54 protein-coding genes and 1 riboswitch (2 of these 55 cut by a window edge) are annotated in these 55,136 nt (G+C 63.5%); of the genes, 24 read left to right on the forward strand and 30 right to left on the reverse strand.

The annotated features are described in order from the left end of the window. Nucleotides 1-527, reverse strand: partial view of an alanine/glycine:cation symporter family protein gene (locus MRBLPB4O_RS02520; protein ID WP_019471904.1) — the beginning only. It extends 916 nt beyond the left edge of the window; 527 of the gene's 1,443 nt are visible here — the first part of the coding sequence; it begins with the start codon at nt 525-527; its stop codon lies beyond the left edge, outside the window. 178 nt (nt 528-705) lie between these two features. Between MRBLPB4O_RS02520 and MRBLPB4O_RS02525 the strand changes: the two genes are divergently transcribed. Then, nucleotides 706-1,515: a helix-turn-helix transcriptional regulator gene (locus MRBLPB4O_RS02525; protein WP_043199392.1), complete on the forward strand. Its 810-nt coding sequence runs from the start codon at nt 706-708 to the stop codon at nt 1,513-1,515. An 11-nt stretch (nt 1,516-1,526) separates the two neighbouring features. Here MRBLPB4O_RS02525 and MRBLPB4O_RS02530 read toward each other — a convergent pair whose 3' ends face one another. Continuing rightward, nucleotides 1,527-2,372, reverse strand: a complete 846-nt coding sequence (locus MRBLPB4O_RS02530) for an alpha/beta hydrolase (RefSeq protein WP_341797429.1) — start codon at nt 2,370-2,372, stop codon at nt 1,527-1,529. A gap of 228 nt (nt 2,373-2,600) precedes the next feature. On the opposite strand from MRBLPB4O_RS02530, the gene MRBLPB4O_RS02535 reads away from it, so the two are divergent. Both MRBLPB4O_RS02535 and MRBLPB4O_RS02540 read left to right on the forward strand, forming a co-directional pair. Next, the gene (locus tag MRBLPB4O_RS02535; protein ID WP_341797430.1) at nt 2,601-3,485 is read left to right on the forward strand and encodes a sugar nucleotide-binding protein; all 885 of its coding nucleotides are present in this window, start codon (nt 2,601-2,603) and stop codon (nt 3,483-3,485) included. Then, on the forward strand, nt 3,478-4,410 hold the full coding sequence (locus MRBLPB4O_RS02540) for an NAD-dependent epimerase/dehydratase family protein (protein WP_341797431.1): 933 nt from the start codon (nt 3,478-3,480) through the stop codon (nt 4,408-4,410). The genes MRBLPB4O_RS02535 and MRBLPB4O_RS02540 overlap by 8 nt, the downstream gene beginning before the upstream one ends. A gap of 30 nt (nt 4,411-4,440) precedes the next feature. Here the strand turns inward: MRBLPB4O_RS02540 and MRBLPB4O_RS02545 are convergent, their stop codons facing one another. Further along, nucleotides 4,441-4,884: a helix-turn-helix domain-containing protein gene (locus tag MRBLPB4O_RS02545; RefSeq protein WP_341797432.1), complete on the reverse strand. Its 444-nt coding sequence runs from the start codon at nt 4,882-4,884 to the stop codon at nt 4,441-4,443. A 101-nt stretch (nt 4,885-4,985) separates the two neighbouring features. Between MRBLPB4O_RS02545 and MRBLPB4O_RS02550 the strand changes: the two genes are divergently transcribed. Beyond that, nucleotides 4,986-6,191 (forward strand): MFS transporter, encoded by a 1,206-nt coding sequence (locus tag MRBLPB4O_RS02550; RefSeq protein ID WP_341797433.1) that lies wholly within the window; start codon nt 4,986-4,988, stop codon nt 6,189-6,191. Here MRBLPB4O_RS02550 and MRBLPB4O_RS02555 read toward each other — a convergent pair. The 5 genes from MRBLPB4O_RS02555 to MRBLPB4O_RS02575 form a co-directional block, all read right to left on the reverse strand. Beyond that, nucleotides 6,179-6,862 carry an OmpW family outer membrane protein gene (locus MRBLPB4O_RS02555; protein WP_016497769.1) on the reverse strand — a complete coding sequence of 228 codons (684 nt, stop codon included), beginning with the start codon at nt 6,860-6,862 and terminating at the stop codon, nt 6,179-6,181. The two genes, MRBLPB4O_RS02550 and MRBLPB4O_RS02555, sit on opposite strands and share 13 nt — an antisense overlap. A gap of 109 nt (nt 6,863-6,971) precedes the next feature. Next, the gene (locus tag MRBLPB4O_RS02560) at nt 6,972-7,484 is read right to left on the reverse strand and encodes a DUF3299 domain-containing protein (RefSeq protein ID WP_341798852.1); all 513 of its coding nucleotides are present in this window, start codon (nt 7,482-7,484) and stop codon (nt 6,972-6,974) included. Nucleotides 7,485-7,610: 126 nt separating this feature from the next. After that, on the reverse strand, nt 7,611-8,876 hold the full coding sequence (locus MRBLPB4O_RS02565; protein ID WP_341797434.1) for an ABC transporter permease: 1,266 nt from the start codon (nt 8,874-8,876) through the stop codon (nt 7,611-7,613). Further along, nucleotides 8,876-9,586, reverse strand: coding sequence for an ABC transporter ATP-binding protein (locus tag MRBLPB4O_RS02570; RefSeq protein ID WP_016497772.1), 711 nt, complete (start codon nt 9,584-9,586; stop codon nt 8,876-8,878). Before MRBLPB4O_RS02570 ends, MRBLPB4O_RS02565 begins: the two co-directional genes overlap by 1 nt. Further along, on the reverse strand, nt 9,587-10,156 hold the full coding sequence (locus MRBLPB4O_RS02575) for a DUF2796 domain-containing protein (protein WP_016497773.1): 570 nt from the start codon (nt 10,154-10,156) through the stop codon (nt 9,587-9,589). 130 nt (nt 10,157-10,286) lie between these two features. On the opposite strand from MRBLPB4O_RS02575, the gene MRBLPB4O_RS02580 reads away from it, so the two are divergent. Further along, nucleotides 10,287-10,631: a hypothetical protein gene (locus tag MRBLPB4O_RS02580; RefSeq protein ID WP_341797435.1), complete on the forward strand. Its 345-nt coding sequence runs from the start codon at nt 10,287-10,289 to the stop codon at nt 10,629-10,631. Nucleotides 10,632-10,774: 143 nt separating this feature from the next. Here MRBLPB4O_RS02580 and trxA read toward each other — a convergent pair whose 3' ends face one another. Genes trxA through MRBLPB4O_RS02595 form a run of 3 tightly spaced genes read right to left on the reverse strand, consistent with a single transcriptional unit; the run spans nt 10,775 to nt 12,791 of the window. Next, nucleotides 10,775-11,647 carry a thioredoxin gene (gene trxA, locus MRBLPB4O_RS02585; RefSeq protein WP_086974857.1) on the reverse strand — a complete coding sequence of 291 codons (873 nt, stop codon included), beginning with the start codon at nt 11,645-11,647 and terminating at the stop codon, nt 10,775-10,777. Nucleotides 11,648-11,678: 31 nt separating this feature from the next. Continuing rightward, nucleotides 11,679-12,338, reverse strand: a complete 660-nt coding sequence (locus MRBLPB4O_RS02590; protein WP_341797436.1) for a 50S ribosomal protein L11 methyltransferase — start codon at nt 12,336-12,338, stop codon at nt 11,679-11,681. Then, complete coding sequence (locus MRBLPB4O_RS02595) at nt 12,339-12,791, reverse strand: YbaY family lipoprotein (RefSeq protein ID WP_016497778.1); 453 nt, start codon at nt 12,789-12,791, stop codon at nt 12,339-12,341. A gap of 106 nt (nt 12,792-12,897) precedes the next feature. Between MRBLPB4O_RS02595 and nrdR the strand changes: the two genes are divergently transcribed. The 12 genes from nrdR (at nt 12,898) to MRBLPB4O_RS02655 (ending at nt 21,714) form a co-directional block, all read left to right on the forward strand. Then, entirely contained in the window at nt 12,898-13,362 is a 465-nt protein-coding gene (nrdR, locus tag MRBLPB4O_RS02600; RefSeq protein ID WP_009685710.1) for a transcriptional regulator NrdR, read from the forward strand. A gap of 2 nt (nt 13,363-13,364) precedes the next feature. Beyond that, nucleotides 13,365-14,495: a bifunctional diaminohydroxyphosphoribosylaminopyrimidine deaminase/5-amino-6-(5-phosphoribosylamino)uracil reductase RibD gene (gene ribD, locus MRBLPB4O_RS02605; protein ID WP_341797437.1), complete on the forward strand. Its 1,131-nt coding sequence runs from the start codon at nt 13,365-13,367 to the stop codon at nt 14,493-14,495. Nucleotides 14,496-14,537: 42 nt separating this feature from the next. Beyond that, complete coding sequence (locus tag MRBLPB4O_RS02610; RefSeq protein WP_016497780.1) at nt 14,538-15,203, forward strand: riboflavin synthase; 666 nt, start codon at nt 14,538-14,540, stop codon at nt 15,201-15,203. Between the two features lie 18 nt (nt 15,204-15,221). Beyond that, on the forward strand, nt 15,222-16,313 hold the full coding sequence (gene ribBA, locus MRBLPB4O_RS02615; protein ID WP_016497781.1) for a bifunctional 3,4-dihydroxy-2-butanone-4-phosphate synthase/GTP cyclohydrolase II: 1,092 nt from the start codon (nt 15,222-15,224) through the stop codon (nt 16,311-16,313). A gap of 91 nt (nt 16,314-16,404) precedes the next feature. Then, on the forward strand, nt 16,405-16,881 hold the full coding sequence (gene ribE, locus MRBLPB4O_RS02620; RefSeq protein WP_003255395.1) for a 6,7-dimethyl-8-ribityllumazine synthase: 477 nt from the start codon (nt 16,405-16,407) through the stop codon (nt 16,879-16,881). Further along, nucleotides 16,878-17,378 (forward strand): transcription antitermination factor NusB, encoded by a 501-nt coding sequence (nusB, locus tag MRBLPB4O_RS02625; protein ID WP_023049296.1) that lies wholly within the window; start codon nt 16,878-16,880, stop codon nt 17,376-17,378. The genes ribE and nusB overlap by 4 nt, the downstream gene beginning before the upstream one ends. An 18-nt stretch (nt 17,379-17,396) precedes the next feature. After that, a complete protein-coding gene (thiL, locus tag MRBLPB4O_RS02630) occupies nt 17,397-18,365 on the forward strand; it encodes a thiamine-phosphate kinase (RefSeq protein WP_341797438.1) in 969 nt (322 codons plus the stop codon). After that, nucleotides 18,362-18,865 (forward strand): phosphatidylglycerophosphatase A, encoded by a 504-nt coding sequence (locus MRBLPB4O_RS02635; protein ID WP_010951803.1) that lies wholly within the window; start codon nt 18,362-18,364, stop codon nt 18,863-18,865. Before thiL ends, MRBLPB4O_RS02635 begins: the two co-directional genes overlap by 4 nt. A 15-nt stretch (nt 18,866-18,880) precedes the next feature. After that, entirely contained in the window at nt 18,881-19,624 is a 744-nt protein-coding gene (locus tag MRBLPB4O_RS02640; protein ID WP_341797439.1) for a transporter substrate-binding domain-containing protein, read from the forward strand. Nucleotides 19,625-19,868: 244 nt separating this feature from the next. Beyond that, nucleotides 19,869-20,486 carry a GTP cyclohydrolase II gene (ribA, locus tag MRBLPB4O_RS02645; RefSeq protein ID WP_016484701.1) on the forward strand — a complete coding sequence of 206 codons (618 nt, stop codon included), beginning with the start codon at nt 19,869-19,871 and terminating at the stop codon, nt 20,484-20,486. Further along, nucleotides 20,483-20,902 (forward strand): hypothetical protein, encoded by a 420-nt coding sequence (locus tag MRBLPB4O_RS02650; RefSeq protein WP_016497785.1) that lies wholly within the window; start codon nt 20,483-20,485, stop codon nt 20,900-20,902. Before ribA ends, MRBLPB4O_RS02650 begins: the two co-directional genes overlap by 4 nt. Beyond that, complete coding sequence (locus MRBLPB4O_RS02655; protein WP_341797440.1) at nt 20,902-21,714, forward strand: cobalamin-binding protein; 813 nt, start codon at nt 20,902-20,904, stop codon at nt 21,712-21,714. The genes MRBLPB4O_RS02650 and MRBLPB4O_RS02655 overlap by 1 nt, the downstream gene beginning before the upstream one ends. Here MRBLPB4O_RS02655 and MRBLPB4O_RS02660 read toward each other — a convergent pair. From MRBLPB4O_RS02660 to ribB, 5 genes are all read right to left on the reverse strand, one after another. Then, entirely contained in the window at nt 21,692-23,563 is a 1,872-nt protein-coding gene (locus tag MRBLPB4O_RS02660; protein ID WP_341797441.1) for a TonB-dependent receptor, read from the reverse strand. The two genes, MRBLPB4O_RS02655 and MRBLPB4O_RS02660, sit on opposite strands and share 23 nt — an antisense overlap. A 140-nt stretch (nt 23,564-23,703) precedes the next feature. After that, nucleotides 23,704-25,599: a 1-deoxy-D-xylulose-5-phosphate synthase gene (gene dxs / locus MRBLPB4O_RS02665; protein WP_019472347.1), complete on the reverse strand. Its 1,896-nt coding sequence runs from the start codon at nt 25,597-25,599 to the stop codon at nt 23,704-23,706. Nucleotides 25,600-25,803: 204 nt separating this feature from the next. After that, nucleotides 25,804-26,691, reverse strand: coding sequence for a (2E,6E)-farnesyl diphosphate synthase (gene ispA / locus MRBLPB4O_RS02670; protein ID WP_016497789.1), 888 nt, complete (start codon nt 26,689-26,691; stop codon nt 25,804-25,806). Next, nucleotides 26,688-26,930: an exodeoxyribonuclease VII small subunit gene (locus tag MRBLPB4O_RS02675; protein WP_003255380.1), complete on the reverse strand. Its 243-nt coding sequence runs from the start codon at nt 26,928-26,930 to the stop codon at nt 26,688-26,690. The genes ispA and MRBLPB4O_RS02675 overlap by 4 nt, the downstream gene beginning before the upstream one ends. Before the next feature lie 131 nt (nt 26,931-27,061). After that, nucleotides 27,062-27,712, reverse strand: coding sequence for a 3,4-dihydroxy-2-butanone-4-phosphate synthase (gene ribB, locus MRBLPB4O_RS02680; RefSeq protein ID WP_341797442.1), 651 nt, complete (start codon nt 27,710-27,712; stop codon nt 27,062-27,064). 80 nt (nt 27,713-27,792) lie between these two features. Further along, nucleotides 27,793-27,934, reverse strand: a riboswitch (FMN riboswitch). A 91-nt stretch (nt 27,935-28,025) separates the two neighbouring features. Between ribB and MRBLPB4O_RS02685 the strand changes: the two genes are divergently transcribed. Beyond that, nucleotides 28,026-29,231, forward strand: a complete 1,206-nt coding sequence (locus MRBLPB4O_RS02685; protein ID WP_016497791.1) for an RtcB family protein — start codon at nt 28,026-28,028, stop codon at nt 29,229-29,231. A 94-nt stretch (nt 29,232-29,325) separates the two neighbouring features. Continuing rightward, nucleotides 29,326-30,312: a zeta toxin family protein gene (locus MRBLPB4O_RS02690; RefSeq protein ID WP_341797443.1), complete on the forward strand. Its 987-nt coding sequence runs from the start codon at nt 29,326-29,328 to the stop codon at nt 30,310-30,312. A gap of 38 nt (nt 30,313-30,350) precedes the next feature. Here the strand turns inward: MRBLPB4O_RS02690 and MRBLPB4O_RS02695 are convergent, their stop codons facing one another. The 3 genes from MRBLPB4O_RS02695 to MRBLPB4O_RS02705 form a co-directional block, all read right to left on the reverse strand. Beyond that, entirely contained in the window at nt 30,351-31,241 is an 891-nt protein-coding gene (locus tag MRBLPB4O_RS02695) for an alpha/beta hydrolase (protein ID WP_341797444.1), read from the reverse strand. Nucleotides 31,242-31,323: 82 nt separating this feature from the next. Then, entirely contained in the window at nt 31,324-32,670 is a 1,347-nt protein-coding gene (locus tag MRBLPB4O_RS02700; protein ID WP_341797445.1) for a sensor histidine kinase, read from the reverse strand. Continuing rightward, entirely contained in the window at nt 32,670-33,362 is a 693-nt protein-coding gene (locus MRBLPB4O_RS02705; RefSeq protein ID WP_341797446.1) for a response regulator transcription factor, read from the reverse strand. Before MRBLPB4O_RS02705 ends, MRBLPB4O_RS02700 begins: the two co-directional genes overlap by 1 nt. A 181-nt stretch (nt 33,363-33,543) precedes the next feature. On the opposite strand from MRBLPB4O_RS02705, the gene MRBLPB4O_RS02710 reads away from it, so the two are divergent. Beyond that, nucleotides 33,544-35,721 carry a TonB-dependent siderophore receptor gene (locus tag MRBLPB4O_RS02710; RefSeq protein ID WP_341797447.1) on the forward strand — a complete coding sequence of 726 codons (2,178 nt, stop codon included), beginning with the start codon at nt 33,544-33,546 and terminating at the stop codon, nt 35,719-35,721. Between the two features lie 268 nt (nt 35,722-35,989). After that, complete coding sequence (locus MRBLPB4O_RS02715) at nt 35,990-37,210, forward strand: glycosyltransferase family 4 protein (protein ID WP_341797448.1); 1,221 nt, start codon at nt 35,990-35,992, stop codon at nt 37,208-37,210. A 15-nt stretch (nt 37,211-37,225) separates the two neighbouring features. Here the strand turns inward: MRBLPB4O_RS02715 and MRBLPB4O_RS02720 are convergent, their stop codons facing one another. Beyond that, the gene (locus MRBLPB4O_RS02720) at nt 37,226-38,182 is read right to left on the reverse strand and encodes a FecR domain-containing protein (protein ID WP_341797449.1); all 957 of its coding nucleotides are present in this window, start codon (nt 38,180-38,182) and stop codon (nt 37,226-37,228) included. After that, nucleotides 38,175-38,714 (reverse strand): sigma-70 family RNA polymerase sigma factor, encoded by a 540-nt coding sequence (locus MRBLPB4O_RS02725; protein WP_341797450.1) that lies wholly within the window; start codon nt 38,712-38,714, stop codon nt 38,175-38,177. Before MRBLPB4O_RS02725 ends, MRBLPB4O_RS02720 begins: the two co-directional genes overlap by 8 nt. Before the next feature lie 189 nt (nt 38,715-38,903). Here MRBLPB4O_RS02725 and MRBLPB4O_RS02730 point away from each other — a divergent pair, with 189 nt between their 5' ends. Further along, nucleotides 38,904-41,843 (forward strand): TonB-dependent receptor, encoded by a 2,940-nt coding sequence (locus MRBLPB4O_RS02730; protein WP_341797451.1) that lies wholly within the window; start codon nt 38,904-38,906, stop codon nt 41,841-41,843. Between the two features lie 288 nt (nt 41,844-42,131). Here the strand turns inward: MRBLPB4O_RS02730 and MRBLPB4O_RS02735 are convergent, their stop codons facing one another. The 9 genes from MRBLPB4O_RS02735 to MRBLPB4O_RS02775 form a co-directional block, all read right to left on the reverse strand. Then, complete coding sequence (locus MRBLPB4O_RS02735; protein WP_341797452.1) at nt 42,132-42,833, reverse strand: S24 family peptidase; 702 nt, start codon at nt 42,831-42,833, stop codon at nt 42,132-42,134. A gap of 185 nt (nt 42,834-43,018) precedes the next feature. Continuing rightward, nucleotides 43,019-43,546 carry an inorganic diphosphatase gene (gene ppa, locus MRBLPB4O_RS02740; protein ID WP_016497835.1) on the reverse strand — a complete coding sequence of 176 codons (528 nt, stop codon included), beginning with the start codon at nt 43,544-43,546 and terminating at the stop codon, nt 43,019-43,021. A 93-nt stretch (nt 43,547-43,639) separates the two neighbouring features. Further along, on the reverse strand, nt 43,640-44,455 hold the full coding sequence (locus MRBLPB4O_RS02745; RefSeq protein ID WP_341797453.1) for a M90 family metallopeptidase: 816 nt from the start codon (nt 44,453-44,455) through the stop codon (nt 43,640-43,642). Nucleotides 44,456-44,475: 20 nt separating this feature from the next. Next, nucleotides 44,476-45,123 (reverse strand): DedA family protein, encoded by a 648-nt coding sequence (locus MRBLPB4O_RS02750; protein WP_341797454.1) that lies wholly within the window; start codon nt 45,121-45,123, stop codon nt 44,476-44,478. Nucleotides 45,124-45,387: 264 nt separating this feature from the next. Then, nucleotides 45,388-45,846: a GNAT family N-acetyltransferase gene (locus tag MRBLPB4O_RS02755; RefSeq protein ID WP_341797455.1), complete on the reverse strand. Its 459-nt coding sequence runs from the start codon at nt 45,844-45,846 to the stop codon at nt 45,388-45,390. Nucleotides 45,847-45,954: 108 nt separating this feature from the next. Next, a complete protein-coding gene (gene eutC / locus MRBLPB4O_RS02760; RefSeq protein WP_341797456.1) occupies nt 45,955-46,773 on the reverse strand; it encodes an ethanolamine ammonia-lyase subunit EutC in 819 nt (272 codons plus the stop codon). An 8-nt stretch (nt 46,774-46,781) separates the two neighbouring features. Beyond that, nucleotides 46,782-48,176 carry an ethanolamine ammonia-lyase subunit EutB gene (locus tag MRBLPB4O_RS02765; protein WP_341797457.1) on the reverse strand — a complete coding sequence of 465 codons (1,395 nt, stop codon included), beginning with the start codon at nt 48,174-48,176 and terminating at the stop codon, nt 46,782-46,784. A gap of 46 nt (nt 48,177-48,222) precedes the next feature. After that, complete coding sequence (gene eat / locus MRBLPB4O_RS02770) at nt 48,223-49,671, reverse strand: ethanolamine permease (protein ID WP_049277561.1); 1,449 nt, start codon at nt 49,669-49,671, stop codon at nt 48,223-48,225. A 226-nt stretch (nt 49,672-49,897) separates the two neighbouring features. After that, nucleotides 49,898-51,418 (reverse strand): aldehyde dehydrogenase family protein, encoded by a 1,521-nt coding sequence (locus tag MRBLPB4O_RS02775; protein ID WP_341797458.1) that lies wholly within the window; start codon nt 51,416-51,418, stop codon nt 49,898-49,900. Nucleotides 51,419-51,673: 255 nt separating this feature from the next. Here MRBLPB4O_RS02775 and MRBLPB4O_RS02780 point away from each other — a divergent pair, with 255 nt between their 5' ends. Beyond that, a complete protein-coding gene (locus MRBLPB4O_RS02780; protein ID WP_341797459.1) occupies nt 51,674-53,740 on the forward strand; it encodes a sigma-54-dependent Fis family transcriptional regulator in 2,067 nt (688 codons plus the stop codon). 66 nt (nt 53,741-53,806) lie between these two features. Further along, nucleotides 53,807-55,136, forward strand: the 5' portion of a protein-coding gene (gene mpl / locus MRBLPB4O_RS02785) for a UDP-N-acetylmuramate:L-alanyl-gamma-D-glutamyl-meso-diaminopimelate ligase (RefSeq protein WP_234229288.1). 20 nt of this gene lie beyond the right edge of the window; 1,330 of the gene's 1,350 nt are visible here — the first part of the coding sequence; the start codon lies at nt 53,807-53,809; its stop codon lies beyond the right edge, outside the window.

The raw sequence follows: 55,136 nt of genomic DNA on the forward strand, positions 1-55,136 counted from the left end.
CTTGGGGCAAAGTCAAAGGCGTTCTGCAGCGAGTGGGTCACGGTGTACGACTGCAGGCCGATGAAGGCGAAGCCGTAGGTGACCAGCAGCAGGATCGAGAACACGATGGCCATGCTTTTGCGCTTCAGGCCATGCTGGATGTAGTAGGCCGGGCCGCCACGGTACAGGCCGTCGCCGTCGGCGCGCTTGTAGACCTGGGCCAGGGTGCATTCGAAGAAGCTGCTGGACATGCCCACCAGCGCGGTGACCCACATCCAGAACACGGCGCCCGGGCCACCCAGGGTCACAGCGATACCGACACCGGCAATGTTACCGGCGCCAACGCGGCCGGCCAGGCTCAACATCAGGGCCTGGAAGGAGCTCAGCTGGCCTGCCTGGCCACGCAGCGATTCCTTGAACACGGTGAACATGTGGCCGAAATGGCGGAACTGAACGAAACGCGAACGGATAGTGAAGTAGCTACCCAGCCCTACGATCAGCACGATGAGGAGTTTCCCTGAAAGGAAATCGTTGAGTACTTCGAGCATTGGAAAATGACCTCGATTCTTATTCTTCGTGTGGAATGACCAGCGGACGGCAGGCGCACCGCTATTCGTTGGGGCGAATGGTTGGCCATGACAAGAGCCGTTACAATTTCGCGGGTTGCTCTGACTTGATGCGACTTGATGCTACAATTGCGTCATTCGCGTCACCTGGATTCCGCACATGAGCGATCATTTCGCCACCAACCTCAAACTGGCCTGCAGCCACTACCGCTCTATCTCCGAAGTTTGCCGGCAGCTCTCTATCAACCGCGCGCAGTTCAACAAGTACCTGAGCGGTCAGAGCCGTCCGACGGCTTTCAACCTCAAGCGCATTGGCGACTTCTTCGGGGTTGAGGATTACGAACTGAACCTGCCGGCCGAGCAGTTCGCCCGGCTGATCGGCGCACGGGTGTCCACCTTGGCCGAGCAGCCCAGCGACCCGATCAGCGAACTGTTCCGCCCGCTGCATGATCATGCGGGCAACCTGTCGCGTTATTGCGGTTACTACTTCGAGTATTCCAACTGCATGTCGGTACCGGGCACGATCCTGGTGTCGCTGGTGCACCTGTGGGAGGAGCGCGGCCGTTTCCTGTTCGAGCGCCAGGAGCGCCAGGAGCGTTCCAGTGCCAACGACCAGCATGCCGAGGTACGTTGCCGCTACCTGGGCGCGGCGTTTCAGCTGCAGGACCGGGTGTTCCTCATCGACTACGAGTCGCTCACCTTCAACGAAATGAGCCAGACCATCCTCATCCCCAGCTTCAAAAGCCGCATCACCCGCCTGAACGGCCTCAAAGCCGGGGTTTCCAGCGGCGACCGGCGCAACCCGGCCTGCACCCGCGTGGTGTGGGAGTACCTGGGCGAGGAGATCAATCGCATCAATGCCTATCGGCAGGTGAAACTGTACCGGCCGGATGACCCACGTATAGATGATGATGTGCGTGAGCGTTTGAGTGTGGGGCCGTTGCGCAACAGTTTGTTCGAGATCGAGTAATGCTCAACAAGTCAGGCGTCTTCGAGGATGAATCCCGCCACGGCGCTGGCAACCTGATCCGCAATCGCTGGCGTACTGCGTAAGTGGGAAGCGATGCCATGGTCGCAGTCGGTAAGAAACAGGCATTGCAAATGCGCTGCTGGAACTGATTGCATCAGGGCCTGGGTAACTTCTTCAGGAATCGGGCTGTAGCGCTCGGCACCGGCCAGCCACAGGCTACCTGCACTGGTCCCCGGGCCTTTGCCGAATCGTTGTGAGTTGAGCCCGTCATACTCGCCAATCACCATCAGCACTCTGCCTTGGAACTGCTTGAGGAAGGCGTAGCTGTCGCTGTCCAGAAAGCCGTAGGGTTTGCTGATGGCTGTGGTGAATGCCGGGCCAAACGGCGCCCGGTGGGCATCATCTGGATAAACCGCTGGGCAGATCAACACGATACTGTCCACTTGCGGCAACCGTGCTGCAAGTTTCAGGGTGATTGCCGCGCCCAGGCTGTGGCCGATCAGTGTTCGGCATCGAGGTGCGATATGCGTATGAAACCGCTGTGCCTCTTCGAGGTTGGTAGCCAGTGACGGTGCCACTGCGCCTGGCTCGCTAGCGAGGCTGTGACCAGAAAGATTGCCGGTAAGCGACCCGATGCCAGCGGCTTGCAAGCGATAGAGCAGTGGGTTGAGCCGGGTAAAGTCCGAGCGCGCGCCACCCAGCACGAATGCCGGCGCTGCGCGCTCGGTATCAGGTACAAGCAACCGGGCCTGTTGCTGGTAGCTTCCGAATTGTTCGTCGATGAACAGCTCTTTGCCCGGGGCCGGCTCGTCGAATTGCCATTTCAGGCGCTGCTGGGTGCCAGTTTGCAAGTGCATGATGGTCTCTGAAAAGCCATGATTGGCGCTATTGTCACGCAAAAGAGGCTAGTCGAGATCTCCCCCTTGCGCGGCTGTACATTCGGCATTGACGGCAGGTGAAGCAGACGGGTAATCAGCATCAGCAAATCCGTCCATGGCATTCACCGGGCCCTGCGTTGGACTTCCCCGCCCGGAAACCGCAAAATGGCCCCTTTCCTTCATCAACCTCTCGGATCTGCTGACTCTATGCGTATGCGCCTAATGCTGTTGGGTGGTGGCAATGCCCTCGGGCAAGCGCTGATTCGTCTTGGGGCCGAGGAGGACATTGCTTTCCTGGCGCCGCGCCCGCCCGAGAATGGCTGGACGCCGGCCAACCTCACCCAGTTGCTCGACGATCACCGCCCCGACGCCCTGGTCAACCTGGCCTATTACTTCGACTGGTTCCAGGCCGAGTCGGTCAGCGAGCAACGCCTGGCTCAACAGGAGCGGGCTGTGGAGCGGCTGGCAGAGCTGTGCCAGCACCACCAGATCACCCTGGTTCAACCTTCCAGCTACCGGGTCTTCGATGGTTCGCGGGCAACGGCCTACAGCGAAAAGGACGAGCCGGTGCCGCTGGGCCTGCGTGGCCAGGCGTTGTGGCGCATCGAACAGAGTGTGCGCGCAACCTGCCCGCAGCATGTGCTGCTGCGCTTCGGCTGGTTGCTCGACGAGAGCATCGACGGCGCGCTGGGCCGCTTCCTGACCCGTGCAGAGCAGCCGCAAGAACTGCTGCTGGCCGATGACCGGCGTGGTAACCCGACACCGGTCGACGATGCCGCACGGGTGATTCTGTCGGTGCTCAAGCAGCTCGATTGCAGTGCGCCGCTGTGGGGCACATACCATTACGCCGGCAACGAGGCGACCACGCCGCTGGCGCTAGGCCAGGCTATCCTTACCGAAGCAGGCCAATACCGCCAACTGGCGGTGCTGGCGCCGACACCGCAGGCCCATGCGGCACGGCCGGATGCCAGCGAAGAGCCGCAGAACGCTGTACTGGCCTGCAAGAAAATCCTTCATACCTTCGGCATCAAGCCGCGCGCCTGGCGCGCCGGCCTGCCGCCTTTACTGGACCGGTTCTACCGCCATGGCTGACGCCCCCATCCTGATCACCGGCGGTGCCGGCTTCATTGGCTCCCACCTGTGCGATGCGTTGTTGGACAAAGGCTACGCCGTACGCATTCTCGACGACTTCTCCACCGGCCGGCGCAGCAACCTGCAGGTTGACCACCCACGGCTGGAGCTGATTGAAGGCGATGTTGCCGACGCCGGGCTGGTCACGCAGGCTGCGGCAGGCTGCAGTGCTGTGGTGCACCTGGCGGCGGTGGCCTCGGTGCAGGCCTCGGTCGAAGACCCGGTGCGTACCCACCAAAGCAACTTCATTGGCACCCTCAATGTGTGCGAAGCCATGCGCGTGCAGGGTGTGCGCCGGGTGCTGTTCGCCTCCAGTGCGGCGGTGTACGGCAACAATGGCGAGGGTGAATCAATTGCCGAAGACACGCCCAAGGCGCCGCTGACGCCCTACGCCGTGGACAAGCTGGCCAGTGAGCAGTACCTGGACTTCTACCGCCGTCAGCATGGCCTGGAGCCGGTGGTGTTCCGTTTCTTCAATATCTTCGGGCCACGCCAGGACCCGTCCTCGCCGTATTCCGGGGTAATCAGCATCTTCTGCGAGCGCGCAGTGCAGGGCTTGCCGATCACCATCTTCGGCGATGGCGAGCAGACCCGCGATTTCCTCTACGTGGGCGACCTGGTGCAGGTGATGGTGCAGGCACTGGAGCAGCCGCAGGTCGAGGAGGGGGCGGTGAACATCGGCCTCAACCAGGCCACCTCGCTGAACCAGTTGCTGGTGGCGCTGGAGAAGGTGGTGGGCAGCTTGCCGGCGATCAGCCATGTGGCGGCGCGTTCGGGTGATATTCGCCATTCGCGGGCGGACAACCAGCGGTTGCTGGCGCGGTTCGAGTTTCCGCAGGCGACGCCGATGGTCGAGGGCTTGGCCAAGCTTCTCGGTAAAAGCTGAACTTTTGGGGCTGCTGCGCAGCCCCAAAAATCACCCATGCCGCACAACCCTGCGCAGGCAATCCTCGGCCCCCAGTACCCGCCCATCCAAAGCTCGCACCTGCAAAGTCTCGATAGCCTGCCCTTTGGCAGCCTCGACCAATTCAGAACGCGCTTCACCCGCCTCAAACAGATACCGCTCCCCCCACTGCCTCAAGCCAACCACGACCGGAAACACCGACCGCCCTTTCTCGGTCAGCACATATTCCTTGTAGGCACTGCCATCCGATGCCGGCTGTGTCATCAGCAACCCGCTTTCCACCAGCAGCTTGAGCCGTGAGGCGAGGATGTTCTTCGCCAGCCCCAGGTTCTTCTGAAACTCACTGAACCGCCGCAAGCCGTCGAAGGCGTCGCGCAGGATCATCAGTGCCCAGCGATCACCCAATACCTCCAGGGCTCGGGCCACGGGGCATTGGGCATTGTTTTCATCGAGCATGGGGTGGGCCTTTCCTGATTGTCTGGTTGCAGATTAAAACCACATTTGTTAAATAGCCAGAAGTGGTTTCAAATCGAAACCAAATTGACGAGGCCTGACCGATGACATCTGCGCTGACACGCGGGCTAACCCTGCTGCTTGCCATCACCAGCGCCATGGCGGTGGCCACGGTCTACTTCGCCCAACCTTTGCTTGAATCGATGGCCGCCGACCTTGGTGTGGCGCAACAGCAAATTGGCTGGGTTGTCGGCGCGACCCAGGCAGGTTATGCCCTGGGGCTGCTATTGATCGTGCCACTGGGGGACCTGATCGACCGCAAACGCCTGTTGCTGGGCCAGTTGCTGTTTTCTGCCCTGGCGCTGGTCGGCGTCGGCATGGCGCCCAACTGGGCGATGTTGCTGCTGGCCTTGGCCATCACCGGGCTGATGGCTGTCATGGTGCAGATAATGGTGGCGCATGCGGCCAGCCTGGCTTCACCCGGTGCGCAGGGGCAGGCCGTGGGCACCGTCACCAGTGGCGTGGTGCTGGGGATTCTATTGGCGCGCCTGGTGGCAGGTGGGCTTGCTGACTTGGCCGGTTGGCGCAGTGTGTATCTGGTTGCCGCAGGGCTGCTGACGCTGCTGGCCCTGGTGCTGTGGCGCAGCCTGCCCGGTGGGCAGCCGCTCGTACACCGGCCTGGCTACCGGGCGTTGATCGTGTCCCAGTTCCGTTTGTATCGGGAAGACAGGCTGCTGCGCCAGCGCGGCGTGTTTGGCGTATTGATCTTCGCTGCGTTCAGCGTGCTGTGGAGTGCCATGGTCATGCCCCTCAGCGCTGCGCCATTTGTGTTGAGCCATACCCAGATTGGCCTGTTCGGCCTGGCAGGTGTTGTGGGGACGTTGGCGGCTGCGCGCGCCGGTCGCTTGGCCGACCAGGGGCTGGGAGAGCGCACCACCGGGTTGGCGCTGGCGCTGCTGACGCTGTCGTGGTTGCCCACAGCTTTTGTCGGGCAGTCGCTGATGGCCTTTGTGCTAGGTGTGCTGATGCTGGACTTTGCCGTGCAGGCGGTGCATGTCACCAACCAGAGCCTTTTGCTGGCAGGGCGTAGCGCGATGGCCAGCCGCTTGATCGGCGCCTACATGTGCTGCTATTCGCTTGGCAGCGGGCTGGGGGCGGTGCTTGCGAGTTGGGTGCATGCCCGTTGGGGGTGGGCTGCGGTGTGTGGGCTTGGCATGGCCTTCAGTGCGGCAGCGCTGGGCTACTGGCTATGGCTGCAACGCGCGAGGGCGGCCGAAGCCGCCCTGCAGTGTTCAGGTCAGAACTTGTAGCCAAGGCCGACCATGTACACCCACGGGTCGACATCGACGTCGACCTTGGTCTTGCTGTAGCCCAGCGCGGTCGGGCCGTTTACGCTGGCTTTGGTGTCGATGTCGACGTACCAGACCGAGGCGTTGACCAGCAAGTTTTCGGTCAGCATGTAGTCCATGCCCAGTTGGCCGGCAATACCGACCGAATCCTGCAGCTTGAGGTTGCTGAAGCCTTGTTGCTTGCGTGCGCTGCTCAGGTCTTCGTCGAAGAACAGGGTGTAGTTGATACCCACACCGGCGTACGGCTGGAAGCGCGAATTCGGCTCCATCGGGTAGTACTGCAGCGACAGGGTCGGTGGCAGTTGCTTGATGTCTGCCAGCTTGCCGTCCAGCCCGCCGCCCAGGCCTTTAACGCCGACGGTGTGCTTGAACGGGGTGGCTGCCAGCAGTTCCAGGCCAATGTGGTCGGTGAGCATGTAGGCAAAGGTCAGGCCCAGCTGGGTGTCGCTGTCCAAAGTCGCCTTGGTGCCCGACACCTTGTTGCCGTCGAACTTCAGGTCGCCGCTGCTTTCGTTCGGGGCGGTGGTGATGGCGCCTGCGCGCAGGATCATGTCCCCCGCCTGGTAGGCGTGGGCGGCAGGGGCGGCGAGCGCAAGGGCCACAAGCGAGGCGCCGAGCAAGGACTTGTTCATGGAAGCTCCCAAAGGACGTTATTAATCGAGTAGTCCAATGGTACGGAGCTGATTAAACAGAAAGTTTGACCCAGCTCAAAGAAGCGTCTTCACGAATTCGAAATAGTTCTCATCTCAGGTCATAAACGTATATTTTCTCGGCTTCCATCTGGTAGCCGGCGTCGGCCAGTTCGTTGCTGGAGGCTCTAACTTGCATCTTTCCCTCGATCCAGTACGGCTGGTAGAGGTCTTCGACGCGCACGCCCATCTCGCTGAAAATGTGCACGATCTGGTTCGACGGCGGGGGTGGCACGTGGATGCACGCACCGTAGTAAGGGACCAGCAGGAACTCGGTGGTGCGGCCTTCTTCGCTTACCTCCAGCGGCACGATGTAGCCCGGCAGCTTGACCTGCTGGCCGTCGAGGCCTCTCACGACTGGGGCATCGGGGGCTTGCTGGCGCGCGGCTGGCGCGGACTCGGCAGACAGGGCGTTGCTGAGCTGTGACATGTCGTGCAGCGGCGTCAGTTGCGGCGGGATGACCGGGGCGCCTTCGGGGATCAGGGCCGGCCAGTCCAGCTCCTTGGGTTCGGCGGCCCATAGAGGCATTGCTACCAGCAACAGCAGGGCCAGCAGCATGCGCATTGCCGGCCTCTGCGCGGGCATGCCCGCTCTCACAGGTCCTGCACAAGGTTCGAAGCCTGCGGGGCTCCCTGTGGGAGCGGGCGTGCCCGCGAAGCAGGCGGTGAGGTGTCTGATCATTACGCGCACTCAGAGGTGTATGGACAGGCCATCGGCCAGCGACTGCCGATAGGCCCGCCACGCCGGCACGCTGCCCATCAGCAACGCCGCCCCCAGGATGATAGCCAGCAAGGTCCATTCATGAGCACTCGGCAGGGCCAGTGGCAGATACAAGCCATAGTTGGCCTGCACGTACCCCTGCGCCAGGGCAATCCCCGCATACAGCAAGCCAAGCCCGGCCACGATCCCGACCGCCGCCAGTGACAGCGCCTCCAGTACCAGCAGCCCCGCGATATGCCACGGCCTGGCCCCGACCGAACGGAGGATCGCCATCTCCCGGCGGCGCTCGTTGAGGCTGGTGAGAATCGCCGTCAGCATGCCGATCAAGCCGGTCAGCACCACGAACAGCGACACCACGAACAACGCTTGTTCCGCCGTGCCCATCAGGCTCCACAGCTCTTGCAGGGCCACGCCTGGCAGGATTGCCAGCAACGGCTCGCTGCGGTACTCGTTGATCTCGCGCTGCAGGCTGAAGGTCGCGATCTTGTTGTTCAGGCCCAGCATGAACGCGGTAATGGCGGCAGGTTGCAGGTCCATCGTGCGTGCCTGCTCGGCGCTGATGCGCCCGGCGCCTCGGGCCGGTACGCCGTTGTGCCAGTCGATATGGATGGCCTCCATACCGCCCAGGCCGATATGCAGTGTGCGGTCGACCGGTGTGCCGGTGCGCTTGAGCACACCGACCACGGTGAACGGCTTGTCGTCATGCTTGACCAGGCTGATGGCTGCCACGCCGTGGGCCAGCACCAGCTTGTCACCCAGTTTGTAGTGCAACGCCTCGGCCACTTCGGCGCCGAGCACCACCTCGAACGGGTCGCTGGCAAACTCACGCCCCTGGCTCAGTTCCAGATGCTGGCGGCGGCCGTACTGGTAATGGCTGAAGTAATCCGTCGTGGTGCCCATCACTCGGTAGCCGCGGTGCGAGTCGCCCAGCGAGATCGGGATCGCCCACTTCACGCGGGGGTCCTGTGCATAGTGCTGGAAGCTGTCCCAGCGGATGTTGTTGGTAGCGTTGCCAATGCGGAACACCGAATACAGCAGCAGGTTCACCGAACCGGAGCGGGCGCCGACGATCAGGTCGGTGCCGCTGATGGTGCTGGCGAAGCTGGCGCGCGCTTCTGTGCGAACACGTTCCACCGCCAGCAGCAGGCACACTGACAGGGCGATGGCGAAGGCGGTGAGAAAGGCGGTGAAGCGGCGGTTGGCCAGGCTGGCCAGGGCAAGGCGGAGCAGGTACATCAGGCCTCCCGGGGCTTGGCGGCGCGGTTGAGGTCGGCCAGGGAAAGGTGACGGTCGAACAGTGGTGCCAGGCTCTGGTCGTGGCTGACGAACAGCAGGCTGGCACCGGCTGCGCGGCATTCATCGAACAGCAGGCGGATGAACGCTTCGCGTGTGTCGGCATCCAGCGCCGAGGTCGGTTCGTCGGCAATCACCAGTTCTGGCTGGCCGATCAGGGCGCGTGCGGCGGCGACCCGCTGTTGCTGGCCGATCGACAGGCTGTCGGCGCGGCGGGCGAGCAGGGCGGGGTCGCCCAGGCCCAGGTGGGCCAGCAGCGTGCCGGCCGCCTGGTCGACACTGCCATGGCGCTGCTCGGCGCGGGCCTTGCGGCTGTGCGAGAAGCGGCAGGGCAGCTCGACGTTTTCACGTACAGAGAGAAACGGCAGCAGGTTGAACTGCTGGAAGATGTAACCGGTGTGATCGACCCGAAAGCGGTCGCGGGCGCCCTGGCCCAATTTGCCGAGGTCCTGGCCAAGCAACTGGATGCGGCCCTGGGCCGGCACGTTCACCCCGCCGAGCAGGCCCAGCAAGGTGGTCTTGCCACTGCCGCTGGGGCCCTTGAGGAACAGGGCTTCACCCGCGTCCAGGTGGAATGCCGGAATATCCAGCAACGGCGGCTGACCTGGCCAGCCGAACACCAGGTCATGCAATTCGATCAACGGCTGGCTCATTCAGAAGGCGACCGCTGCCTTGGCCGGCGTGGTTTCCACGCCTTTCTGGCCGTTGGGGCCGATCAGTTGCACGTTGATTTTCTGGGTGGCCGGGAAGGCCTTGAACAGGGGCGCCAGGTCCACCTGTGCCAGTTTGTCAGGGTTGGCGCAGGTGAGCTGGTAATGGGCACCAATGTCGCTGTGCTGGTGGCCATGCGCGTGCTCGTCACCCTCGTCGTCGGCTTTCAGGGCATCACCGAACAGCGGGCTTTCCAGCTCCTGTTGTTCTTCCTTGCAGTTTGCTGCTGCAGAAAGGCCGAACAGCTTGAGGGGTTGTTCGAGTTGCTGGCGCACGGCGGCGACCTTGGCCTTGTCTGCATCGCTGCTGGCGGCATGCTCGAAGCCCACCAGGTTCATTGCCGGGCTGTCCAGCTCCAGCTCCAGGGTGTTGTCATCAAGCACGACGTTGAGCTTGGCCACGCCATGCTCGTGGGCGCCGAGCGTGCCGTGGTCATGATCATGGTCATCGTGGGCATGGGCCACTGCCAGTGGCAGCAAGGCGAAGGGCAGGGCGAGCAGCAGGCGACGCATGGACGACTCCGGGGCGGGCTGGAAGATTGGGTTATGTTATAACAACTTTTCTGCGCGCCGCCAGCCTGCGTGGCTAAGGTTTCATGTTGCGGTAGCATGGCTGCATTGACCTGGGCTCAAGGAATGCATCATGAGAATTCGTGGACAGATTGGTGACTGGCCGGTGGACCTGACCATCGAGCTGGCGCCTGAAGAGTGGGCGCAACTGGGTAAGCAAATCGAGGTGCCTGTTGTGGTACAGGGTGCTGCGACGGCTACTGTTGCGGCACCGCGCCATGATGACGGGCAATGGTCCGCAGCGCGTGAAGTGTTGCGCGTTGCCGGGCAGATGAGCGGGCCGGAGTTGCTGGACCGGCTGGAAGGGCTGACGGGAAGCACGGCGGCGGGCAAGCGGCTGCTGGTGCGCTTGCGGCACAGCAGTGAGGTGAAGGTGGAAAGTGGCGTGGATGCGCCGGTCTATCACTGGGTTGGGTGAGAGGGCCAGGAATTTAGGGCTGCTTTGCAGCCCGTTCGCAGCACAAGGCTGCTCCTACAAGGATCAGGTGGCCGTGGTTTCGTACGGTCCCTGTAGGAGCAGCCTTGTGCTGCGAATGGGCCGCAAAGCGGCCCCCGGCATTCTCAGAACATCGCCGCCGACAGCTTGCGGCGATAAACGCCAACCAGCGGATGATCCCCGCCCAGCAACTCGAACACCTGCAGCATCGCCTTCTGCGGCAGCCCGTTCTCGTAGCCACGGTTACGCTGGAACAGCTTCAGCAGCCCATCCAGCGCCGCCTCGTACTGCTGGCGCGCCAGCTGCTGAATGCTCAGCTGATAAGCCGCCTCGTCATCCTGCGGGTTCTGCGCCAGGCGGCTTTTCAGGTCGGCCACTTCCGGCAGGCTGGCCGCCTGGCGCAGGAAGGTCAGCTGGGCCTTGGCACCGGCCAGCGCAGCTTTGTGCTCGTCGGTCTTGACCGCATCCAGCACCACCTGGGCCTCGCCCAGTTCACCGCGCTCGGCCAGGCAGCGGGCGTACAGGATCAACGCCTCGGCATTGCTGTTGTCTTCACCCAGCAGCGCCTGCAACAGCGCTTCGGCTTCGGCAAAGCGGCTTTCGGCAAACAGCGCCTTGGCCTGCTCCAGTGGCGAAGCGGTGGGTGCGGCGGGCATCTGCACGTGTGGCTCGAGCATGGCGCGAATCGCCGATTCCGGCTGAGCCCCGGCAAAACCGTCCACCGGCTGGCCGTCCTTGAACAGCACCACGGTCGGCAGGCTGCGGATACCGAACTGGGCAACCACCTGTTGCTCCACGTCGCAGTTGATCTTGGCCAGCAGCAACTCGCCCTGGTAACCCTCGGTGATCTTGGCCAGCAACGGCATCAGTGCCTTGCACGGCGCACACCACTCGGCCCAGAAGTCCACCAGCACCGGCTTGTGGAAAGAGTTCTCGATCACCAGTTGCTGAAAGGTGGCATCGGTAGCGTCGAAAATGTAAGGCGTGTCTTGGGTCATCGCGACTCTCGCTAACTCGTGAATGGCACCACTATAAGGCGTCGCGGCTGGCGTGGTACAGGCTGACCCTGCGGAATTCGTGTGGCTCGGCCAGGTCCGGCAGGGTCAGTGCTTCGAGCACGCCCAACTGCTGGTACAGCGGGTGGCTGAAGTCGCGTACCCGCGAGTCGGCCACCAGCGCCTGGCGGCCGCGGCTGAGGAAGGCATCCAGCAGCGGCAGGTTGGCGCGGTCGTACAGCACATCGGCAACCAGGATCAGGTCGAAGCGGTCGTCCTCGGCAAAGAAGTCGCTGCTGTAACTGAGCTCTACCCCGTTCAGCGCGGCATTGGCGCGGCAGGCATGGAGGGCCAGCGGGTCAAGGTCGCAGGCCACCACTTCCAGTGCCCCGGCGCGCGCGGCGGCAATGCCGGCGATACCGGAGCCGGCGCCAAAGTCCAGCACGCGCTTGCCGGCCACCCATTCCGGGCGTTCGGCCAGGTACCGGGCCATGGCCAGGCCACTTGCCCAGCAAAAGCTCCAGTAGGGCGGCTCGTCAAGAATGCGCCGGGTTTCGTCGCTGCTGAAGGCGCGGTCCATGTTCTGGTCGTCGATCAACCACAGCTTCAAGTCACAGCCGGGCAGCTCGCTGACGATCAGGCGCGCTTCGCCGATCAGGCCGCTGAGAGCCTGTTGCAGGGCCAGTGGCGCCACTTAAGGTGCCTTCTCGAAACGCAGCGGGCCGGTGGCCTGGGTCTGGGCCTGGCTGATACGTACCGGCGGCAGGTGCATGATCAACTGGCCGGAACGGCTGGCGCGGCCACGTAGCTCGACCCGCGCGCCGGCCGGGAAGGCTTCGGGGTTGAAGCGAAGGTGGTAGGGCAACGCTTGCCCGGTGCCGGTCAGGTTGCTGCTGGCCAGCAGGCGTTGCGGGCGGTCGCGTTCGTCGATGACCAGCAAGGCCAGTTCCACGTCGGCACCGGCCGGGATTTCCAGCAAGGTGCCGCTCAGTTCACGCTGGTAGGCCGGCAACGGGCCCAATACTTCGGCCGGTTTGGCCGAGCGGGTTGGCGTGGGCGCCGGGGGTGTATCGGTCTTCGGCCTGTCGCTGCCGCAAGCGGCGAGCAGGGCGGCGCAGCACAGCACGACGAGCGCTCGGTAGTGCATGGGGGAGTCCTTAACGGGCAGATTTCCCATGGATGTTAACCCCTTTGGCTTGTCTTGCCAGTGCAATGCGCTACCATGGCCCTCCCTTTTTTTGTTGCCTGCCACCATGCACTGTCCCTTTTGCGGTGCCAACGACACCAAGGTCATCGACTCTCGCCTCGTTGCCGAGGGCGAGCAGGTGCGCCGCCGCCGCGAATGCGTGGCCTGTGGCGAGCGCTTCACCACCTTCGAAACCGCCGAACTGGTGCTGCCCCGGCTGATCAAGCAGGACGGCACGCGCCAGCCGTTCGACGAAGACAAGCTGCGCGCCGGCATGCAACGGGCCCTGGAAAAGCGCCCGGTCAGCGTCGAGCGTCTGGAAGCGGCGCTGGCCCACATCAAGAGCCGCCTGCGTGCCACTGGCGAGCGCGAAGTCAAATCGCTGGTGGTGGGTGAAATGGTCATGGCCGAGCTGCGCAAGCTCGACGAGGTGGCTTATATCCGCTTTGCCTCGGTGTACCGGCGCTTCCAGGACCTGGACGAGTTCCGCGAAGAAATCGACCGCCTGGCCCGTGAGCCAGCCAAAGAGTGAACATGCCCAGCCAAGCCGCCATCCTTGACGCCCACTACATGGCCCGCGCGCTGGAGCTGGCGCGCAAGGGCCTGTATACCACCCACCCCAACCCGCGCGTAGGCTGCGTGATCGTACGTGATGGCGAAGTGGTAGGCGAAGGTTGGCACGTGCGCGCCGGCGAGCCGCATGCCGAAGTGCATGCCCTGCGCCAGGCCGGTGAGCGTGCTCGTGGCGCTTGTGCCTACGTTACCCTTGAACCGTGCAGCCACCATGGGCGCACGCCGCCGTGTGCCGAGGCGCTGGTCAAGGCCGGTGTGGCGCGGGTTGTGGCAGCCATGCAGGACCCTAACCCGCAAGTGGCGGGGCAAGGCCTGCGGCGCCTCGCCGAGGCCGGTATCGTGGTGGCCAGTGGCGTGCTCGAAGCCGAGGCCCGCGCACTCAACCCGGGCTTTCTCAAGCGCATGGAAACTGGCCTGCCGTTCGTGCGCGCCAAGTTGGCCATGAGCCTGGACGGCCGCACCGCCATGGCCAGTGGCGAAAGCCAGTGGATTACCGGCCCGGCTGCACGTTCGGCGGTACAGCGCCTGCGCGCCCGCTCCAGCGTGGTGCTGACCAGCGCTGCCAGCGTGCTGGCCGACAACGCCCGCATGACCGTGCGTGGCGCCGAGCTGGGCCTGGATGCCGAAACCACAGCCCTGGCTCTCAGCCGTACGCCGCTGCGCGTACTGGTCGATGGCCGCCTGCGCCTGCCACTGGATGCGCCGTTCTTCAAGGCCGGCCCGGCACTGGTGGTGACCGCTGTCGCAGATGACCCGCGCTATGCCGCTGCCGGCCACGAATTGTTGAACCTGCCAGGTGACAATGGTCAGGTCGACCTGCCGGCGCTGCTGCAGGCCCTGGCCGCTCGCGGCGTCAACGAAATCCTGCTGGAAGCCGGTGCCGGCCTGGTCGGTGCCTTTGCCCGCCAAGGCCTGGTCGACGAATATCAGCTGTTCGTTGCCGGCACCTTCCTCGGCTCCCAGGCCCGCCCGTTGCTGGACTGGCCGCTGGACAAGATGAGCGAAGCGCCGCGATTGAAAATTACCGAAATGCGCGCAGTGGGCGATGACTGGCGGGTCACAGCCATCCCCCTGCCGGCACCCGGCGTATAATGCCGGGCTTGCCCCGTGCAAACCGTTTTTGAGGAAGACCCCATGTTTACCGGCATCATCGAATCCATCGGCACCATCCGCAGCCTCACCCCCAAGGGTGGTGACGTGCGCGTCTACGTCGAAACCGGCAAGCTCGATCTGGGTGACGTCAAGCTGGGCGACAGCATCGCCGTCAACGGGGTATGCCTGACCGCCGTCGAACTGCCGGGCAATGGCTTCTGGGCCGACGTCAGCGTCGAAACCCTCAAACGCACCGCGTTCATTGACCTCAAGAGCGGCAGCAAGGTCAACCTGGAGAAAGCCCTGACCCCCACCACCCGCCTGGGTGGGCACCTGGTCAGCGGCCATGTCGACGGCGTCGGCGAAATCATCTCGCGCAGCGATAACGCCCGCGCCATCCAGTTCCGTGTGCGTGCACCCAAGGAGCTGGCCAAGTACATCGCCCACAAGGGTTCGATCACCGTCGACGGCACCAGCCTGACGGTCAATGAGGTCAATGGCGCCGAGTTCGAGCTGACCATTGTCCCGCACACCCTGTCCGAAACCATCATGGCCGACTACCGCGCAGGGCGTCGGGTAAACCTTGAGGTCGACCTGCTGGCCCGTTATCTGGAGCGCTTGCTGCTGGGTGACAAGGCTGCCGAACCGAGCAAGGGCAGTGGCATTACCGAAAGCTTCCTGGCCGCCAACGGCTTCTTGAAATCCTGATTGAGAAGGGGGTGCCGCGTGGCGCTCAACAGCATCGAAGAACTGGTCGAAGACATCCGCCAGGGCAAAATGGTCATCCTCATGGATGACGAAGACCGCGAGAACGAAGGCGATATCATCATGGCAGCCGAATGCTGCCTGCCCGAGCACATCAACTTCATGGCCAAGCACGCCCGTGGCCTGATCTGCATGCCGATGACCCGTGAGCGTTGCGAAACGCTGAAGCTGCCGCTGATGGCGCCGCGCAACGGCTCGGGCTTCGGCACCAAGTTCACCGTGTCGATCGAAGCCGCCGAAGGTGTCACCACCGGCATCTCCGCCGCCGACCGTGCACGCACGGTGCAGGCCGCTGCCGCCAAGGATGCCAAGGCCGAAGACATCGTCAGCCCTGGCCACATCTTCCCGCTGATGGCCCAGCCCGGCGGTACCCTGGCCCGTGCCGGCCACACCGAAGCTGCTTGCGACCTGGCGCGCATGGCCGGTTTCGAGCCAAGCGGCGTGATCTGCGAAGTGATGAACGACGACGGCACCATGTCGCGCCGCGCCGAGCTGGAAGTGTTCGCCGCCGAGCACGGTCTGAAGATCGGCACCATTGCCGACCTGATCCACTACCGCATGATCCACGAGCGCACCGTGCAGCGTGTGTCCGAGCAGCCGGTGGAAAGCGAGCTGGGCGAGTTCAACCTGGTCACCTACCGCGACGCGGTGGAAGGCGACGTGCACCTGGCCTTGACCCTGGGCAAGATCTGCGCCGAAGAGCCGACCCTGGTGCGTGTGCACAACATGGACCCGCTGCGCGACCTGCTGCTGGTCAAGCAGCCAGGCCGCTGGAGCCTGCGTGCTGCCATGGCCGCCGTGGCCGAAGCCGGCAGCGGCGTGGTCCTGCTGCTGGGCCACCCGCTGGATGGCGACGTGCTGCTGGCGCACATCCGCGAAAGCGCAGGCGATGCACCGGCCAAGGCACCGACCACCTACAGCACCGTGGGTGCCGGTTCGCAGATCCTGCGCGACCTTGGTGTGCGCAAGATGCGCCTGATGAGTTCGCCGATGAAGTTCAACGCGATATCCGGATTCGATCTGGAAGTTGTAGAATACGTGCCCTCCGAGTGACTTGAGGCGGCATTGACGCCCTCTGCTCGAGTCCAGACCCCTGTCGAGGCCGCTTGTATGCGGCCTCGCTCTTGAAGATGAGAATATCGGAATGACCCTGAAGACCATCGAAGGTACCTTCATCGCCCCCAAAGGTCGCTATGCTTTGGTGGTTGGCCGCTTCAACAGCTTCGTCGTTGAAAGCCTGGTAAGCGGTGCCGTTGATGCCCTGGTACGCCACGGTGTCAGCGAAAGCGACATCACCATCATCCGTGCCCCGGGCGCATTTGAAATCCCGCTGGTAGCACAGAAGGTCGCCCAGCAAGGCGCCTACGACGCGATCATCGCCCTGGGCGCCGTGATCCGTGGCGGTACCCCGCACTTCGAATACGTGGCGGGCGAATGCACCAAGGGCCTGGCCCAGGTGTCCATGGAGTTCGGTGTTCCGGTGGCCTTCGGCGTACTGACCGTCGACTCCATCGAACAAGCCATCGAGCGTTCCGGCACCAAAGCCGGCAACAAAGGTGCTGAAGCTGCCCTGTCCGCACTGGAAATGGTCAGCCTGCTGGCGCAGTTGGAGGCCAAGTGATTAGCGACGAAAGCGATCGTTTCAACCCGCGCGATCCAAAACCTGCGGATGCCGGCAAGCCCTCGAAAAGCGCCAAGCGTCGCGAAGCCCGCAAGCTCGCGACCCAGGCACTGTACCAGTGGCACATGGCGCAGCATTCGCTGAACGAGATCGAAGCGCAGTTCCGGGTGGATAACGATTTCACCGACGTCGACGGTGCTTATTTCCGTGAAATCCTGCATGGGGTTCCGGCAATCAAGGGCGAAATCGACAAGGCGCTGGCGCCTTGCATGACCATGACGCTGGAAGAGCTCGACCCGGTCGAGCTGGCTGTGCTGCGCCTGTCCACCTGGGAGTTCATCAAGCGCGTCGACGTACCGTACCGCGTGGTGATCAACGAAGGTGTCGAGCTGGCCAAGGTCTTCGGTGCCACCGACGGCCACAAGTTCGTCAACGGCGTGCTGGACAAGCTGGCGCCGTCGCTGCGTGAAGCCGAAGTCAAGGCGAACAAGCGCTGATTCTGGCGCTGTAGAGCCATGGGTGAGTTCGAGCTGATCAACCATTACTTCGCCGCCGCGCCTTGTGCGCAGGGCGGCGAGGGCGTGGCCCTGGGTATTGGCGACGACTGCGCCCTGCTAGCCCTTCCCCCCGGTGAGCAACTGGCGGTGTCGACCGACACCCTGGTCGCCGGGGTGCATTTTCCCGCTGTTTGCGATCCGCTGCTGCTTGGCCAGCGTTCGTTGGCCGTGGCCGCCAGTGACCTGGCCGCCATGGGCGCGACTGCGATCGGCTTTACCCTCGCCCTGACCCTGCCGGACGTTGGCCCTGACTGGCTGGCGGCGTATGCCGACGGCCTCAGCCGCATGGCCCACCGTTGCCGCATGAGCCTGATCGGGGGTGACACCACCCGGGGCCCGCTGAGCATCACCGTCACCGTGTTTGGCCGCGTGCCGGCAGGCCAAGCGTTGCGCCGTAGCGGTGCACGGCCAGGCGACCTGCTGTGCGTCGGCGGTGTGCTGGGCAAGGCGGCCGGCGCGCTTCCGCTGGTGCTGGGCGAACGCGAGGCGCCTGCCGAACAGGCCGAGCCGCTGCTGGCCCATTACTGGTCGCCAACGCCGCAGCTCACCCTCGGCACGCTGCTGCGTGGCCGGGCCACGGCGGCGCTGGACATCTCCGACGGCCTGCTCGCTGATTGCGGGCACATCGCCAAGGCGTCCGGCGTTGCGCTGGAGGTGAACCTGGCCCAGGTGCCAGTGTCTCCTGCTGTAGAGGCGTTCCTGGGGCGCGAAGCGGCAGTACAGGCAGCCCTGGCCGGTGGCGACGACTACGTGCTCGCCTTCACGCTGCCGCCTGAGGCGCTGGCGCTCCTGGCTGACCTCGGCATGGTCGAGGTACATACCATTGGCCGTGTGCTCGAAGGGCAGGGTGTCACCTTGCGCGACGCACAGGGCCGGGACATCACCCCCGTTCAGCGGGGCTATCAACACTTTAGGGAGACACCGTGACCGATCACCCCAATCAGGTGCCTGCGGAGTTCGTTCCGCCTTCGGTCTGGCGCAACCCGTGGCACTTCATCGCTTTTGGCTTCGGTTCCGGTACCTTGCCCAAGGCCCCGGGCACCTGGGGCTCGCTGGTGGCCATCCCGTTCATTCCGTTGTGGCAGCTGTTGCCTGACTGGGGCTACTGGCTGTTGCTGGGCGTGAGCATGCTGTTTGGCTTCTGGTTGTGCGGCAAAGTCGCCAATGACTTGCGCGTACACGACCATGAAGGCATTGTCTGGGATGAGATCGTCGGCATGTGGATCACCCTCTGGCTGGTGCCAGAAGGCTGGCAGTGGCTGCTGGCAGGGTTCCTGATGTTCCGCTTCTTCGACATCCTCAAACCCTGGCCGATCCGCTGGATCGACCGCCATGTGCACGGGGGCGTCGGCATCATGCTCGACGATATCCTGGCCGGCGTGTTTGCTTGGCTGGGCATGCAGGTTCTGGTGTGGGCGGTTGCCTGAACAGGGAGCGCTTGAATGGCCATAAGGACGTTGCTGTTGGCAGTGCTGCTGAGCGTTGCCCCATGGGTGGCAGCTGCTGAAGGCGTGCCGAAGCAGATCCACCTGGTCAGTGAAGAGTGGCTCGATTACACCAACGCTGACGGTACCGGGGTGGCCTGGGATGTGCTGCGCAAGGTGTTCGAGCCGGCAGGGGTCAAGGTGGTGGCCCAGAGCGCGCCCTATAGCCGTGCAGTCGGGCTGGTAAAGCGTGGCGAAGCCGATGCCTGGGTGGGCTCTTACAAGCAAGAGAACGACGACAACCTGTACCCGCGCTGGCACTTCGACATGGACCACATCTATGCCCTGGGGCTGGCTAGCAAACCTGTGCCTACTGCGCAGAATGTGGGCAAGTATCGCCTGGCCTGGGTGCGTGGCTACGACTACGGCAGCTACCTGCCAGATGTGCATGAATACCGTGAAATTCAGCGCCGCGAAGGCATTCTGCCGATGCTCGAGCATGACCGGGTGGACTTCTACATCGATGCACAGACCGAAGTCGATTATGTCCTGAGCCAGTCATCCCAGCCCGAGCGCTTCCGCCGTACCCATGTGGCCGAGCTGCCGCTGTACCTGGCGTTTGCCCGCAACGGCCAGGCCAAGGCGCTGTGTGACCTGTTCGACAAACGCATGGACGAACTGGTGCGCAGCGGCGAGCTGAAGCCGATTTTCGAGCACTGGAAACAGCCGTACCCTTTCGGCCCAGATAGCCGCCCGCATTAGCATTCAAAGGGTTTGCGCGGTCCCTGTAGGAGCGGGTTTACCCGCGAACACCGGCGGAGCCGGTGCCAGGCACCGCGTTGTCTGCTTCGCGGGTAAACCCGCTCCCACAGAGAGCGTGCCAAGCCCGCGCTGCTAAGCATCGAACTTTTCGATCTTAACCCGCGGTATTCAGCCCGCCCACAGCCTGCAACCGGCTGATACAATCGGCCCACGAGAAATTTCCAACTTATTCCAGGAGCACAACGTGCCCGTCGTCTTTGTTGCCGCCTCTAAACTCCCGACGCCATTCGCGACCTTCACCATGCATGGCTTCCTCGACGAAGCCACTGGCCGCGAGCACGTAGTGCTCAGCCTGGGTGACATTGCGGACGGCCAGCCGGTGCTGGGGCGCCTGCACTCCGAGTGCCTGACCGGCGATGCCTTGTTCAGCCAGCGGTGCGACTGCGGTTCGCAGTTGGAAGCCGCGCTGCAGGCCATCGCCCGTGAAGGCCGTGGGGTGCTGCTGTACCTGCGTCAGGAAGGCCGTGGCATCGGCCTGTTGAACAAGATCCGCGCCTACGAGCTGCAGGATGGTGGCGCCGATACCGTCGAAGCCAATGAACGCCTGGGCTTTGCCGCCGACCAGCGCGACTACGCCATCTGCTTGCCGATGCTGGAGCACTTGGGTGTGAAAGCCCTGCGCCTGATGACCAATAACCCGCGCAAGGTCAAAGCGCTGACCGACATGAATATCGTGGTTGCCGAACGTGTGCCGCTGCACACCGGCCACAACCCGCACAACCGTTACTACCTGGCGACCAAGGCCGGCAAACTCGGCCACATGCTGGGCAATGAACACCAGGGTGAGGTGCCCCAGGCGTGACCCGTGCCGAGGTCAAGCGGCGCCTGGCACTGGCCTGGTGGCAGTACCTGGCGATGGGCCTGGTGCCGCTGCCGGTCATGGCCTGGGCCTTTGGTGGTGGTGACGCGCTGATCCCGGTGCTGGCCATGCCGCTGTTCATCGCCGGCGCGGCGACCATGTTCCTCAGCCTGCCGCGCTTCGGCGCCTACAAGCGCGCACTGATCGCCACCTCCAAGGTGCTCGGCACGGGCGAAGAGCCCGCTGCCTGGATCGAACTGGCCCGGGTACGGCGCATGGCCATGTTGTACGCCTGCTTCCCGGCCTGGGTCGCCGCACTGTCGGTGCTGGTCGGCCTTGAGGCGGTGCCGCAAATCCTGCTGGCACTGTCTACCGTGGTGGTGCTGTACCTCTATCGCATTCCACGTCAGCTCGGCTGATGCGCCTGCTGCCAGGCCTGCTGGCGCTGTTCGCCTGCACCGCGCTGGCCGCTGACCCCCTGCGGGTGGTCAGCCTGGCGCCCTCGATGACTGAAATCATGCTCGAACTGCGGGCCGACGACCTGCTGGTGGGGGTGCTCGACGGTGGCGAGCGGCCGGCAGCGCTGCGCGACCTGCCCTCGGTTGGGCGCCAAGGGCAACTGAACATGGAGCGCCTGCTCAGCCTGCGCCCCGAGCTGTTGCTGCTCTGGCCGGACAGCGTGCCACCTGCCCAGCGCGACCAGCTCAAGCGCCTGGGCATCGCCACCTTCAGTGCGGAACCCCATGATATCGACCAGTTGATTTCCCAGATCGAAGCCATCGCCGAGCGTATCGGCCGTGCCGAACAAGGCCATCAGTACGCCCAGGCCCTGCGAGAGCGGCTGCAGCAGTTACGTGAGCAGTACCGGCGTGACGAGCCATTGCAGGTGTTCTACCAGGTATGGGACCAGCCCTTGTACACCCTGGGTGGCCGGCAGGTGGTGAGCGATGCCTTGGCAGTGTGCGGGGCGCGCAATGTGTTCGCCGACCTCAACCAGCCGGCACCGCAGGTGAATGTGGAGTCTGTGCTGCTGCGCAACCCACAGGTCATCCTGGCTGGCGATCCAGCGCAACTGGCGAGCTGGAAGGCTTGGCCGCAATTGCGTGCGGTTGCCGATGGCCGCTTGCTGGTGGTGCCCGACAAAGGTCTGGAGCGGCCCAGCGGGCAGATGATCGAAGCCACCGCACGCTTGTGCGCGTTGCTCGCGGCTAAAGCGCCGGCGTCCAGGTAACGCTGAACAACAGCGTGCGGCCTTCTTCGCGGTAGGGGTGGTAGGCACCCTCGTAGCTGTACAGGGCACGGCTGTGAGTGTGGTCCAGCAGGTTATCCAGCTTCGCTTCCAGTTTCAGTTCGTCAGTGGCTGCCCAACTACCGCGCAAACCGAGCAGGCCATAGCCACCGATGCGGTTGCGGTTGGCCTCATCGTCATAGCTGCCGCTGACCGCTTGCCAGCCTGCGCCCACGGTGAAACGCCCGAGTTCACGGTCCAGGTCCAGGCTCAGCGTGCGGCGTGCACGGCGGGCGAGGGTGTGGCCGCTGTCACGGTCACGAGGGTCGATCAGTGCCAGGCCCAGTTGGCTGTGCCAGGCGCCCCATTGTTGCGCCAAGGCCATTTCGAAGCCGTTGATACGGGCCGAGGCGACGTTGCGGGGTATCGAGTCCTGGCCGAACACGATCGCATCGCGCAGGTCGGTGCGGTACAGCGAGGCTTCCAGGCGGCTGTCCGCAGTCAGCTGGCTGCGCCATTGCAGCTCGTAGCTTCTGGAGTGCTCGGGGTTCAGGTCCGGGTTGCTGAACTGAGGGTAATACAGGTCGTTGAAGGTTGGCGCCCGAAAGCCTTCGCTGTAGGACAGCAGCACATCATTCTGTGCGTTCAACGGTACGGTCAGGCTGCCGCTCCAGGTGGTCTGGCCGCCGAACTGCTGGTTACGGTCATGGCGCACACCCACTTCGGTGGAAAACCGTTCGCCCTGGTATCGGTGCTGGACGAAGACGGCGCGGTTCCACCGGCTGTCCTCGGTGAAGTCGGTGCTGGCGTGCACGCGGTCTTCGTACCAGTCGCCACCCAGCAACACGCTGTGTCGCTCGCCCAGGGTCAGGTCGTTCTGCCAGGTGGCCTGATCACGGTAGGTATTGAACACGAAGCGTTCGGCGCTGAGCTTGTCGCGCTTGTCGTCGCGGTTCTCGCTGTGGGCCAGTTCCAGCCGCGTATGCCATGCGTCGGTGAGCTGGGCATCGAAGTAGCTGCCCAGGCTGCTGACGCTGAAATCGGTGTAGGGCTGTTGGCCGAAGCTTTCGAAGGTGACCGGGTCGAAGCCGCCGAACGGGTTGTCGTACTCACTGCGGCCACGGCTGTCGAGCAGGTTCAGCCCGGCCTCGAAGCGCTCACTGAAGGTGTGGCTCAGGCTCAGGTTGAATGCCTTGTTGCGGTAAGCGTCGTGGTCGCCATCGCTGGCGAATGACGGCCCGGTCGAGTCGATGCCGGCCGTTTCATCCAGGCTGGCGCCGAGGTTGAAGCGGGTCGCGTCGTTGCCGCCAGAAAGCCCCAAGCTGCGCTGGAATGTCTGGTTGCTGCCGGCGGCCATGCGCAGGCGCGGCTGCAGGCCGGGGCCATTGCTGCGCCGGGTGAAGATCTGGATTACCCCGCCAATGGCATCGCTGCCGTACACCGCCGAACGCGAGCCACGCAGCACTTCCACCCGCTCGATCTGGTCAACGTCGAGAAACTGCAGGCCGCTGTCGCCGGAGGTAGCGTTGGCGATGCGCACGCCATCGACCAGTACCAGGCTTTGTGCGGCCTTGGTGCCACGGATGAAGATGCCGGGCAGGCTGCCACGGCCACCGGTAGGCGCCACTTGCACGCCAGGCACGCGGCTGAGCAGGTCGGTGACGCTGGTGGGTTGCAGGCGGTCGATGTCGGTGCGGGTGAAGACGGTATTGGCGGCGCTGGTGACGGTGCGCGATTCGACCTGGCGGCTGGCGCTGATCAGCACGTCGGGGAGCTTGAGGGCGTCGTCGCGCTCGGCGGCCAGCAGCGGGAGGGGGAGGCAGAGCAGGGTGGCAAAAGTTGGGGCTTTCATGGGCAGTACCATTTTGCGAGGGCTGCGCCCTCGATCGCGACACAAGGCCGCTCCCACAGGTATTGCGCAAGCCTGGGGAGCGGTGAGGTCGCTGTGGGAGCGGCCTTGTGTCGCGATGGGCCGCAGAGCGGCCCCGGGGATTACAAGCCGAGCCTGGCCATGCGGGCCTTCACCGACGCTTCGATCCCGGCCGCATCCAGCCCGCACTCAGCCAGCATCTGTGCAGGCTTGGCATGCTCGACGTAGATGTCGGGCAAGCCCAGGTGCAGCAGCGGCTTGAGCACTGCCTGGCTGGCCAGGAACTCACCCACTGCAGCACCCGCGCCACCCATGATGGCGTTCTCTTCAATGGTCACCAGCAGCGCGTGGCTGCCAGCCAGTTCCAGCACCAAGGCCTCGTCCAGCGGTTTGACGAAGCGCATGTCAACCACTGTGGCGTTGATCTGCTCGGCCACCTGCATGGCCTCGGCCAGCTGCACGCCAAACACCAGCAGGGCGACGTTCTCGCCTTGGCGGCGAACCACGCCCTTGCCGATTTCCAGTGGCTCCAGGTCGCCGCTGATCGGCGCATTCGGGCCGGTGCCACGCGGGTAGCGCACGGCTGCCGGGCCGTTGTACAGGTGGCCGGTGCTGAGCATCTTGCGCAGCTCGTTCTCGTCGCTCGGGGTCATCACCAGCATGCCCGGGATGCAGCGCAGGTACGACAGGTCGTAACTGCCCGCATGGGTCGGACCGTCTTCGCCAACGAGGCCGGCGCGGTCGATGGCAAACAGCACATCGAGGTTCTGCACGGCCACGTCGTGGATCAGCTGGTCGTAGGCACGCTGCAGGAACGTGGAGTAGATCGCCACCACCGGCTTGCTGCCCTCGCAGGCCATGCCGGCCGCCAGGGTAACGGCGTGCTGCTCGGCGATCGCCACGTCGAAGTAGCGTTCCGGGTAGCGCTCGCTGAAGTCGACCAGGTCGGAGCCTTCCTTCATCGCCGGGGTAATGCCCACCAGGCGGTTGTCGGCGGCGGCCATGTCGCACAGCCACTGGCCGAACACGGCAGAGTATTTCGGGCCGCTGACTTTCTTTGGCGCGGCAGGCTTGTCGGCCGGCTCCAGCTTGGTGATGGCGTGATAGCCGATCGGGTCGACCTCGGCCGGGGCGAAGCCCTTGCCCTTCTTGGTCACCACGTGCAGGAACTGCGGGCCCTTCAGGTCACGCATGTTGCGCAGGGTGGCGATCATGGTCGGCAGGTCGTGGCCGTCAATGGGGCCGATGTAGTTCCAGCCCAGTTCTTCGAACAGCGTGCCCGGCACCAACATGCCCTTGGCGTATTCCTCGGTGCGGCGGGCGATTTCCCAGGCGCCTGGCAGGCGCGACAGCACCTTCTTGCTGCCTTCGCGCATGCTCGCGTAGGTGCGGCTGGAGAGGATCTTGGCCAGGTAGTTGGACAGGCCGCCGACATTGCGCGAAATCGACATGTCGTTGTCGTTGAGGATCACCAGCATGTCGGCGTTGACTTCCTGGGCGTGGTTCAACGCCTCGAAGGCCATGCCGGCAGTCAGCGCCCCGTCCCCGATCACCGCGATCGACTTGCGTGCGCTGTTCTGCAGACGGGCGGCAATGGCCATGCCCAGTGCGGCGCTGATCGAGGTGCTGGAGTGGCCGACGCCAAAGGTGTCGTACTCGCTCTCGCTGCGGCGCGGGAAAGCGGCGATGCCGTCCTTCTGGCGCAGGCTGAGCATGCGGTTACGGCGCCCGGTGAGGATCTTGTGCGGGTAGGCCTGGTGGCCCACGTCCCACACCAGCCGGTCGTCCGGGGTGTCGAATACGTAGTGCAGGGCGATGGTCAGCTCGATCACGCCCAGACCGGCGCCAAAATGCCCACCGGTCTGTCCCACGGTGTAGAGCAGTTCCTGGCGCAGTTCGTCGGCCAGGGTCTCCAGGTCGGCTTCGGCCAGCCGGCGCAGGCCGGCAGGCGTGTCAGCGCGGTCGAGCAACGGCGTGACCGGGCGTTCGCGGGGGATCTCTTGAAACGTCGTGGGCATCAGGCGAGTCGTTATAGGTGTGTGAAGACGCGGCAGTTTACCCCATTGTAGGAAATACTGCCCATTCAGACGGGTGTCGCACGGGGCTGCTTTGCAGCCCATCGCCGGCAAGCCAGCTCCCACAGGATCTTCACAGATCACAGGCCGCTGAGGTACCTGTGGGAGCTGGCTTGCCGGCATTGGGCGCGCAGCGGCCCCAATCAATCAGTTACGGCGTTCGACGATGTAGCGCGCCAAGGCCCGCAGCGGCTCGGCCGTTTCCCCGAAGCCTTGCAGTGCGATCAGCGCCTGGTCGCGCAGTTCGATTGCGTAGGCCTTGGCCGCTTCCAGGCCCAGCAGGGCCGGGTAGGTCGGTTTGTCACGCGCTATGTCGGCACCCTGGCGTTTGCCCAGGGTAGCGGTATCGCTTTCCACGTCGAGGATGTCGTCCTGCACCTGGAATGCCAGGCCGATGGCCTGTGCATACACCTGCAAGGCATCCAGCTGCGCCTGTTCGGCACGGGCGCTGGCCAGGGCGCCGAGGCGCACGCTGGCTTCAATCAGTGCGCCGGTCTTGTGCCGGTGCATGAACTCCAGTGCCTGCTGGTCCAGCTTCAGGCCTACCGAACCGAGGTCGATGGCCTGGCCGCCGACCATGCCTGCCGGGCCGGCAGCCTTGGCCAGGGCCTGGACCATGGCCAGGCGAATGCCGTCGGCCTGCGGGCTCAGGCCAGGGTCGAGCAGGGCACTGAATGCCAGGCTCTGCAAACCGTCGCCAGCGAGGATGGCGCAGGCTTCGTCAAATGCTTTGTGGGTAGTGGGTTGGCCGCGACGCAGGTCGTCGTCGTCCATGGCTGGCAGGTCGTCATGCACCAGCGAGTAGGCGTGGATCAGTTCGACCGCGCAGGCCGCGCCGTTGGCCTGTTCGGCCGGGGCGCCCAAGGCTTCGCAGGCCGCGTAGGCCAGCAGCGGGCGTACGCGCTTGCCGCCGTTCATCACGCTGTAGCGCATGGCGGCGTAAAGGCGTTCCAGCTCTTTGGACGGGGCAACGAACAGCGGTTCGAGGGCGGCGTCGACCCGAGCCTGGCAGCTGGCCTGGTAGGTGCCGATCATGCTTCCGGCTCCGCGTCGAAGGGCTGCGCGGCCAGTTCGCCGTCGCGTTCCAGGAGGATTTGCACCTTCTGTTCGGCCTGGGCCAGGGCACCCTGGCAATCACGGGTCAGGGCGATGCCTTGCTCGAAGGCGGCCAGCGACTCTTCCAGCGACAACTCGCCGTTCTCCAGGCGCTCGACCAGTGCTTGCAGGTCTGCGAGGGATTGCTCGAAATCGAGGGAGGCTTTTTTGCGGGCCATGGCGACTTTCTCGGTGGCATTCAGAACGGCGCGACACTAGCAGAGCGGGGCGGGGGGAGCAAACTTCCGACAGCTGCCCGGCTGATACAGGCCGCTCCCAAAAGGGCCGCAAAGCGGCCCTGTTCGGAGGATCAGGCCGGCTCTGCTTCCCGTTCCAGCAGCGCCTCGCGGTACCGCGCCAGCTCCTCGATGGTCAGCACCGGCAAGTTGTACTGCCGCGCATAAACCGCCACCTGCTCGCCACGCGCCATGCTGCCATCGGGGTTCATCAGCTCGCACAGCACTGCCGCCGGGCGCAGGCCGGCCAGGCGCGCCAGGTCCACCGAGCCTTCGGTGTGCCCACGGCGGGTCAGCACCCCGCCATTGCGGGCGCGCAGCGGGAACACATGCCCCGGGCTGACGATATGACGCTGTTCGGCGCTGGAGCGCAGTGCTGCGCCAATGGTGGTGATGCGGTCCTGGGCAGAAACCCCGGTGGTGATGCCTTCTGCAGCCTCGATGGTGACCGTGAATCCGGTGCCGTGGCGGGCCTGGTTGTTCTGCACCATTGGCGCCAGTTGCAGTGCGTCGACGGTGGCTTCGTCCAGGCACAGGCAGACGATGCCGCTGCAGTCGCGAATCATCATGGCCATGGTCTGCAGCGTAATGTTTTCGGCAGCGGCAATGATGTCCGCTTCGTCCTCGCGGTCGTCATCGTCAAGCAGCAGCACAGGGCGCCCGGCCTGGAAGGCGGCGATGGCGGCGGAAACAGCGGGGAATTGCGGATGGTTACGGGTGGACATGAAACGCTCCTCGTGAATGATCGATGAACGTCTCGGGGCGAACAAAATGCGCGCGCAGGGGCGCCCGGATGGCCCCTGCCTGACGCCTTCTTTCATCCGGACTATGACCGTCGGCTCTGGAGTTGCACCAGATCTGCTGACCCCCGGCATGGCCGGGGCGCTCGCGGGCTCATCTTTCGATTTACCGCCGGTGGGGACTTTCACCCCGCCCTGAAGACCGCCCAAGCATACCGCACCTTGCCACCCCGCTGGCAACCCACGGCTCTACGACCTTTGGCGGTATCATGCCGTCATGCATTCGAGGAACAAGCCCATGGATATTCTCCAGGTCGCCGGTGGCAAGCCGATCAAGTTGTGGACCGATGGCGTGCCGGTCGAAGACGAGGCCCGCCAACAACTGCTGAACACGGCCAGGATGCCGTTCATCTTCAAGCACCTGGCGGTGATGCCCGACGTGCACCTGGGCAAGGGCTCGACCATCGGCAGCGTGATCCCTACGGTCGGCGCGATCATTCCCGCAGCGGTTGGCGTGGACATCGGCTGCGGCATGATCGCCGCGCGCACCTCGCTGCACGCCCGTGACCTGCCAGACAACCTGCATGGCTTGCGCAGTGCCATCGAGCAGGCGGTGCCGCATGGCAAGAGCTTCGGCAAACGTGACCAGGGCGCCTGGGCCGATGTGCCGGCCAAGGCGGACAAGGCCTGGGGCCAGCTGGCCGGGCGGTTCAAGGCCATTACCGACAAATACCCGCGGTTGGAAAAGACCAATAACCGCCACCACCTGGGCACCCTGGGCGGCGGCAACCACTTCATCGAAGTTTGCCTGGATGAGGCCGACCGCGTCTGGTTCATGCTGCACAGCGGCTCGCGCGGTGTGGGCAATGCCATCGGCAACCTGTTCATCGAACTGGCCCAGGCCGACATGCGCCAGCACCTGGCCAATCTGCCGGACAAGGACTTGGCGTACTTCGAAGAAGGCAGCCGCCATTTCGCCGACTACGTCGAAGCGGTGGAGTGGGCGCAGGAGTACGCCCGGCAGAACCGCGAGCTGATGATGCTGGCCGTGGTCGGCGCTGCTCGCAAGGCGCTGGGCAAACCGTTCGAGGCCAGCCTGGAAGCGGTGAACTGCCACCACAACTACGTGCAGCGTGAGCAGCATTTTGGCCGCGAAGTGCTGGTCACGCGCAAAGGGGCGGTGTCGGCACAGAAGGGGGAACTGGGCATCATCCCGGGCTCGATGGGGGCCAGGAGCTTCATCGTGCGTGGGCTGGGCAACGAGGAGTCGTTCTGTTCCTGCAGCCATGGCGCAGGCCGGGTGATGAGCCGGACCAAGGCCAAAAGCCGCTTTACCGTCGAGGACCAACGGCGTGCCACGGCGCATGTGGAGTGCCGCAAGGACAAGGACGTCGTCGACGAGATCCCGATGGCGTACAAAGACATCGACGCGGTGATGCGTGCCCAGCAGGCGCTTGTAGAGGTGGTTCATACCCTGCGCCAGGTCGTGTGTGTGAAGGGGTAGCGAGAAGTGCCATAACTGGCTACCACACAGTGCGCCGGGTAGTTCCTAGAGTGTCGCGCAGCCCACTTGGGGCAGACACCTGAGGATTGCAGATATGGCCACGCTTTACCCGTTCACTGACAGCGACGTCGATAATGCCTTCGCCCAGCTCGACCACGCATTGTTCGACAAAGCGCGCGAAGCTGATGGGCCTGAAAGTGACCCCACCCCGAACATGCTGATCGTTGCCGGTGCCCAAGGGTCGGGCAAGACCTACTTGCTGGAGAAGCAGTTGCTACCCAGCGAGCGCTACCCGAACCATGTGCGACTGTACTTGCCCGAATTTCGCAAGCTGCACCCGCACTACGCCGAAATGAGCGAGCACGGTGTGCTGCACGTGTACGAGCACACCGAAGCCTTCATCAGGGCACTGAGCGGCAAGGTGTTTGAATACGCTTTCGCCAACCGTTACAACATCATCATGGAAACGGCATTGGACGACGCAGCATTCGCCGGCTTCCAGCCTGCGGCCGTAAAAGCGGGTTACCGCTTCGAAATTCACATGATCGCCTGCAAGGTGGAATTCAGCCATTGGGCGACCCTCGACCGCGGCGTGAAGAGCGTCGCCAAGGGCGAAATCGAGCGATTCGTGGCGTTGTCGCAGATCCAGAGCTCACAGGCGAATGCCAAAAAGATCCTGAACGCTTTCGAACACGCCTGTACGCAGGCCCCTGGTTCGCAGGTCACGCTTTATGAGCGTGGCTTCGAAACGGATCAGCAGAGCAAGGTGCTGTGCCACAGCATCTGTGATGCCCCTGGTGTGTTGACTCCCCAGGCGGACTACGATGGCCAGCCATTTTTCCGGGCGCCTTACCACGACACACTGGTTGAAATCCGGCGTAGCCCTGAAGGCAACGATTCTGGCGCCTACCTGCAATTCTTCCAGGTCGTGCATGCCGGCATGCTTGATGAGCCGGTGCGCCAACAGATGGTAATGGCCTGCTGCAAGACCCTTGGCCGTAGCACCGACCTGGTACCCAGGATTTCCAGGGATGCCTTCCGCGACCTGAGCCAGTACCTGCTCAAGTACACCTATCCCTGATGATACGAGGGCGCAGCAGGCCGGAGCCGGATAGGCGGTTATTTGGCCAGCTGCTCTATCACCGTATTCAAAGAGGCCCCCAGCATTTGCCCATGGTCGAGTCCTTCGAACCGTTTGAAGTGGACCCGAAGGCCTTTTACCCTGGCCAGGTCTGCCGCCAGTTCTCGTGCAGGCCTCTCGACATCGCCCTTTAGCTGCGCCCTGGGGTTGGCAGGCTCCTCGCTGCCGCGCATCAGCAGCAGCCGTGCAGGGCTGTTGCCCAAGCGTTGCGCAAGGCCCTGCGCCTCCTGCACGATCGCCCCGTCATGCCACCACAGTGAAGGGCTGGCCGCCGCATAGTCACTGAACACCCCGGGCCGGGTGAACAGCGCATGCAGCACGGCCAGCCCGCCGTAGGAATGGCCCCAAAGCGTCTGTCGCTGCAGGTCGATGGGGGCCAGCCCGGCCACCATCGGCCGCATGCGCTCGGTCAGCAGGTCCAGAAATGCATCCACGCCACCACTGGGCTGGCCGGTCAGCGGGTCACGCTGCTCGGCCTGCCCAGGCAACGCCGGGGTGTAGTCATAAGTCCGCCCCGCCCGCTCGATACGCTGCTCGGTCTGGTACCCCACGGCCACCAGCAAGGGTGCCTGACCGGCGGCAAGTTTGGCCAGTTGCTGGCTGTTCAGCGCGCCGAGCGCAGCATTGCCGTCGAGCATCCACAGTACCGGGTACCCCGATGCTGGCGCCGTGCGGTTCGGCGTACCGACCCACAAACGGTAATGACGCTGGCCATCGGCCGAGTCCAGGTCGAGCTGGGTGAAGCGGTAGGCCAGGTCCTGACGCTGCAGCAGCGAGGTGTCCATCTTCTGGTTGCGCTCGGGCTGTGCCAGGGCAACGGGGGCTGCAAGGGCCAGTGCCAAAGCCAGCGTCAGGGTCATCTTGCTCATCAGGCGTCTCGTCAGGGCTTTGCGAGGAACGCAAGGCTGGAACGCCCAGATGATAATCAGTCCTGATTGAGCGTAAAGCGCATTAACTTTCTAAACAGTCCCTGGCCATCGGCAAGGTCAGGTGCAGGCACAGCCCAGGGTGGCCATTGCTGGCCCACAAGCGGCCGCCTTGCAGCTCGATGGCGCGTCGGGCGATGGCCAGGCCCAGGCCGAAGCCCGCGCCGCTGTCGGTCAGGCGCTGGTAAGGCTTGAAGATGCGTTCAAGGTCGGCGTCAGGTACGCCGGGGCCCTGGTCGCTCAGGCACAGGTGCCAGCAGTCGCCTTCACGCCAGCCCTCCAGGCTGACCCGGCCCTCGGCCGGCGAGTGGCGAATGGCATTGCGCATCAGGTTTTCCAGGGCCTGGGCCAGGCTGTCCAGATGGGCCTGTACCAGGCAATCGGTGCCGAGTGAACACGGCAGGCGTGCACGGTCCCAGCCACTTTCGAAGCAGGCGTCCTGGCACAGTGCTTCCCATACGGAAACCATCAGTATCGGCTCGGTCGGCAAGCTGGGCTGTTCGGTGTCCATCCAGGCCAGGTCCAGCGTGTCTTCCAGCAGTTTCTGCATGTCGGCGACTTCGCGGTCCAGGCGCTCGCGCAACTGCAGCGGCGGCAAGTCGCTGTCATGGGCGATTCGCAACCGTGCCAGGGGTGTGCGCAGCTCGTGAGACAGCGTGCGCAGCAGCAGGCGCTGTTGCTCCAGGCTCTGGCGCAGGCGCCCGGCCATGTGCTCGAAGGCCTGTGCCAGTTCACCCAGCTCGTCACGGCGTGCCAGCAGGGGCAGGGCGGGGCTGTCCAGGTCATCGGCACGCAGGGCGTCGGCGCGGTCGCGCAGGCGGTTCAGTGGTACGACTAAATGCCGGTACAACGCCAGGCCCAGCAGCAGGGCGAGCAGCGCAGGTGCAACGCCGTGGGTGATCACATGGGTCCATGGCGTCAGGCCGGTGGGCAGCAGGCGTTCGGGCAGTTGCAGCACCAGGCGGCCGCGCTCGGGGTGTTGCGGGAATTCGATGCTGACGTAGGGCAGCTCATCCTGCAGGCGCCGGCTCATGGGCCAGTCCAGTTTGCGCATGAAGGTCAGGTGGCTCGCCTCCTCGGCGCTCAGCGGTGTGGTGCCGAGGCTTTGCAGGTGCGGGCCGATCACCGCCACCCAGGTGTCCTCGGCCTGTTCCAGTTGCCTGCGCCAGGCCTCGGCGCCTACCGCACCGCCCTGGTTCCAGGCGTCTTCAGCTTGTTGCGCATAGCGCGCCAGGTAATCCTGGTCGGCCGGGGACAGAAAATAGGTGCTGCGCTCCACCGACAGGCCCCAAGTCCAGATCAGCCAGATCAGCAACAGGCAGAAGCTGACCTGCAGTACGGCCAGTTTCCACAGCAACGGGTGGCGACGCATCAGGGCTGTTCCGTGTCGACCAGGAGATACCCCTGCCCGCGCACGGCCTGGATCTGCAGGTGCTGGGCACTGATGTCGGCCAGTTTGCGGCGCAGGTTGCACACGTGCACGTCCAGGCCCCGGTCCAGGCGGGTATAGGCCCGGTGCAGCACGGTCTGGTACAGGAAGGGCTTGCTCAAGGCTTCGCCGGGATGCGCCCGCAGCGTCACCAGCAAGCGGAATTCGGATGCGGTGAGGCCAGCGGCGTTGCCGTTGTGGATAACGTCCTGGCGGTCGTGGTCCAGCATCACTTCGCCGACGTCGGCACGCAGCGCCGTGCCGCGATCAAATGCCACGCGCCGCAGCAAGGCATCGACCCGTGCGTCCAGCTCCGCCAGGCTGAAGGGCTTGGGCAGGTAGTCGTCGGCACCACGGGTAAAGCCACTGATGCGGTCCTGCTCGGCACCCAGCGCCGACATCAGCATGACCGGCACCGCCTGCTGGCGGCGCAACTCGTCGAGCAGGCTGAGGCCATCGATACCCGGAAGCATGATGTCCAGCAACACCAGTTCGAACGGTGTTTGCCCAAGGGCGTCCAGGGCCTGGGTACCAGTGGCACAGGCGTGTACCCGGAAACCGCGTTTGAGGAAATGGCGTTCCAGGTCCTGACGCAGGCTTGCGTCGTCTTCGGCGAGGAGAAGTGAGGTGGGCACGGGGAGCCTTGAATGAGAACCTGTATCAGTTACGAATCATCCCATTGCCAGCAAGGGAGGGCAACGCTTGGGTGTGTTAAGAAGGTTAATCCTGCTGCGCCCCCGTTTTCCCTCCGGTATCGTTCGCAAAAAGCAACTTGTTTCGTTTGCGAATTACTATCATTTGGGCGAAGGGTGTGTCATGAACGGTTTCAAAGGTGTGGGGAGCTCGCGACGGGCTCGGGGCTGGCTGGTGCTGGGGTTGCTGGCCCCGTTTTCGGTGTCGGCACTGGCCGAAACGGTAGCGACCCAGGCGGCAGCCGAGGACACTGCGCTCGACCTGCCGGCATTGACCATCGAAGGCAACCGGCTGTACGACATGCTGCCCTCGGAAGCCACCGGTGGCTACAGCGTCGATGCCGCGACCGTGGGCACCAAGACGCCAGCAGCGCTGAAGGACATCCCCCAGTCGATCACCGTATACACCCAGGACTACGTCAAAGACCGCCAGTTCGTACACCTGGATGACCTGGCCAAGTACACCGCCGGCCTGCGCACCTTGACCAACGACAGCGGCCGGTCGTCGATCTACGCCCGTGGCTATGAGTACAGCGAGTTCAACATTGACGGCCTGCCGGCACCGATGGCCAGCATCTTTGGTACCGTGCCGTCGCTGGCGGCGTTCGACCGTGTCGAAATCATGCGCGGCCCGGCCGGGCTGTTCAGCAGCACCAGTGAACTGGGTGGCATCGTCAACATGGTGCGCAAGCGCCCGACTGCCGAGTTCCAGGGCCACGTCGAAGGCAGCTATGGCACCTGGGACACCAACCACGAAGAAATCGACCTGAGCGGGCCGCTGGATGACGCCGGGCGCGTGCGCGGGCGTTTCATCGCGTCCCGTGACGACACCAATGGCGAGGTCGACTACAACGCCAACACCAGCAACAGCTACTACGGCGCGCTGGATGTCGACCTGGACGACGCCACCACGCTGTCGTTCGGCCTGATGCACGAAGTGAAGAACATCACACCGCACAATGGTTACCCGGCAACGCTGTCCGGCGAAGTGCCCGATTTCAGCCATTCGCGTTTCCTGGGGGCTGACTGGAACTCCTTCGATGGCAAGACCACCGATCTGGTCGCCGAGCTGACCCACCGCTTCGACAACGGCGGCTATGGCCGTATCGCGGCGCGCGGTTCGCACCGCGACACCAATTACCTGTATGCCTTCACCGCGACCAATGCCACCACCGGTGCCAACTCCGAGCGCGCCAGCGCCCGCGACTTCACCCAGGACACCTACTCGCTGGACGCTAGCTACAGCCAGCCGTTCGAAACCCTCGGCCAGGTCAGCGAATTTGTGGTCGGCACCGACTACAAGAACTACGACACCGAGTACCTCAACGGCACCACCAACCTGGGCCCCATCAACGTCAACACCTACTCGCCGAAGCAGTTCGCCAAACCGTCGCCCAACTACAGTACCGAGACCGGCATGCAGGAAGAGGAATACGGCTTGTATTCCAAGGTCACCTTCCGCCCCATCGAGCGCCTGGCGCTGATCGCTGGCGGCCGCTTCAGCTGGTATCGCGGTGATTTCTACACCACTACCCTGAGCAGCGGCGCTACCACCAACGACAGCAAGCGTGTCGATGGCCACTTCACCCCGTATGGCGGCCTGGTCTACGACCTGACCGAGAACCATGCGCTGTACGCCAGCTACTCGCAGGTGTTCAAGCCGCAGTCCGACACCGACAGCAACGGCCGGGTGCTGAAGCCGCGTGAAGGCGAGCAGTACGAATTCGGGCTCAAGAGCAGCTACTTTGGCGGCGACCTGAATACCCGTTTCTCGGTATTCCGCCTGACCGACAAGAACCGCGCCACCACCGAGTATGACGAGGATGGTGTAGACACCAATTTCTCGATTGCCTCCGGCAAGACCCGCGTCAAAGGCGCGGAAGTGGAAGTGAGCGGCAAGCTGACGCCAAACTGGGAGTTGCTGGCCGGCTACACCTGGATGGAAACCGAAACCCTCAAGGGGGACGCCGAAACCACCTTCTTCATCATGCCGCGCAACCAGGCTTCGCTGTGGAGCAAGTACACCATCAGCCAAGGCCCGCTCACCGGCCTGGCCATTGGTGGCGGGGTAACGGCGATGAGCAGCTTCTATTCCGAGAATGGTGGCGTGCGTATCGATGCACCGGGCTATGCCACGGTCGACGCCATGCTGTCGTACCCGGTTACCTCGAAGCTGACGGCCACTTTCAACGTCAACAACCTGTTCGACCGGGACTACTTGTCGCGGGTGGGGTCGACGTCGACGTTCAACTTCTACGGGCCGTCGCGCAGCATGATGGTTGGGGCGCGTTACGATTTCTGATCGGCTTGTTTGGGCACGCGTGCGGTCCCTGTGGGCGCGGCCTTATGTCGCGCCTACAAGGGGGCAGCACACGAGGAGAAATTGTTGCTACATCGCGTGTGCAATCTGTGAAGCCGCACTAGAGTGAACCCATGCGGAGCGCTTGCTGCGTATGAAGAAGGTCTGCAAGGACGCTGGAACGTTGTTGAGATGGACGGCTGGTATTGAGGAGTAGGCCCCATGTAGACAATTCAACCGTTAGTGTCCTTGGCATCCCTGTGAGGGGAATATGATTGAAGACCCATACATGCTGTTCACCCGAATTCCTGTTGTCGTAGACGAGCAAGGTGGCTTGTTTACAGACCCCTTGTGGGTCAAAGATATAGAGCTTCATCTCACCTACATAGAAAACTTCGGCATGTGCTGCCCTGTCGAGAGAGGCGGCAACGTCGACGGGCTGCAAAGCATTAGCCATCTGGATGTTAAATGGCTTTATGGGTTGCGCAAAGACTATGGGCTTTCGTCAGTATTAAAGAACTTTTTTCCGAATTTCATAACCGTCATCAATGCCTGCAAGCATGCGCGGATCGTTCATTCTGACGGGGCCGGTTGGGCATTCCCCTTGTCCTTTTACCTATTGCCGCTCAAGCTTTTGTTCCGCTTCCAATGGGTGATTGTCATAGAGTCTTCATTCTGGATGTTGGCTCAGGGGCAGCCGCGAAGCCTCAGAGCAATCATCGAACACCATATGCACACCCTTTTGTTGAAGCGCTGCCTGAAGCTGGCGAATGCCAGGATCTTTACTCAGTCTTTCTACAAGGAGTATTTTCTTGGGCGTAATAGCAGCCGCACGCTGATCAACCCTGCCAGCTGGCTGGATAAAAAATACATCGCGGCACCGGACGCCGTCAGGAAAAGATTCGAAGCCAAGGGCAACCGTAAAGTCAAACTGCTTTACCCATCACGCCTTGTCCTGGATAAAGGTGTTCTGCTAGTCCTTGAAGCCATTGAACAACTGGAAGTCGAAAACATTGAAATCACCGTCACCCTCATGGGTGAGGGTGATTTCAAAGAGCACTGCCTACGCTTTGCAGCTGAAGACCATGGCGGCATCGAAGTGCGGTTCCAGAACGCAGTTGATTATGGCAACGACTTTTTCGACATCATTGCCCAGCATGACTGGTTGTTGGTGCCGACCTTGAAGCAGGAACAGCCCCGCATCATTTTTGACGCGTTCAGCCAAGGCGTTCCCGTCATCGGTTCTGATACATCCGGGGTGCTGGACATAACCAGCAAGCACAACGCGCTGACGTTCGAAACCGGGAACCCGTCCAGCCTGGCAGAGCGTATCCGTCATGCTGCCCGGCATCCCGAGCTGGCGTTGGAAATGGGGCTTGCGGGGTTGGAGTATGCGACCGGGAAAACACACTTGCAGATGCACCAGGTGCGCGAGGAATTCCTGAAGAGCAGTTTGACACCCTCTGCCAGCCCGCGCGCCCGAAAAGACTGACGATGGGCTGCCCGATCACCGACTGATAACCAGGCGCCCACTACCTTGGCGAACCTGCAGCCCATAGGTCTGGGCCAGCATGGCCAACGCCAGCGGCAGATCATCGACCGGGAAGGTGCCAGACACCCGCAGTTCGCTCAACGCGGGGTCGTACTCCAGGCGCTGGTCGGCGTAGCGCATCAATGCCTGCGCCCACTGGTGCAATGGCATGTCATCGGCCACCAGCAAGCCGCGTTGCCAAGCAAGGCTGGTTTCACCCACCTCACCGACAAGGCCCAGACGCTCCCGGGTGAATCGAACCTGCTGCCCGGCGCGGATGATGTTCTCGCCTGCCGCCACGCTGGTGCTTTCGGGGCGTACCTGCACGGCGCCTTCGTACACCTCGAGCAAGGTTTCATCGGCCAGCTGGCGCACGCTGAACCGCGTGCCCAGTGCAAGCAACTGCCCATGTACGGTCTGCACCATCAGCGGCCGTGGGTCGGCAGCGGTCACGATGTACACCTCGCCACGGCGCAGATGCAGCAGCCGTTGCGCGCTATCGAAAAGCAGCTGCAGGGCACTGTCGGTATTCAGGATGATCTGCGTGCCATCGGCCAGCCGCGCGTGTGTGCGCTCGCCGACAGCCGTATGGTAATCACTGGCAAAACGCCCGGCCTGCGAGCGCCAGCCCCACCAGCCAAGCGGTGCGGCACCCATCAGCAGAACCAGCCCGCGCAGTACCGCGCGCCTGCCCGGGGGGCGTTGCAGGGTGTGCCTGGCCAGCGTTGGCGGCAGGCTGCCCAGGCGTGAAAGCAGGCGCTGCGCCCTTTTCCATGCACGTTCGTGCTCATCACTGGCAAGCCGCCAGCGCTCCAGTTCGAGCTGCTGGGCAGGCAGCAGCGGCCCTTCCTGCATCAGCATCAGCCACGAGGCTGCCTGGGCAAGCACATGCTGCGCGATGGCATCGTCGGGCGTTGCAGTACCGTTAGTCATCGGGCATCTGCGTCAGGCAGGTCAGGTAGCCGTCGTGGATGTACTTCTTCACCGTCGGCAGCGCTATGTTCAAGGCCACGGCGATGTCCTTGTGCTTCATGCCGTCCAGGGTCGCCATCAGGAATGCCTGCCTTGTACGCGGTCGCAGCTTGTGCAGAACTGCGTCGATCTCATGCAGGGTCTCGAGGATCACACATTGCAGCTCAGGCGAAGGATACTCGGGCTCTGGCAGCAACAGCAGCGCTTCGAGCCACGCCTGCTCCAGCGACTGCCGGCGCCGCCAGCTCACCAGCACGCAGTTCGCGATGCGCGTCAAGTAGGCGCGGGGTTGACGAATCGGCTCGACCCGCGCGCACTCGCGGCTGGCCAGCACACGCAGGAACGTATCCTGGGCCAGATCGTCGGCCACCCCGCGCCCCCATGACCTCAGCCGGTAGGCAAGCCAGTTACGCAGCCAGGCGTGGTTCTCGATGTACAGCGTTTCGATACTGCACGGCTCGGTACTGTTCGGCGGGGAGAAGGGTGCATTCATCGTCGATTGAATTGATACATGGGCTGTCGCAAATGCAAACCATTATCACTAGAATTGCTCAAGTCACAAGGCCAGTTCGGTAAATTCGGACGCTTCCTATCCATTCATATCCTTTTTTCGATCTCGTGCGACAGAGGAGGTAACAGCCCGCTGCCAGTGGTGGGCGCGAACCCCACGAGCGAGAAAAGCATGCTCCCAGTACGTTGTCCTTCACCTGTTCCGCGCCCTCGGCCTTGCCTGTCGCCCATCAACTTTGTGCTGCGTTGCACGCTGACCAGTTGCTGCGCTTCAGGCCTGCTGCACAGCAGCGCGGTTTTGGCCCAGGATGCCCACAAGGCTGCGCTCACGGCTACCCGCCTGGACGACGCCACGCTGCGTGACTACAACATTGCCCAAGGCCCGTTGGGGGTAGCCCTCGGCAGCTTCAGCAGCCAGGCCGGGCTGTTGCTGTCGTACGAGCCTGACCTGATCCGCGGGCGAACGGCGCCCGCCTTGAAAGGGCGGTATACGGTCAGCGAGGGCATGCAGCGGTTGCTCGCCAATACCGGTTTGCGGCTGGTGCCAAGTGCTACCGGCACCTACGTGTTGTTGGCGCAGGGCACCGCTGCCCGTGCTGCAGCAGAGTTGTCGCCGACGATGGTCGAGGCCGCCGCACAGGGCCCAGAGGTGGAAACCTACAGAGCGCCACGTTCGTCAGTGCACCTGACCAGCGAGCAGATCGACCGCTTCGGCCGGGTGTCTGCGGGCGACCTGCTCAGCGGTGTCCCAGGCGTGCAGGTTGGTGACACCCGCAATGGCGGTGCCCTGGACGTCAACATCCGCGGCATCCAGGGCCAGAGCCGGGTGGCGGTCAAGGTCGATGGTTCTGAGCAGGCCCTGGATGTGTATCGAGGTTATGGCGGTACCCAGCAGCGCAGCTATATCGATCCCGACCTGATCAGCAGTCTGACCGTGAACAAAGGGCCGTCGACCAAGTCCGGGGCGATAGGCGGCACGGTGGAGATGCAGACGATCGGTGTGCAGGACATTCTGGTGGACGGCAACCAGGTCGGCGTGCGGCTCAAGGGCGATTTCTGGGACAACGGCGTAGCCCCCGCTCACCGCAGCGCCAGCTCCAGGGATGAAAGCCTGACCGCGCCGCCACGCGACAGCCGGGGCAGCCTGTTTGGCTCCGAGGCTGAGTCTGGCAGCGCTGCCTTAGCCTTCACCACAGAGCGGCTGGACGTAGTGGCGGCGTATGCCCACCGTAACCAGGGCAACTACTTTTCCGGCAAGAAAGGCCAGGACCGCTACCGCATCCATGACGAAGACGGCCGGGAGCAGCCAAGCGTGGCAATGACCTACAACGCCGGCGAAGAAGTGCTCAACTCTTCATCGAAAACCGACTCGTACCTGCTGAAGGCAACCTGGCGGATAGCCGACGACCATACGCTGGACCTGGGCTATCGCCGCTACGACGGTCGCACTGCCGAGATCATGCCTTCCGACATCTATCGTTTCGGCACTGCGGGTATCTACCAGTACCCCTTGGGCGAGGTGAAGATCGACACCTACACGGCGCGCTACCACTACCTGCCTGCCGGTAACCCCTGGGTCGACCTGACCAGCAACCTGTGGATGACAGACGCCAAAACCAGCACCTTGAGCTCGGCCTGGACGGCGCCTGCTTCGCAGTTGTTTCGTTCTGACCGCAGCTGGACCCGCCAGGACAACCGCCGTATTGGTGGCGACCTGAATAACGTCTCCCGGTTCGAGACGACCCATGGCGACTTCAAGCTCGACCTGGGCGGCGCTTTCCAGCTCGAAGACCTGCAACCGCAGAAAAGTGTGCTTATCACCCAGCATGACATCGATGCCAACCGCACCCTGCGCGATGCCTCCAGGCAGGAGTTCAGCTTCAACGGCAAGCTCGAGTACCAGCCGATCGAGCAACTGACCCTGTGGGGCGGTGGCCGTTACAGCCACTTCCACACCAGGGACAACACCGTGCTGGCCACCGCCAGGCGTCAGGACCGCGAGGTACGATACGTCTCGGCGAGTGGCCCGAAAGGCTGGGGCAGCATGACCTGGTTCCCCGACCAGAACGGCCAGTACACCGATGCCACCGACCCCAGGCTGAACAACGGCATCGTCTTCGGCAACAGCAACGAGCCGTTCAATGGCGTGCGTTTCAACGACTTCGGCGCGACCAGCGTGGAGGTCGGCACCGAAGGCATCAGCAGCGTAGTCACAGGCTACGACCATAGCCCGCAGGGCAGCAGCAGTGGCGGCGGCTTCTCGCCGGCATTCGGCATCAACGTCGAGCTGATGCCCGACACGTTCTTCTATGTCACCTACACCCAGGGCCTGCGCCTGCCGTCTTTGTTCGAGACCAGCCAGGGTACCCAGCAAGTCTCCCCCGGTAAAAGCCTGAAGCCCGAACGCTCGCAGAGCTGGGAGATCGGCGTCAGCGCGCTGCGCGACAACCTGTTTACCGAGCACGATTCGGCCGCGGTCAAGCTTGCCTACTTCGACAACGTGATAAAGAACTACATCACCCGGTACTACGACCCAAGCCCGGGGCTTTGGGGCCTGATGACCTTCAGCAACACCGACAGCTTCAGCACCCGCGGCCTTGAGCTGCAATCACACTACGATGCCGGCCGTGTGTTTGCCGACCTCTCGGCCACCTACTACCTCAAGACCGAGACCTGCGACGCGGACTTCGCCGGCAAACTCCGCGCCACCGCCAACCCGTACCAGAAGACCGAGAACACACCCAACTGTACGCCGGGCAGTTTCATGGGTTCTTACACCAACACCCAGAACCCGCCACGGTTTTCAGCCAACCTGACTGGCGGCGTGCGCTTCCTCGACGAGGCATTGACCGTGGGTGGGCGGGTGACCTACACCTCCGGGCCGACCAATACCCTCGACAAGCCCTGGCAGTCCGGTGCTACCACGCCGCAGATCGAATACCGCTCGGTTGCGCTGTTCGATCTGTTCCTGAAATACAAGTTGCTCGAGAACACCGAGGTGAATGCCTCGCTGCAGAACCTGACCGATCGCTACTATCTGGACCCGCTGGCGCAAAGCTTCATGCCGGCGCCGGGGCGCACGCTGCGGGTGGGGGTAGTGACGCGGTTCTGAAGGCCGCAGAGGGCGTTGGCGCAGAGGGTTTCGCCAGTGCCCCGACATTTTTGCGGGCATTAAAAAGCCGGCTTGTGGCCGGCTTCTCGGGGACGCTTCCGACTAATTTATGGTAAGCCGCAATCGCCTTAACTGTGTGGCCATCAAGGGCCTGAAAGAGATGGCAGATGCCCGTGTGGGATATCGCCGAGCCCTCTGGACCGCGGCTCGCGCCGGTCGGGGCTTAATGTGCGGCGTAGCATACAAGGGCACGCGCAGGATGCCCAGCAAAAAATGGCACAGGTTGTTTCAGCCGGGCCGCTGCTGGCGGAAATGCGACCAGTGGAATACCCAACCGATAATCTCCAGGCCCTGCGCCTGGCGCTGGGCGCAGGTGTAGCGTTCGACGGCGTAATTGCGCCGGTCATGGCTGTGCAGGTACAGCGTGCCCTGCGGGCCGAGGCTGAGGTTGTTTACCCTGAGCACGCCATTGTGCAGCAGGGCATAGGTTTCGCCCTCTATTACCTGGGTCATGCCCAAGTCCACGGCCAGGATGGCCTCCAGCGGAATGAGCGGAACCATGTTGCTGGCGGGCATGGCCAGGCAGATGGCGTGATGGGCGTGCACACCCAACCCTTTCAGCGCTTTTGCCGGCAGGCGCAGGTGTTTGCTGGCCACCGGCGCAAGCAGGCCGTTTCGCAGTTCGTAAAAAGGCACCCTCAGCTCCCGGGCACGGTGTGCCGACAGTGGGCTGGGCGAGTTGGCCGGTGCCTGGCGTGGCGGGTGGTTGCGCTGGATCGGGTTTGGGTGTTTGGGCCCTTCGCCCGTGCGTAGCCAGCGCCGATGCACACAGAACAGGTCGGCCATTTCGTCCAGGCGGGCCAGGGGTACGCCGCGGTTGAACCAGTTGTTGACGTGCTGCGGTGTGACGCTGCGCTGAGCGGCGAAATCAGAAGCGGACAGGCCACATTCGTGGAGAAGGGCTTTGAGACGGTCGCCGGAAGTGTTCATGGGGGCGAGTGTAGCGACGGGGTACCCGCAAGGAAATGAACCGCTTGTTGACGGAGTTTGTACGAAAAGTGCCTGCTTGTAGGGCGTTGGTGTAGGACTGCGTAGGACTTTTTACCGAATGAAGGTGCTGTCGCCCCTTCGGGCAAAAAAAAACCCGCCGAAGCGGGTTTTTTTTACAACCGGTATCAGCCTTTGTAGGCAGCAACCGATTTGGTGATCGCAGCACGGGCGGCGTCAGCGCCATCCCAGCCTTCGATCTTGACCCACTTGCCCTTCTCGAGATCTTTGTAGTTGGCAAAGAAGTGCTCGATCTGCTGGATCAGCAGGGCTGGCAGGTCGGTGTATTCCTTCACGTCGACGTACAGCTGCGACAGCTTGTCGTGAGGAACAGCGATGACCTTGGCATCACCGCCGCCGTCGTCGGTCATGTTCAGGATGCCAACCGGACGGGCGCGGATAACCGAGCCTGGCGCTACCGGGTAAGGGGTAACCACCAGCACGTCCAGCGGATCACCGTCGTCAGCCAGGGTGTTCGGGATGAAGCCGTAGTTGGCTGGGTAGAACATCGGGGTAGCCATGAAACGGTCGACGAACAGGGTGTCGCTGTCCTTGTCGATCTCGTATTTGATCGGCGCGTGGTTGGCCGGGATTTCGATGGCGACGTAGATGTCGTTCGGCAGGTCTTTGCCCGCCGGAATCTTGCTGTAGCTCATTGGGCAGTGCCCCCGTGTTTGACCAAAAAAGTGGCGGCGATTATAGGCACATTCTGCCGGGGCATGCCACGCCTGGCCGGATGTGCGGCCCCGTCAGGCGTGGCTTTCGCGGTACTCGGGGTGTTCGGCCTGCAGCCGAAGCAGCCGCGCCAGCGGGTCTTGCCGGTAGAACTGCGACAACTGGTGGTAGACCTGTGGATAAGCCTGATACAGCAGGTCGGGGGCACTAAAGAAGTATTCGCTGGTGACAGCAAAGAACTCCGCCGGGTTTTCCGCGGCATACGGGTCGATGGCGGTTTCGGCGTCGGGGTTGTTGTCCAGCTGGCGGTTGAGGTCGTCGTAGGCCTGCTGCATGGCCGTTGCCCACTCATCCACCGGCATGCCGCTGTGCAGCGGCGGCAGGCCGTTGGCATCGCCGTTGAGCATGTCGAGCTTGTGCGCCAGCTCATGGATGACCAGGTTGTAGGCCTCCCAGCCACCGCTGGCCAGCACGCCGTTCCAGGCCAGGATGATCGGCCCCTGTTGCCAGGCCTCGCCGCTGTGCTCGCCGTCCCACACGTGCTCCACGCCACTGGCATCGCGGTGGCGCTGGGGGCTCTTGAAATCGTCGGGGTACAGGATGATTTCGTGGAAGCCCTGGTACCAGTTCAGCTCGCCGAGGTGCAGCAGCGGCAACTGCGCCTGGGCGGCCAGCAACAGGCGCTGCTCGTCGTCGGGTTCGACACCTGGCAGGCAGGTGAGGTGCTTGTCGAGCAGGAAAAGGATGCAGGCTTCGCGCAGCCAGTGATCTTCGTCGTCGCTGATGCCGTCCAGCATGGGCAAGCGCTCGCGCACGGCCTGCCACTGCTTTGGCTCGATGGGGTAGCGCGCCAGTGCGCGCTTGCGCCGCCAGGCGCTGAACGACCACATGCCTGCTGTTCTCTAAGTGTTCAGTGAGCCTTGGCCGCACGGCCCAGGCGGCCGCGCAACAGGCCGAGGATCATCGGTACCAGCGACAGGATGATGATGCCCACCACCATCAGCGACAGGTGCTGCTTGATGAATGGCACGTTGCCGAAGAAGTAGCCCAGGGTGACCAGGCCGCCGACCCACAGGATTGAACCGGCAACGCTGAAGCCCAGGAAACGTGGGTAATGCATGTGGGCGATGCCGGCGACGAACGGTGCGAAGGTGCGCAGGATGGGCAGGAAGCGCGCCAGCGTCACGGTCTTGCCGCCATGGCGTTCATAGAACTCATGGGTGCGCTGCAGGTAGTCGCGGCGGAATATTTTCGAGTCGGGATTGTTGAACAACCGCTCGCCGGCTGTTCGGCCGATCACGTAGTTGGTGCTGTCGCCCAGGATTGCGGCAGCCATCAACAGGCCAGCCAGCAGCACCGGATCCATACCGCCACCCGCCGCTACGGCGCCGGCGATGAACAGCAGCGAGTCGCCCGGCAGGAAGGGCATTACCACCAGCCCGGTTTCGCAGAAGATCACGGTGAAAAGGATGGCGTAGATCCAGGGACCGTAATTGGTGACCAGCAGATCGAGGTAGGCATCGAGATGCAGGATAAGGTCCAACGGGTTGAAATCCATGTACAGCACCTGTGTTCTTGGGCGTAGGCTGGGTTACCTGGGGATGGGTAAATTTTCACGCATGACAGGTGGGGCATTATACGGCGAAGTGAGGATCATGCCCGGGGAGTTTGTAGCGGGGGGTTACGATAGGGACTGTTTTGTGTCAGCACCGAGCTCATGGAGCAGCCTTGCGCTGCGAAGAGGCCAGTGATGCCTCAGGCAATCTCGGCCCTTTCGCAGCGCAAGGCTGCTCCTACAAATGCGGTGAACCGTTTTGACAGATCAATCCTGGCTGATGGGCAGGATGTAGCTCTTGAACTCGGTATCTTCACGAAACCCGATGGATTCGTAGGTCCTGTGCGCGACCTCATTGTTCGCGCTGGTCGACACCCGCATGCGCACGGCGTTGGTTTCCTTGGCCATTTTCTTCGCTTCACGCATCAGATGGTCGGCCACCAGCATGCGTCGCGAATCTTCGGCCACGTAGATGTCGTTGAGAATCCACACGCGCTTGAGCGACAGCGACGAGTAGCTTGGGTAGAGCTGGCAAAAGCCCATCAACTTGCTGTCGTCATCATCGGGAAGTGCCAGGTAGATCACTGATTCATCCCGCTTCAGGCGCTTTTCCAGGAAGCTGCGCGAGCTGTCGGGGTAGGGGAGCTGCCCGTAGAACTCACGGTACTTGACGAACAATGGCGTGAGCAGGTCGAGGTGTTCCAGGGTTGCCTTGATGATGCGCATGTGCGGCCCTCAGAGTCCATTTAGGGAAACAGCGGAATGCCAGCGGCTTTCAAGGGCATGCTGCCCAATGCGCGTCACAAGTGCAATCCGCCTTCCGTGACATGTTGTTTACTCTTTGCCGAGCAGGAAGTTGCCTTTCTGGTTACCAGTGTGCTCACTTTCCAGGCTATGGACCTCGGCTTCATCCTTGAGATTCACTCCGGAAAGCTGCCGACGGCAGGCTTCGCGCATCAGGTACAACAGGCGGTGCGCCGCCATGCCATAGCTCAACCCCTCCAGGCGGATGTTGGAGATGCAGTTGCGGTAGGCATCGGTCAGGCCGACTTTTGGCCCGTAGGTGAAATACAGGCCAAGGCTGTCGGGGGAACTCAGCCCCGGGCGCTCGCCGATCAGCATCACGGTCATCCGTGCGCCCAGCAGTTCACCAACCTCGTCAGCCACTGCCACGCGGCCCTGCTGCACCAGCACAACCGGGGCGCTGGTCCAGCCGTCAGCGGCGGCCTGTTCCTCGAAACGGGCCAGGAACGGCAATGCGTGGCGGTGCACGGCCAGCGCCGACAGGCCATCGGCGACCACAATGGCCAGGTCGACGCCACCGGGGTTGGCCTGGGCATGCTGGCGCAGGGTGGCAATCGACTCTTCGTCCAGGCGCCGGCCCAGGTCCGGGCGCTGCAGGTACTGGTGGCGGTCACTGGCAGCACTGTGCAGCACCAGGCTTTCGCGCCCGCGGTCACCCAGCTGGGTAGTCAGGCCGGCATGGTCGAAGGCCAGGTGCACGGCATCGCGGGCCTGGGCATGGGCGAACTGGAAGTCCAGCTGCGCCCCGGTCGGCAGGCTGGTGCCGGCACGGCCCAGGGCGATGCGCGCCGGGGTCAGGTTGCGCAGGGCCAGCCAAGGGTTGTCGGGGGTAGGCGTGCGATGGTCCATGGTCATCCCTATGCAAGCTGTGCCAAGGCCTGGCGGAAGGCCGCTGGCAGGTTGTCACCAAAGCGCACCCGGCCATCGGCCTGGGTGAAGATGCCGGTGCGGGCCAGCCATGCCTCGAATTCCGGCCCGGGCTTCAGGCCCAGAGTCTGGCGCGCGTACAGCGCGTCGTGGAACGAGGTGGTCTGGTAGTTGAGCATGATGTCGTCGGAGCCGGGGATGCCCATGATGAAGTTGATCCCGGCCACCCCCAGCAGGGTCAGCAGGGTGTCCATGTCGTCCTGGTCGGCTTCGGCGTGGTTGGTGTAGCAGATGTCGCAGCCCATCGGCACGCCCAGCAGCTTGCCGCAGAAGTGGTCTTCCAGGCCCGCGCGGATGATCTGCTTGCCGTTGTACAAGTACTCCGGGCCGATGAAACCGACCACGGTGTTGACCAGAAACGGCTTGAAGTGGCGGGCCACGGCATAGGCGCGGGTCTCGCAGGTTTGCTGGTCGACGCCATGGTGGGCGTTGGCCGACAGAGCGCTGCCCTGGCCGGTTTCGAAATACATCAGGTTTTGCCCGAGGGTGCCGCGTTTCAGCGACAGGCCCGCTTCGTAACCCTCCTGCAACACGTTCAGGTTGATGCCAAACCCGGCGTTGGCCGCCTCGGTGCCGGCAATGGACTGGAACACCAGGTCCAGCGGCACGCCACGGTTGATCGCCTCGATCGAGGTGGTGACATGGGTCAGCACGCAGGCCTGGGTGGGGATGTCGTAGCGCTGGATGATGGCGTCGAGCATTTCCAGCAGGGCACAGATCGAGGCGATGCTGTCGGTGGCCGGGTTGATGCCGATCATCGCGTCGCCGTTGCCGTACAGCAGGCCGTCAAGAATGCTGGCGGCGATACCGGCCGGCTCGTCGGTCGGGTGGTTGGGCTGCAAGCGCGTAGACAAGCGCCCGCGCAAGCCCATGGTGCCGCGGAACCGGGTGACCACGCGAATCTTCTGCGCCACCAGCACCAGGTCCTGCACGCGCATGATCTTCGACACGGCCGCAGCCATTTCCGGCGTCAGCCCTGGCGCCAGGGCGCGCAGGCTGTTTTCATTGGCCTCTTCGCTCAGCAGCCAGTCGCGCAAGCCGCCCACGGTCAGGTGGCTGACCGGGGCGAAGGCCTGGGCATCGTGGGTGTCGATGATCAGCCGGGTGACTTCATCGGCTTCGTATGGGATCAGGGCTTCATTGAGGAAATGGGTCAGCGGGATATTGGCCAGCGCCATCTGCGCAGCGACACGCTCGCCGTCATTGCTGGCCGCGACGCCTGCCAGGAAGTCCCCCGAGCGGGCCGGGCTGGCCTTGGCCATCACGTCCTTGAGGCTGTCGAAGCGGTAGACCAGGTGGCCTACCGTGTGTACGAAACTTGCCATACAGAATCTCCAGAGCCGCGGGTTGCCCCGCGGCGGGTGGCGGCAATCAGTGCAAGGCCTCTTCGGCCTGCTGGATGGCGGCGAATTCCTCTTCCGGCGTGCCCGCGACCAGGTGGTGGCGGCTGTAGAAAGCAAAGTAGGCAATTAGTACCGCATAGATCACTGCGGCGCCAATTACCACCCGTGGGTCGACCAGGAAGCCGGCAACCACGGCGATGCACGCCAGCACCAGCGCCACACCTGAAGTGAAGATGCCACCGGGGGTGCGGTACGGGCGCTCCATCTTCGGCCGGCGGATGCGCAGGGTGATGTGCGCGGCCATCATCAGCACATAGGACAGCGTAGCGCCGAACACCGCCACCAGGATCAGCAAGTCGCCCTGGCCGGTCAGCGACAGGGCAAAGCCGATGATGCCGGGGATGATCAGGGCCAGTACCGGGGCCTTGCTTTTGTTGGTCTCCGACAGTTTGCGCGGCAGGTAGCCGGCACGGGACAGGGCAAAGATCTGCCGGGAATAGGCATAGATGATCGAGAAGAAGCTGGCGATCAGCCCGGCCAGGCCGACCAGGTTGACGAAGCCGCCCATCCAGGTGCTGCCGCCGTAGGCCTTGGACAGCGCTTCAACCAGCGGGTTGCCGGATGCCTTCAGCGCTTCGGAGCCTGCACCGCCGGGGCCGACCACCAGGATCAGCAGGGCGAAGGCCAGCAGTACCAGCATGGCGCCGATCAGGCCGCGTGGCAGGTCACGCTTGGGGTTCTTGGTTTCTTCGGCGGCCAGCGGCACGCCTTCGACGGCAAGGAAGAACCAGATGGCGTAAGGGATGGCCGCCCACACGCCGACATAGCCGAACGGCAGGAAGCTGCTGGCGCCTACTGCGTCCGTTTTGGCGATGTCGAACAGGTTGGCCGCATCAAAATGGGGCACCATGCTCACCAGGAACACCGCCAGGGCGATGGCGGCGACGGCGGTGATGATGAACATCAGTTTCAACGCTTCACCCACGCCGAAGATGTGGATGCCGATGAACACGATATAGAACGCCAGGTAGATCACCCAGCCGCCGATGCCGAACAATGACTCGCAATAGGCGCCGATGAACACGGCGATGGCCGCGGGCGCAATGGCGTATTCGATGAGGATTGCCGTGCCGGTCAGGAAGCCGCCCCATGGGCCGAAGGCACTGCGGGCAAAACCGTAGCCGCCGCCTGCGGTGGGGATCATCGACGACAGTTCGGCCAGCGAGAAGCACATGCACAGGTACATGGTGGCCATCAGCAAGGTGGCGAGGAACATGCCGCCCCAGCCGCCCTGGGCCAGGCCGAAGTTCCAGCCGGCATAGTCGCCGGAGATGACATAGGCCACGCCCAGGCCGACCAGCAGTACCCAGCCGGCGGCGCCTTTTTTCAGTTCACGTTGCTGGAAATAGTCCGACCCGACTTTTTCGAAGTCGACGGAAGAGCCTGCCGGCGAGCCGGCGGAATGATCGCTTGGCATAGATTCACCTGTTGTTTTTCTTGGTGGCCGGAAGGGTTCGGGCCGATGGTGATGTGTACTGCAGGAAGCGAGCCAGAGCGGTTGGTGCACGGTTGCCGCTCTGGGTTTTGTGTAGATCAGGTCCGGCCTCTTCGCGGGCTTGCCCGCTCCCACAGGTATTGCATCGGTTCTGGAAGCAACGATGAACCTGTGGGAGCGGGCGAGCCCGCGAAGGCCGCGACGCGGTTTAGAAGAAGCCCAACGGGTTGATGTCGTAGCTCACCAGCAGGTTCTTGGTCTGCTGATAGTGGTCCAGCATCATCTTGTGGGTCTCACGGCCGACGCCGGACTTCTTGTACCCGCCAAACGCCGCATGCGCCGGGTACAGGTGGTAGCAGTTGGTCCACACACGCCCGGCCTTGATCCCGCGGCCCATGCGGTAGGCACGGTTGATGTCACGGGTCCACACGCCGGCACCCAGGCCGAACTCGGTGTCGTTGGCAATCGCCAGTGCTTCGGCTTCGTCCTTGAAGGTGGTGACGCTGACCACCGGGCCAAAGATTTCTTCCTGGAACACGCGCATCTTGTTGTTGCCCTTGAGCAGGGTCGGCTGGATGTAGTAACCGGTGGCCAGCGAGCCTTCCAGCTTCTCGACCTTGCCGCCGGTCAGCAACTCGGCGCCTTCTTCCTGGGCGATCTGCAGGTACGAGAGAATCTTCTCGAACTGCTGCTGCGAAGCCTGGGCGCCGACCATGGTGTCGGTGTCCAGCGGGTCGCCGCGCTTGATCTGCAGCACCTTCTTCATCACCACTTCCATGAACTGCGGGTAGATCGACTCCTGTACCAGGGCACGCGACGGGCAGGTGCACACCTCGCCCTGGTTGAAGAACGCCAGCACCATGCCCTCGGCAGCCTTCTCGATGAAGCTTGGCTCGGCCTGCATGATGTCTTCGAAGTACACGTTCGGCGACTTGCCGCCCAGCTCGACGGTGGACGGGATGATGTTTTCGGCCGCGCATTTCATGATGTGCGAGCCCACCGGGGTAGACCCGGTGAAGGCGATCTTGGCGATACGCTTGCTGGTGGCCAGGGCTTCACCGGCTTCGCGGCCGTAGCCTTGCACCACGTTGAGTACGCCAGGTGGCAGCAGGTCGCCGATCACTTCCAGCAGCACGGTGATGCCCAGTGGCGTCTGCTCGGCAGGCTTGAGCACCACGCAGTTACCGGCGGCCAGCGCAGGCGCCAGCTTCCAGGCCGCCATCAGGATCGGGAAGTTCCACGGAATGATCTGCCCGACGACGCCCAGCGGCTCGTGGATGTGATAAGCCACGGTGCCTTCGTTGATCTCGGCAGCGCCGCCTTCCTGGGCGCGGATGCAGCCGGCGAAGTAGCGGAAGTGATCGACGGCCAGCGGAATGTCGGCGTTGAGGGTTTCGCGGACAGGTTTGCCGTTGTCCCAGGTTTCGGTAATGGCCAGCAGCTCAAGGTTCTGCTCGATGCGGTCGGCAATCTTCAACAGCACGTTGGAGCGGTCCTGCACTGAAGTGCGGCCCCAGGCGTCGGCAGCGGCGTGGGCAGCGTCGAGCGCTTTATCGATGTCTTCGGCAGTGGAGCGGGGGAATTCGGCAATCAGTTTGCCATTCACCGGGGACGTATTCTCGAAGTACTGCCCCTGGACCGGAGCTACGAACTCGCCACCGATGTAGTTGCCGTAGCGGTTCTTGAAGGAAACCTTCGCGCCGTCGGTACCGGGATGTGCGTAACGCATGGTGTGTCTCCTGGCTGTTATGTTTGTTGAGGAGTTGAGAAGCGTAGAGCAAAGGTTGGGCCAGCGTTGGGCACCCCAGGCAAATCAATGATTTGGGTCAGTTGCCCGGCCCCGGTGAGCGGCCGTTGTGCCAGCGCCGGTACACGCGGGGGTGACACTTTGTGCCATTTGCGACACGTCACGGCAGGCTGCATTGCAAAGCCTTCCCGGGTGGAGGATGCTGATGTGACTCTCTATCTGCAGAGAACTACAACAATGCAGAGCAATCATTTCAGTCGCCATGCCCAGCAAGTCCATACCGTTGCCCATGGTGGCGCCGGGGAGGGCGGCAGTGACCCGTCCATCGCCCGCTCCTGGCTGCGTTGCCTGGAGGACTACCACCTCGACCCTGCTGTGATCGCGGCCCCGGTGGTGCTTGAGCACGGGCGCCTGCTGGAAAGCCGCGAGCGCCTGCGCCAGGTGCTGCAAATTGCCGACCCTGAAATGAACAGCCTGCACCAGCAGCTTTCCGGGGCCGGCCACGCGGTACTGCTGACCGACGCCCGCGGGGTAATCCTCAACTGCGTCAGCGCGCCCACCGAGCGGCGCAGCTTCGAGCGTGCCGGGCTGTGGCTGGGCGCCGACTGGAGCGAAGCGCGCGAGGGCACGAACGGCATCGGCACCTGCCTGGTCGAGCGCCAGGCCCTGACCATCCACCAGAACGAGCACTTTCGTGGCCGCCATACCGGCCTGACCTGCTCGGCCAGCCCGGTGTTCGACCCCCATGGCGAACTGCTGGCGGTGCTTGATGTGTCGTCGGCCCGGCCCGATGTTTCGCGCCAGAGCCAGTTCCACACCATGGCGTTGGTCAACCTCTCGGCGAAGATGATCGAAAGCTGCTATTTCCTGCGCCATTTCGAGCAGCAGTGGCTGCTGCGTTTCCACCTGCAGGCCGAGTCGGTCGGCCTGTTCAGCGAAGGGCTGCTGGCCTTCGACGGTGACGGGCGCATCTGCGCGGCCAACCAGAGCGCGCTGAACCTGCTGGGTACCGTGCGCGGTGGCGTGCTGGGCAAACCCGTGCAGCGCTTCTTTGCCTGCAGCCACGACGAGTTGTTCAACCGCGCCATGCCCGCAGGCAGTACGGTCTGGCCGCTACGCACGGTGGACGGCCGCCAGGTGTTCGCCAGCCTGCGCGGCAAGGCACGTACGCCGGTGTGGTCTGTGCCCACCGCCTACCGCCAGCCCGTGCGCGAGGTGGAACCGGCCATCTGCCTGCTCGACCCGGCGTTGCACAACGATTTTCGCCGCTGCGTGCGGGTGTTCGAGCGTGACGTGCCGTTGTTGCTGCGCGGCGAAACCGGTTGTGGCAAGGAGGCGTTCGCCCAGGCCGTGCACCAGGCCAGCGAGCGGCGCGGCAAGCCGTTTGTCGCCATCAACTGCGCCTCGATCCCGGAGAGCCTGATTGAAAGCGAGCTGTTCGGTTACCGCGGTGGCAGCTTTACCGGCGCACGCAAGGAAGGCATGCGCGGCAAGCTGTTGCAGGCTGACGGCGGGACCTTGCTACTGGACGAGATCGGCGACATGCCGCTGGCCCTGCAAACCCGCCTGCTGCGGGTGCTGGAAGAGCGCCAGGTGGTGCCGATCGGGGGTGAACCGCAAGCGGTTGACGTGCGCATTGTCAGCGCTACCCACCGCCACCTGCTGGAACGGGTGGAGCAGGGCAGTTTCCGCGAGGACCTGTATTACCGCCTCAATGGCCTGGAGGTGGCGTTGCCGTCGGTGCGCGATCGCAGTGACAAGGCGCAGTTGCTGGACTTCCTGCTGCGTCAGGAGGCGCAGGGGCATCGGGTCGAGCTGGAGCCCAGTGCGCGCCAGGCGCTGCTGGACTTCACCTGGCCGGGGAACGTGCGGCAGATGCGCAATGTGCTGCGTACATTGGTAGCGCTTTGCGAAGATGCCCGAATCATGTTCTCGGATCTCCCCGCCGTCGTCCGCGAGGGCTTTGCCCTCGATCGCCGGCAAGCCAGCTCCCACCCCGACCACACTGGCTTCAAGCCATTTGTAAATCCAGGGGCCGGCTTGCCTGCGACAAGGCCAGAACCGGCGCTAGAACGCAGTTGCACCTACAGGGTAAACAGGGCTTTCGAAGCTGACGCTGCACCTGTGGGAGCTGGCTTGCCGGCGATAGGGCCGGCAGCGTTGAAAGAGGCCGAGCGCCATGCGCTGCTGGCGACCCTGGAGGCAAAACACTGGCATCTGACCCGCGTCGCCGAGCTCCTGGGCATCAGCCGCAATACCTTGTATCGAAAACTGCGCAAACACGGCATCACCAGGGCCGACTGAGCGAAACAGCGGGTGCGATTTGTCGCGCCCTGGGCTACCCTGCCTCGATGTTTTGCGAGGTCGACCATGCATATTCACATTCTCGGTATTTGCGGCACTTTCATGGGTTCGCTGGCGGTGCTGGCCAAGGAACTTGGCCATCGCGTCACCGGCTCGGACGCCAACGTCTATCCCCCGATGAGCACCCAGCTCGAAGCCCAGGGCATCGAGTTGACCCAAGGCTATGACCCAGCCCAGCTGGACCCGGCGCCAGACCTGGTGGTCATCGGCAATGCCATGTCGCGTGGCAACCCGGCCGTGGAGTACGTGCTGAACAAGGGCCTGCCTTATGTGTCCGGCCCGCAATGGCTGGCGGACCACGTGCTGCAAGGCCGCTGGGTACTGGCCGTTGCCGGCACTCATGGCAAGACCACCACCAGCAGCATGCTGGCCTGGGTGCTGGAACATGCCGGCATGAGCCCGGGCTTCCTGATTGGTGGTGTGCCGCAGAACTTCTCGGTGTCGGCGCGCCTGGGCGACACGCCGTTCTTCGTGGTCGAAGCCGATGAATACGACAGCGCCTTCTTCGACAAGCGCTCGAAGTTTGTCCACTACCACCCACGTACCGCGATCCTCAACAACCTTGAGTTCGATCATGCGGACATCTTCCCGGACCTGGCCTCGATCGAGCGGCAGTTCCACCACCTGGTGCGCACCATCCCGGGCGAAGGCCTGGTCATTCACCCCACCACCGAGCAAGCGCTGGAGCGGGTCATCGGCATGGGCTGCTGGACCCCGGTACAGACGACCGGTGAAGGTGGCCAGTGGCAGGCGCGCCTGCTCAGCCCCGACGGCTCGCGTTTCGAAGTGCTGTTCGAGGGTGAGGCGCAGGGTGTGGTGGACTGGGCAATGACTGGCCAGCACAACGTCGCCAACGCCTTGGCTACCTTGGCAGCGGCCCGCCATGTTGGCGTGGTGCCGGCCATGGGTATCGAAGGCCTGAGCGCCTTCAAGAGCGTCAAGCGGCGCATGGAAAAGGTTGCCGAAGTACAGGGCGTGACCATCTACGATGACTTCGCCCACCACCCGACCGCCATCGCCACCACCCTCGACGGCCTGCGCAAGCGCGTTGGCGAGGCGCCGGTGATTGCCGTGATCGAACCACGCTCCAACTCGATGAAGCTCGGCGCCCACCGTGACGGTTTGCCGGAAAGCGTCAACGACGCCGATCAGGTGATCTGGTACGCCCCGGCCAACCTCGGCTGGGACCTGGCCGCCACTGCGGCGAAGTGCAAGGTACCGAGCGTGGTGGCCGACAGCCTCGACGCGATCATCGAGCGGGTCAAAGGTCAGGCACGCCCGGGCACCCACGTGGTGATCATGAGCAACGGCGGCTTCGGTGGCCTGCACGGCAAGC

It is taken from the genome of Pseudomonas sp. LPB4.O (assembly GCF_038383825.1).
Classification (GTDB): domain Bacteria; phylum Pseudomonadota; class Gammaproteobacteria; order Pseudomonadales; family Pseudomonadaceae; genus Aquipseudomonas; species Aquipseudomonas putida.

Bases quoted from the DNA above. Each gene is read 5' to 3' on its own strand.
- thiL (WP_341797438.1), top strand. From the start codon at position 17,397: ATGGGTGAGTTCGAGCTGATCAACCATTACTTCGCCGCCGCGCCTTGT.
- MRBLPB4O_RS02565 (WP_341797434.1), bottom strand. From the start codon at position 8,876: ATGTACCTGCTCCGCCTTGCCCTGGCCAGCCTGGCCAACCGCCGCTTC.
- MRBLPB4O_RS02655 (WP_341797440.1), top strand. From the start codon at position 20,902: ATGCGCCTGCTGCCAGGCCTGCTGGCGCTGTTCGCCTGCACCGCGCTG.
- MRBLPB4O_RS02695 (WP_341797444.1), bottom strand. From the start codon at position 31,241: ATGAGCAAGATGACCCTGACGCTGGCTTTGGCACTGGCCCTTGCAGCC.
- MRBLPB4O_RS02525 (WP_043199392.1), top strand. From the start codon at position 706: ATGAGCGATCATTTCGCCACCAACCTCAAACTGGCCTGCAGCCACTAC.
- MRBLPB4O_RS02730 (WP_341797451.1), top strand. From the start codon at position 38,904: ATGCTCCCAGTACGTTGTCCTTCACCTGTTCCGCGCCCTCGGCCTTGC.
- eat (WP_049277561.1), bottom strand. From the start codon at position 49,671: ATGCCAAGCGATCATTCCGCCGGCTCGCCGGCAGGCTCTTCCGTCGAC.
- MRBLPB4O_RS02660 (WP_341797441.1), bottom strand. From the start codon at position 23,563: ATGAAAGCCCCAACTTTTGCCACCCTGCTCTGCCTCCCCCTCCCGCTG.
- nrdR (WP_009685710.1), top strand. From the start codon at position 12,898: ATGCACTGTCCCTTTTGCGGTGCCAACGACACCAAGGTCATCGACTCT.
- MRBLPB4O_RS02710 (WP_341797447.1), top strand. From the start codon at position 33,544: ATGAACGGTTTCAAAGGTGTGGGGAGCTCGCGACGGGCTCGGGGCTGG.
- ribE (WP_003255395.1), top strand. From the start codon at position 16,405: ATGACCCTGAAGACCATCGAAGGTACCTTCATCGCCCCCAAAGGTCGC.
- MRBLPB4O_RS02580 (WP_341797435.1), top strand. From the start codon at position 10,287: ATGAGAATTCGTGGACAGATTGGTGACTGGCCGGTGGACCTGACCATC.
- MRBLPB4O_RS02640 (WP_341797439.1), top strand. From the start codon at position 18,881: ATGGCCATAAGGACGTTGCTGTTGGCAGTGCTGCTGAGCGTTGCCCCA.
- dxs (WP_019472347.1), bottom strand. From the start codon at position 25,599: ATGCCCACGACGTTTCAAGAGATCCCCCGCGAACGCCCGGTCACGCCG.
- MRBLPB4O_RS02750 (WP_341797454.1), bottom strand. From the start codon at position 45,123: ATGGATTTCAACCCGTTGGACCTTATCCTGCATCTCGATGCCTACCTC.
- MRBLPB4O_RS02540 (WP_341797431.1), top strand. From the start codon at position 3,478: ATGGCTGACGCCCCCATCCTGATCACCGGCGGTGCCGGCTTCATTGGC.
- MRBLPB4O_RS02715 (WP_341797448.1), top strand. From the start codon at position 35,990: ATGATTGAAGACCCATACATGCTGTTCACCCGAATTCCTGTTGTCGTA.
- MRBLPB4O_RS02545 (WP_341797432.1), bottom strand. From the start codon at position 4,884: ATGCTCGATGAAAACAATGCCCAATGCCCCGTGGCCCGAGCCCTGGAG.
- ispA (WP_016497789.1), bottom strand. From the start codon at position 26,691: ATGATCGGCACCTACCAGGCCAGCTGCCAGGCTCGGGTCGACGCCGCC.
- MRBLPB4O_RS02555 (WP_016497769.1), bottom strand. From the start codon at position 6,862: ATGAACAAGTCCTTGCTCGGCGCCTCGCTTGTGGCCCTTGCGCTCGCC.
- ribD (WP_341797437.1), top strand. From the start codon at position 13,365: ATGCCCAGCCAAGCCGCCATCCTTGACGCCCACTACATGGCCCGCGCG.
- MRBLPB4O_RS02610 (WP_016497780.1), top strand. From the start codon at position 14,538: ATGTTTACCGGCATCATCGAATCCATCGGCACCATCCGCAGCCTCACC.
- MRBLPB4O_RS02765 (WP_341797457.1), bottom strand. From the start codon at position 48,176: ATGGCAAGTTTCGTACACACGGTAGGCCACCTGGTCTACCGCTTCGAC.
- MRBLPB4O_RS02720 (WP_341797449.1), bottom strand. From the start codon at position 38,182: ATGACTAACGGTACTGCAACGCCCGACGATGCCATCGCGCAGCATGTG.
- MRBLPB4O_RS02685 (WP_016497791.1), top strand. From the start codon at position 28,026: ATGGATATTCTCCAGGTCGCCGGTGGCAAGCCGATCAAGTTGTGGACC.
- MRBLPB4O_RS02775 (WP_341797458.1), bottom strand. From the start codon at position 51,418: ATGCGTTACGCACATCCCGGTACCGACGGCGCGAAGGTTTCCTTCAAG.
- MRBLPB4O_RS02735 (WP_341797452.1), bottom strand. From the start codon at position 42,833: ATGAACACTTCCGGCGACCGTCTCAAAGCCCTTCTCCACGAATGTGGC.
- MRBLPB4O_RS02690 (WP_341797443.1), top strand. From the start codon at position 29,326: ATGGCCACGCTTTACCCGTTCACTGACAGCGACGTCGATAATGCCTTC.
- MRBLPB4O_RS02575 (WP_016497773.1), bottom strand. From the start codon at position 10,156: ATGCGTCGCCTGCTGCTCGCCCTGCCCTTCGCCTTGCTGCCACTGGCA.
- MRBLPB4O_RS02675 (WP_003255380.1), bottom strand. From the start codon at position 26,930: ATGGCCCGCAAAAAAGCCTCCCTCGATTTCGAGCAATCCCTCGCAGAC.
- MRBLPB4O_RS02530 (WP_341797429.1), bottom strand. From the start codon at position 2,372: ATGCACTTGCAAACTGGCACCCAGCAGCGCCTGAAATGGCAATTCGAC.
- MRBLPB4O_RS02595 (WP_016497778.1), bottom strand. From the start codon at position 12,791: ATGCACTACCGAGCGCTCGTCGTGCTGTGCTGCGCCGCCCTGCTCGCC.
- ribB (WP_341797442.1), bottom strand. From the start codon at position 27,712: ATGTCCACCCGTAACCATCCGCAATTCCCCGCTGTTTCCGCCGCCATC.
- eutC (WP_341797456.1), bottom strand. From the start codon at position 46,773: ATGGACCATCGCACGCCTACCCCCGACAACCCTTGGCTGGCCCTGCGC.
- trxA (WP_086974857.1), bottom strand. From the start codon at position 11,647: ATGACCCAAGACACGCCTTACATTTTCGACGCTACCGATGCCACCTTT.
- MRBLPB4O_RS02570 (WP_016497772.1), bottom strand. From the start codon at position 9,586: ATGAGCCAGCCGTTGATCGAATTGCATGACCTGGTGTTCGGCTGGCCA.
- MRBLPB4O_RS02725 (WP_341797450.1), bottom strand. From the start codon at position 38,714: ATGAATGCACCCTTCTCCCCGCCGAACAGTACCGAGCCGTGCAGTATC.
- MRBLPB4O_RS02560 (WP_341798852.1), bottom strand. From the start codon at position 7,484: ATGCGCATGCTGCTGGCCCTGCTGTTGCTGGTAGCAATGCCTCTATGG.
- MRBLPB4O_RS02550 (WP_341797433.1), top strand. From the start codon at position 4,986: ATGACATCTGCGCTGACACGCGGGCTAACCCTGCTGCTTGCCATCACC.
- MRBLPB4O_RS02535 (WP_341797430.1), top strand. From the start codon at position 2,601: ATGCGTATGCGCCTAATGCTGTTGGGTGGTGGCAATGCCCTCGGGCAA.
- ppa (WP_016497835.1), bottom strand. From the start codon at position 43,546: ATGAGCTACAGCAAGATTCCGGCGGGCAAAGACCTGCCGAACGACATC.
- MRBLPB4O_RS02700 (WP_341797445.1), bottom strand. From the start codon at position 32,670: ATGCGTCGCCACCCGTTGCTGTGGAAACTGGCCGTACTGCAGGTCAGC.
- MRBLPB4O_RS02755 (WP_341797455.1), bottom strand. From the start codon at position 45,846: ATGCGCATCATCAAGGCAACCCTGGAACACCTCGACCTGCTCACGCCA.
- MRBLPB4O_RS02780 (WP_341797459.1), top strand. From the start codon at position 51,674: ATGCAGAGCAATCATTTCAGTCGCCATGCCCAGCAAGTCCATACCGTT.
- MRBLPB4O_RS02745 (WP_341797453.1), bottom strand. From the start codon at position 44,455: ATGTGGTCGTTCAGCGCCTGGCGGCGCAAGCGCGCACTGGCGCGCTAC.